Raw genomic sequence first — 55,775 nt, 5'->3', positions numbered from 1 at the left:
GTTTCGTGCACCGCCTCGCCCATGCGAAAGCCGCCCGCCAGATTGCACAGCACGTCGATGCGTCCGAAGCGATCGAGCGCTGCCTTCGCTGCACGCGTCACCTGCTCTTGCTCGAGAAGATTCGTCGGCGCGAAGAGCTGATGGTCGTTCTCGATGCCGAACGCGTCCTCCAGGCTTTCTCTGCGGAGGTCGACAAGCACGAGCCTGGCCCCTTCGGCCAGGAATGACCGGGCCACTGCGCGGCCCAGGTTGCCAGCGGCGCCGGTGATCATCACGGTTCTTGTCTGTGCATTCATCTCAGCGGCTCCTGCGCTTGTCTGCGTGGTACTGGCCGGTGCCACGGGCGAGCAGCGTGTCTTCGGCCAGCAGCTGGCCCGGCTCGTATTCCGGCTGCCCTTGGATGCGTTCGTAGATCGGCCCGAAGTCGACCTGGGCGAGTGCCAGCAGCTCGTCGAGGTTGTCGATGACGAAGTAGCTCTCCTGAAAGTCGTCGATGCGGTAGTGCGTTCGCATCACCCGCTCCAGCTCGAACCGGATGCGGTTCGGCGAGGGGTCGTCGAGGGCGAAGACGCTTTCGGTGTAGGACGACGCGATGCCTGCGCCGTAGATGCGCAACCCGTCCGACTGCTGCAGCAATCCGAATTCGACCGTGTACCAGTAGACGCGCGCCAGGTTGTCCAGCTTGCCGAGCCGTTGCGCGCGCAAGCCGCCTTCGCCGTAGGCCTGGATGTAGTTGGCGATGGCCGGGTTCATCAGCATCGGCACATGACCGAAAACATCGTGGAAGACGTCGGGTTCTTCGAGGTAGTCGAGTTCGTGGGGGCTGCGGATGAAGTGGCCGGACGGAAAGCGCCGATGGGCCAGGTGCTCGAAGAACACCTCATCGGGCACCAGGCCCGGCACCGCGACGACCTGCCAGCCGGTGCGCTTCATCAGCACGTCGCTCAGGCGGCGGAAGTCGGGGATCTGGTCTGCGCCGATCGGCAGGTCGCGCATGCCCTGCACGAACTCGTCGCAGGCCCTTCCCGGCAAGAGCTTGCTCTGGCGCTCGAAGAGCGTGCGCCAGGTGGCGTGCTGCTCGGCGCTGTACTTCTCCCACCCCTGTTCGATGGTCCAGTCGGCCCGCTCGGGTCGCCCGGCGTTTCCCGCGGCGGCACCGTGCTTCTCGATCTCACTCAATTGGCGCTGCATGGCGGACCTTTTACGTTGCACTGGGGAGCATGAAACGCTCGAACGCCGCGTCGGCGTAGTGGGCGAAGTTGATGTCGCGCTGTGACAGACCGCCGGCATCGTGCGTGGTCAGCGTGATGTCGACCCGGTTGTAGACGTTGCTCCACTCCGGATGGTGGTCGCTGGTCTCCGCCATCAACGCGAGCTGGGTCATGAAGGCGAAGGCCTGCTTGAAGTCGGCGAAGACGAACCCGCGTGCGATGGCGCCGCGCTGGTCGTCGTGACGCCAGTTCTGCAGCGGCGCAAGCAGCTCGCGGGCGTACTCGGGAGACAGCCTGTTCATCGTGGTGCCCTTGCCAGCGCCGGCAGCACGGTGCCCGCACACTCGCCGAAGCCGATGCGCCGGAACCCCGGGCGCTCGCAGTGGCCGCGCAGGATCACCTGATCGCCGTCTTCGAGGAAGGTGCGCGTTTCGCCGTTCGCGAGGCGCACGTGCTGCTTGCCGCCCTGGCTCAACTCCAGCAACGAGCCACCCTGGCCCGCATCCGGGCCGGACAGCGTTCCCGAGCCGAACAGGTCACCGCTCTGCAGGTTGCACCCGTTCACGCTGTGGTGCGCCACCAGTTGCGCGAGCGTCCAGTACGCATCGCGCGCGTTCGATCGGCTCAAGCGCTCGGCCGATAGGCCAGCCGCTCGCATCTTGGGCGTCAGCAGCCAGACCTCGAGCTCGATGTCGATCGCGCCGCTCGCGCGGTTGGCAGGCGAGTCAAGGTAAGGCAGTGGATCGGGGTCTCCGTCCGGTCGGGTGAACGCGCTGCGAAACGGCTGCAACGCGTCGAGCGTGACGATCCAGGGGGAGAGCGTGCTGGCGAAGTTCTTCGACAGGAAGGGGCCCAGCGGCTGGTACTCCCAGGCCTGGATGTCGCGGGCACTCCAGTCGTTGAACAAGGCGAGGCCAAAGAGGTGGTCTTCGGCCTCGGTGATGGACACCGGTTTGCCGAGTGCGTTCGGCGCGGCGACGAACGCGCCGAGTTCGAGCTCGTAGTCGAGCCGGCGGCTGGGAGCCAAGGTCGGCGTTGTTTCGCCCGCGGCCTGGGTCTGCCCCAGCGGCCGGTGAAAGGCCTGCCCGCTCACGCCGATGGAAGACGCCCGGCCGTGGTACCCGATCGGCACCCACTTGTAGTTGGGCAGCAGCGGGTTGTCGGGGCGAAACAGCTTGCCCACTGCGGTTGCGTGGTGGATGCCGGTGTAGAAATCGGTGTAGTCGCCGATGCGGCAGGGCAGGCCCATCTCCACATCGGACTGCGCGCGCAACCCTTCGGCAAAGCGTGCTTGCTGCTCGCTGCCGTGGCTCAGCGCGCGCGACAAGGCCAGGCGCAGCGCGCGCCGCTCGGCCGGGGCTGCGGCCATCAGCTGGTTCATGTCCTGGGTGTCGATCAAGCCGACGGATTCGAGGTCGAGCACCTCGTCGCCGATGGCCACGCCGATGCGCCATGGCGCATCGGGTACGGTGCGGAAGCGGCCGAACGGCAGGTTCTGGATCGGGAAATCGCTGGCCGGGTCATTGGCCGAATCGACCCAACTCATCAGGGCCGCATCGTGCGTGCCGTCCAGGGTCACCGACATCGGGCTCGGGGTGCCAGGCGTCATCACGACGACTCCTTGGCATGCAGGAAGGCGGCATGCTTTGGTGCGCGCTTGGTGCGCGACCATTCCTCGAGCATCTCCCATTTCACCGCGTCGAGCTGCGCCAGTTGCTGCGTCTCCTCGGGGTCCGGGCACGCCAGTTCAACGCGGTGGCCGTTCGGGTCGAAGAAGTAGATCGAGTGGAAGATGCCGTGGTTGGTGACGCCAAGTACCTCGACGCCATGGTCTTCCAGGTTGGCCTTGAACTCGAGCAGCTCGCTGCGGTCCTTGACCTTGAAGGCGATGTGCTGCACCCAACTCGGTGTGTGCGGGTCGCGTCCCATCGGAGCCCGGGTCGGCAGCTCGAAGAACGCCAGCACGTTGCCGTGGCCGGCGTCGAGGAACACGTGCATGTACGGGTCGGGCTCGCCGGTCGACGGCACTTCGTTCTCGGCGATGGCGAGCACGAAGTCCATGTTCAGCATCTTGCGGTACCAAAGCACGGTCTCCTTCGCATCGTTGCAGCGGTAGGCGACGTGGTGGATTCGGTCGATCTTCATCGCTTGAGCCTCCGTCTTGGTTACGCGGTTTGCAGCACGCCGCGGCGCACCTGATCACGCTCGATCGACTCGAACAGCGCCTTGAAGTTGCCTTCCCCGAAGCCGTCGTCACCCTTGCGCTGGATGAACTCGAAGAACACCGGGCCGAGCTGCGGCTGCGTGAAGATCTGCAGCAACAGGCGCTGCCGCCCGCCTTCCGTGCTGCCGTCGAGCAGGATGCCGCGCGACTGCAACTCGCCCACGGATTCGCCGTGCCCCGGCAGCCGGTCGTTGAGCATTTCGTAGTAGGTGGCCGGCGGTGCCGTCATGAGCGGAACGTTGGACTTGCGCAGCGCGTCCAGCGTGGCCGGCAGGTCGTCGCTCAGCAGTGCGATGTGCTGGATGCCCTCGCCGTTGAACTGCATCAGGAACTCTTCGATCTGGCCCGCGCCGCGCGATGACTCCTCGTTCAGCGGGATGCGAATCTTGCCGTCGGGCGCGGTCATGGCCTTGGAGGTCAGACCGGTGTACTCGCCCTTGATGTCGAAGAAGCGGATCTCACGGAAGTTGAACAGGCGCTCGTAGAACGCCGCCCAATGCGCCATGCGGCCGCGGTAGACGTTGTGCGTCAGGTGGTCGATCAGCTTCAGGCCCGCGCCGGTGGGGTGGCGGTCGACGCCCTCGATGAAATCGAAGTCGATGTCGTAGATCGACGTGCCGTCACCATGGCGGTCGATCAGGTACAGCGGCGCACCGCCAATGCCCTTGATGGCCGGCAGCCGCAGCTCCATCGGACCGGTCGGGATGTCGATCGGCTGCGCGCCGAGCTCCAGCGCGCGCGCGTAGGCCTTCTGTGCGTTCCTCACGCGGAACCCCATGCCGCAGGCCGACGGGCCGTGCTCGGCCGCGAAATACGAGGCCACGCTGCGCGGCTCGTTGTTGACGATGAAGTTGATCTCGCCCTGGCGATACAGCACGACATCCTTGGACCGGTGCGTGGCCACCTTGGTGAAGCCCATGGCCTCGAACACCGGTTCGAGAACGTTGGGGGCGGGCGAAGCGAACTCGACAAACTCAAAGCCCATGAGGCCCATCGGGTTCTCGAACAGATCGGACATGGTGGTTTCCTTTGGTGAATTGGGAAGCGCTGGGCTGATCAGACCAGCTGCCCCAGCGCGTTCTCGAACGCGGTGCGGGCGATGCCGGTGTGGGCGGTGGAACGGGCGTGGCAGCGCTGGAGTGCAGCGGCCACGGTGGCTGAGACATCGCCGAAGATCGCTTCATCGGAGATCTCGGCGTGGCCCTGCATCAGGAAGGCAAACGCACGCGCCATGCCGCAGTTGGCGATGAAATCGGGAATCACCGCGACGCGCGAGTCCGCGTGCTCGTAGATCGGGCCGTAGAAGATCTCGCGGTCGGCAAACGGCACGTTGGCACCGCTGGCCACGACCTCCAGCCCAGCCGCGATCAGCTGCTCGACCTGTTGCTGCGTCACCAGGCGCGAGCCTGCGCACGGCAGGAAGACTTCGGCGCCTGCACTCCAGATGCGGCGGTTGATTTCGTCGAACGGCAGCAGCTCGGGGGCCGCCAGTTGGTTGCCCTTCTTGTTCAGGAACAGCGCGCGGATCTGCTCGAAGTTGAAGCCTTCGGTGCTGAGCAGCCCGCCCTCGCGGTCGATGATGCCGACCACACGCGCACCGGCTTGCGCCAGGTAATACGCCGCCGCCGAACCGACGTTGCCCCAGCCCTGCACGACGACACGCTTGCCGGCGGCGATGCCGCCGTACAGGCGGTAGTAGTGCAGCACCGATTCGGCCACGCCCCAGCCGGTGATGAGGTCGGCCACCAGGTACTTGCGGGCGGGCTCGGGTGTGTAGCGAGGGTCGTCGACGACCTTCGCCACGCCTTGGCGCAGCTGGCCCACCTTCTGGATGCGCTCGCTCTCGCTCGACAGGAAGTGGCCGTTGACGATGCCTTCCTGCGGGTGCCACAGGCCGTGGCTTTCGGTGATGGGGATCACCTCGTGCACTTCGTCGACGTTCAGGTCGCCGCCCGTCCCGTAATAGGTCTTGAGCAGCGGCGTCACGGCCTTGTACCAACGCCGCAGCACGCCATCCTTGCGCGGGTCGGCCGGGTCGAAATCGATGCCCGACTTGGCGCCGCCGATGGCGGGGCCCGACACCGTGAACTTGACCTCCATGGTCTTGGCCAGCGACTCGACCTCGCGCCGGTCCAGGCCAGCGCGCATGCGGGTGCCGCCACCGGCCGCGCCGCCGCGCAGCGAGTTGATGACGACCCAGCCCTTGGCAGGGGTTTGCGCGTCATGCCACTCGAAGACGATCTCCGGGGCCTTGTTCTCGAATCGGGTGAGCAGTTCTCTCATGTCGGGCCTTTGTTCTGTGGAATCGGTGGGGCGCTCAGACGAGCAGCAGCTTGTCGTCGTCCAGCTTTTCGCCGCGGGTTTTCTCGAACATGTGCAGCAGGTCTTCGACGCTCATGTTCCTGCGCTGCGGCCCGGACACGTCGAGGATCACGCGGCCCTCGTGCAGCATCACCGTGCGGCTGCCGTAGTCGAGCGCCTGGCGCATGCTGTGCGTGACCATCATCGTGGTCAGCTGGCCGGCTTCGACGATCTTCGCGGTGAGTTCGAGAACGAACGCAGCGGTCTTCGGGTCGAGTGCGGCGGTGTGCTCGTCGAGCAGCAGGATGCGTGAAGGCTGCAGCGACGCCATCAACAAGCTCACGGCCTGGCGCTGCCCGCCGGAGAGCAGGCCGATGCGGTCGGCCAGGCGGTTCTCGAGCCCGAGCTTGAGGATGCTGAGCTTCTCGCGGAAGAGCTCGCGCAGCTTTCGGTTCAGCGAGAAGCCGAACGACCGGCGTGCGCCGCGCTTCCAGGCGAGCGCCATGTTCTCCTCGATCGTCAGCGCCTCGCAGGTGCCGGCCATCGGGTCCTGGAAGACGCGCGCGACCAGGTCCGAGCGTTGCCATGCGGCACGGCGGGTGACGTCGCAATCGTCAATGCGGATGCTGCCGCGGTCGACCAGCAGGTCGCCGCTGACGGCGTTCAGGAAGGTCGACTTGCCGGCGCCGTTGGAGCCGATCACGGTGACGAATTCGCCGGTGGGGATGTTCAGATCCAGCCCGCGCAGCACACGGTTCTCGATCGGCGTGCCGGGGTTGAAGGTGATCTCGAGACTTTGGGCGTTCAACATTACCGGGCCTCCTTCACGGTGCTTGTCGAATGGATGCGCAGGCGGGACCACAGGCTGGCCAGCTTGCGCTTGTAGCTCGGAACGAGCAGGGCGAGCCCCACCAACACGGCGGTGACGAGGTTCAGGTCCTGGGCCTTCAGGCCGATGAAGTCGCTGTTGAGCGCGAGCGCAATGAAGAAGCGGTAGAGCACCGCGCCGAGGATGCAGGCCAGCGTTGTGACGATCAGGCTGCGGGCCGGCAAGATGGTCTCGCCGATGATCACCGCAGCCAGGCCGATCACGATGGTGCCGATGCCCATCGAGATGTCGGCCCCGCCCTGGCTCTGCACGAAGAGTGCGCCGGCCAGCGCCACCAGTGCGTTCGACAGCGCCAGGCCCCACACCGTCAGGCGATCGGTCGAGATGCCTTGCGCGCGGGCCATGCGCGGGTTGCTGCCCGTGGCACGCATCGCCAGACCCACCTCGGACGCGAAGAACAGGTCGATCAGGACCTTCGCTGCGATGACGACCACCAGCAGCACGAGCGGTTTGAGCCAGTAGTCGGGCAGGCCGCCCAATTCGACCAGGCTGAACACCGTGGCGTCGTTGATCAGCGCGACGTTGGGTTTGCCCATGACGCGCAGGTTCACTGAGTACAGCGCGATCATCACGAGGATGCTCGCCAGCAGCTGCATGATGCGCAGGCGAACGTTCAGCCACGCCGTGAGGTAGCCGGCCAGGCCGCCGGCCACCATGGCCACCGCCGTCGCGGCAAACGGGTTCCAGCCGGCGACGATCAGCGTCGCGGCGACGGCACCACCCAGCGGGAAGCTGCCGTCGACTGTCAGGTCCGGAAAGTTGATGATGCGAAACGACAGGAAAACACCAAGCGCGACCAGTCCGAAGATCAGACCGATCTCGATGGCGCCGAGGGATGCAATGAGCGACATGTCAGAGAACCTCGAGACAGAGGGGCTGCCACGGCGCTGCGCGCAGCAGACCGGGCAAGGTGACGCGGCCGTGGGCCGCTACGACGCCGGTGGCTGATGCCGGCACGGGGCGCGTGCAGCGCCCGAAGGCAGCTTTACTTGATCACCACCTTGGCGGACTTCACCAGTTCGTCCGGCAGCGTCACGCCCTGCTTGAGCGCGGCACCCGGGTTGACGTGCAGCTCGAAGGTCGTGCTGGTCTGCGACGCGATGCGGCCGGCGGCTTCGCCGTTGAGCACGCGCACGACGATCTTGCCCGTCTGGCGGCCGATGTCGTAGTAGTTCAGGCCGAGCGCCGCGGCCGCACCGCGCGCCACGGCGTCGGTGTCCGCCGCGACGACCGGAATCTTGGCCTGCTGGGCCACCTTGACGATGCCCTCGAACGCCGACATCACGTTGTTGTCAGTCGGCGCGTAGAACACGTCGACCTTGCCGACCAGGCTTTGGGCCGCACTGGACACGTCCACTGTGCGGGCCGCGGCACCTTCCACCAGCGTCATGCCGGAGGTGGCCATGGCCTTCTTGAGCGACTCCACGATCGACACCGAGTTGGCCTCACCCGGGCTGTAGATCACACCGACGCGCTTGGCACCGGGAACCACCCGCTTGATCAGCTCGAGGTGCTTTTCGAGAGGCGACATGTCGGACACGCCGGTGACGTTGCTGCCCGACGCGTCCCAGGTCTTGACCAGCTTGGCCGCCACCGGGTCGGTGACTGCGCTGTAGACGACCGGGATGTCCTTGGTTGCGGCCACCACCGCCTGAGCCGAAGGCGTGGCGATGGCGACGATGACGTCCGGGCGCTCGCCGACGTACTTGCGGGCGATCTGCGCCGCGGTGCCGGTATTGCCCTGGGCGCTCTGGTACTCGAACTTCAGGTTCTTGCCGGTTTCGAAGCCGGCGGATTTCAGTTCGTCCTTGACGCCGTCGCGCACCGCGTCGAGCGCTTTGTGTTCGACGATCGCCGTGACCGACACCGACTTGTCGGCGGCGTAGGCGGGCGCCGTGCCGGCGAGCGACAGGGCGAGCAGCCCCAGCAAAGAACGGAGGAAAGAATGTTGCACGTTTGGGTCCAAATCAGTTGAAGGCCGATTGCGGCGTGGAGTCGAGATGCCGGGTTTGGAGAGGGCCCTTGGCCCCGCTTTTCCAGGCGACTTCTCTGGGAAGAAGTTTGGCGTCTGACGGGAAAAATCGGCTTTCACTACACGTCAGGGTGAACCCCCGGTTAGGAAATATGATTGCGTCCTAACGGGGAAACTGGAGAGGATCTTGTCCGACCTTGATCTGGATCGAATCGACCGAAAAATCCTGGCCTTTCTGCAAGACCATGGGCGTGCGTCGAATCTTGAGCTGGCCGAAGCCGCGGGCTTGTCGCCCGCCCAGTGCCACCGGCGCCATCGACGCCTCGAAGAAGAGGGGTTCATCGCGCGCTACGAAACGCGGCTGAACCCGTCCCGGATGAACCTGAACGTCGTGGCCTTTGTCCACGTCGCGATGGAAAAGGGCCACATCCGCGATCTCTCGAAGTTCACCGATGTGCTCGTGGGCTTGCCGGAGATCCTGGAGTGCTATTCGGTCACCGGCGACTTCGACTACGTGGTCAAGGTGATCGCCCGCGATCTGAAGGCCTTGTCGCAGTTTTTGATGGAGAAGCTGATGCGGCTGCCGGGTGTCAGCAGCGTGCGGTCCAGCGTCTGCCTCGACGAGATCAAGTGCACCAGCGCGCTGCCGCTGCTGGAGTGACGTACGCGGAGTGCGGGCTTGCTCTGAGCCGTCCCTAGAATCCGCCCATGTCTGTTTCAGCGCCGCCCCGCTCCCTGCCATCGCGCTTCACGGCCTGGCATCGGCTGGTGGTGGTGACGGTGCTGGGCTTTGCCTCCGGCCTGCCGCTCGCGCTCACCGGCCAGGCCATGCAGGCCTGGCTCAGCGTCGAAGGGGTCGACATCGCGACCATCGGCTTCCTGAGCCTCGTGGGCCTGCCCTACACCTTCAAGTTCCTGTGGGCGCCGTTGATGGACCGCTTCGAGCTGCCCTGGCTCGGCCGGCGCCGTGGCTGGCTGGTGTTGACGCAACTCGCGCTGGCCGGTGCGCTCCTGGTGATGGCGAGCATCTCACCGACGGCCGCCACGCGCAGCTTCGCCTTGCTGGCGGTGCTGGTGGCATTCGTGTCGGCGTCGCAAGACGTGGTGGTCGACGCCTACCGCACCGATCTGCTGCCGGCGCATGAGCGCGGATTCGGCTCGTCGCTGTATGTGCTGGGCTATCGCATGGCGATGATCATCTCGGGCGGCGTCGCCTTCATCTGGGTCGACCCGACGCAGGGATCGCACTGGACCTGGCCCGAGGTGTACCGCGTGATGGCCGGGATCATGGTGGTTGCGGCGGTGATGTCGGCCGTGCTGTTGCCGCGCCTGCCCGACATCGCGCGCCCGTCCAGCGTGGTGCGCAACGACCTCGTCGGTTTCGCGGCCGTGCTGGTGGCCGTGGCGGTCGGCGTCATCGTCAGCGATCGGTTCGGTCCGCCGTTGGCGCGCCTCTTGATCGCGCCGCTGTGGAGCGGCAGTGCGCTGTCGGTCGAGCTGCAGAGCAAGTGGACTGACCTGCTGGCCTTGATGCTGGGCGTGGCGTTCACACTGCCGCTGGCCGCGTGGATGGCGCATGTGGCCAAGTTCGAGACCTTGATCGGCGGCCTGCGCAGCTACTTCAGCCAGTCCGGAGCCGGCGCCTTCCTCGCGTTCATCGTGCTCTACAAGCTGGGCGACGCGTTCGCCTATTCGCTGATGACGCCATTCCTGCTGAAGACCATGATGTTCAGCGCGGCCGAGGTCGGCCTGGTCAACAAGGTGATCGGCCTGTGGCTCACCATCGGTGGCGCGCTGCTGGGCGGTGCGCTGATGATGCGGCTGGGCTTGTGGCGTTCGCTGATGCTGTTCGGCGTGCTGCAGATGGTCAGCAACCTCGGCTACTGGTGGCTGGCGGTCGAAGGCAAAGGCCTGATGCCGGGCCTCGTAATTCCGGCCTTCGACTGGGGCTTCGTGAAGCTGGTGCAGGACACGCCGGTCGACGGCGGCCTGCTGATGGTGATCGCGTTCGAGAACCTGTCCGGTGGCATGGGCACCGCGGCCTTCGTGGCCTTCCTGATGAGCCTGTGCAACCAGCGCTTCACCGCCACCCAATACGCCTTGCTGTCTGCCTTTGCGTCGGTGGGCCGGGTCTGGGTCGGGCCGCTGGCCGGTGTGATGGCCGAAACCGTCGGCTGGCCGACCTTCTTCATCGTCTCGACCGTTTTGGCCGCGCCCGCGCTGGTGATGCTGTGGTGGCTGCGCCAGCCGGTGCGTGCCCTTGAGGTCGACCCTGACTCCCCGATGTTGGACGATTGAGGGTGGAACCACCGCCTGGATGCTGAATCTGAGAACCATGACAACCGACTTCGACCCCCAAGCCGAATTCACGCCCGATCCCTCGCTGCATCTGTCGGGTTGCAGCTGCCACTTGCATTCGCGCCGGCTGTTCACGGGCGCCCTGTTGGCCGCCGGCGGCCTGCTCGCCGTGCCGGCCTTCGCGCGGGAGGGCGTCGAGGTCGGTGGCCAGTCGAAGTTCGCCAAGCTCGTCCCGGCCGACGACATCGAAAACGCTGCGAAGCAGCAGTACGTGGCACTCAAGCAGCAGGCCGGCGAGAAACGCGCCCTGGCCCCCGACGATCACCCGCAGGTGGTGCGTCTGCGCGCCATCGGCCAGCGACTCATTCCGTACAGCTACGAGTGGAACCCGCGTGCCCGTGACTGGAAGTGGGAGATCAACCTGCTCGTCTCCAAGCAAATCAACGCGTTCTGCATGCCCGGCGGCAAGATCGCCTTCTACACAGGCATCCTCGAGCAGCTGCAGCTCACCGACAACGAAGTGGCGATGGTGATGGGCCACGAGATCGCGCACGCCCTGCGCGAGCATGCCCGCGAACAGATGGGCAAGACCGCGGCCACGCGCGGTGCCATCGAGCTGGGTGCCGCCATCTTCGGCCTCGGCAACGCGGGCCGCACCGTGGCCGGCATGGGCGGTCAGTTGCTCACGCTCCGGTTCGGCCGCGAAGACGAATCCGAAGCCGACCTGGTCGGCATGGAGCTCGCAGCCCGCGCCGGCTACGACCCACGCGCCGGCGTGACGCTGTGGAACAAGATGGCCAAGGCGAGCGAAGGCGCGCCACCGCAGTTCTTGTCCACCCACCCGTCTGGGCCGACCCGCATCCGCGACATCGAGGCCAACCTGCCCAAGGTCGAAAGCCTGTATGCCCGCGCGGCCAAGCCCGAGCGGCGCTTCGAGGCGCCACCGAAGCCAGCGCCGACGCCGGCGGCCAACGGCAAGGGTTGAGAAAGGCAGCCCGGGCTGGCACTTGATCCGCAGCCCGGGTGAGCAAAGTCATTGAGCGCACTGATCGCCGGAGCAGCGCGGTCTATCTCAGCGCGTGCAGTCGCCATCCGGTAAAGAGTGGCCCCCCACGTTTGAGGTTAGCGCCAGGCTGACTTCTTGCGTTAGCGTGGCTCGTCCTCAACACGGAGGATGTATAGCGTTTGTCAAGGCCGCACCATGCCGATGAACCCATCTGAAGTGCCCTGGCCGGCCCTGCGCCGAGCTGCACGAACCGTGGTGGTGGTCGACGTTGTCGAGTCCGTTCGGCTCATGGAGCAGGATGAAGACGACACCGTGCGCCGTTGGCAGTTGTTCGTGGGCGAGGTTGTGACACGGTTGCTCCCGCGAAGCGGTGGCCGTCTGGTCAAGAGCCTGGGTGATGGATTGATGCTCGAGTTTGCAAGCGTCCCGCCTGCCATTCAATGTGCTCTCGCCATGCAGCAAGCCATTCAACTCAGTAACAAAAGCCGGCCTCAGCCTGAGTGGATGTGCCTGCGCATCGGGGCGCATGTGGCCGACGTGATCGTTGACGATCACGACATTTATGGCAGTGGGGTCAACCTCGCCGCCAGATTGGCGACCTTGGCGGGCCCCGGCGAGATCGTTGTGTCGGCCGCGGCCCGGAGTGGACTGACGGACGGCTTGGACGGGGACATTGCCGACCTGGGCGATTGCTTCGTCAAGCATGTGCAGCAGCCGGTGAGGGCGTATCGCGTCGGAGCGATGGGGTCGGACCCAGCTGTACGAATATCGCCTCCGGCAACGGAAGCATCTCGCCCTGTGCTGGCCGTCATTCCATTCACCGCTGCGCGCTCGGACCCGTCTGACGCCGTGATTGGAGAGGCCCTCGCGGACGATCTGATCAGCGCGTTGTCGCGAACCTCAGAAATGCATGTGGTCTCAAGGTTGTCGACGACGGCGTTGAGTGGTCGAGGCCTGACGCTGGCTGAACTGAAGGCGCTGCTGGGGGCGAGTTATGTACTGTCGGGTTCTTATGTCGTGAACGGACGCAAGCTTCTCCTGCGTCTCGAACTGGCGGAGACGCGGCAGCAGCATATCGTCTGGGCCGAGGGCTTGTCGGGCCAACTCGACGACTTCCTTCAGCCCGATGCCGAGATCATCTCGCTTGTGGTTTCTTCGGTCAGTTCCGCGGTGACTGCCAACGAGATTGCGAGATCGGTGGCCCGATCCATGCCAAGTCTGGAGAGCCATACCTTGCTCCTGGGCTCAGTGGCCCTCATGCATGGGGCGTCGAGCGACGACTTCGACCGTGCGAAGGCCATGCTCGACCACCTGATCGAGCGCCACCCACGCGAGCCGGGGCCGCGTGCGTGGATGGGCAAGTGGCATGTGATGCGGTTCATCCAGGGCGTGTCTCGCGACCGAACCACAGAGGCCCGGCTGGCGCGCGAATCGGTGGCTCGCGCACTGGATCTCTCGCCGAGGCATTCGATGGCCTTGGCCATCGATGGCTTGGTTTCGGCGCTCTTGATGCGCGATCTAGTGCGTGCACAAGCCAGCTACAGCGCAGCACTCGAGTCCAATCCGAACGAGTCCTTGGCGTGGCTTTTTTCTTCTGCCTTGCATTTCTACCGTGGAGAAGGTGCCGAGGCGGCACATGCGGCCGAGCACGCCTTGCGGCTGTCGCCGCTGGACCCATTGAAGTACTACTACGACACGTTTGCTGCCACGGCGATGTTGGCTGCCGGCCGCCATGGGCAGGCCATCGAGTTGGCATACCGCTCGCTCAAGGCCAACAGCAAGCACACCGCCACCTACCGAACCCTCGCCATTGCCCAGGTGCTGGACGGCCAGATCGAAGAGGGCACGAAGACCATGAGCCGCATGCGCCAACTGGAACCGGAACTGACGGTCAGCGCGTACCTGGATCGCTTCCCGGGCATCGACCGGACGATGGCCCTTCGATACGCCGAAGCAATGCGGACTGCCGGGCTGCCGGCTTGAGCTTGTCGACCGGCCGGTTGCGGCCGCATAAAGAACATCAGGAGGAACCGTGACCACGCTGTCCACGCACTCGACGCATTCCACTCATTCGACCCATTCAACGCATGGGGGCGGGGGCTCCTACGACACCACACCCAGCCTGAACGACTACTCCGGTGTCACCGGCGATGTCTTGCTGGCGGAGGCCCTCTCGGGTACGCGCGCAGAGATCAGAAAGAATATTTCGGTGGCGACGGCCGTGAGGGACTGGACGACCACCGGCGACCGCCTGCCCCCCTTGGAAGATCCGGCGACGCTCGTGCAGTGCGGCGCCAATGTGCGTGGCTACCTGTGCGAATTCGAGCTGATCAGTCGCAGCTGGTTTCGCTGCCCCTCGGAAGACGGCGGTGACGTGGCCGAGCTGAGTTTCACGCGCGAGCAGGCCAGGGGCAGCCTGGTGATGGAACCCCTCTTGACGATGCGGCGACCGAGCAAAGCCATTTTCGAGAGGCAGCTCGAGATCGTGGCCTTGCGCCAAGCTGAGGGCGATGTGGATCCCCGGCGTTCCGAAATCATCGTGCAGGCCTTGCCGCACCTGGCCTTTTTTTCGACGATCCTCAATCTGCAGCCTGCGCGCCACCGCGCGACGCTGGAGCTGATCGATGTGGCGCTTCAATTCGTGATGCTCGCAGTCATGCGGTTCAAGTACGCATTGGCGTGTCCGCGGCCGGTGGAGTACTCGCCGGAGTTGCAGCCCATGCTGCTGACGCCGGCGCATCCATCCTTGCCGATGGGCCATGCGGCCGAGGCCTACATGATGGCGGCCGTGTTTCAGCGCTTGCTGAACCAGGGAGACCACAGCGTGACGGCCATTCAGCTGCGCCGGCTCGCTCACCGCATCGGAGACAACCGGGTGGTCGCGGGAGTTCACTTTCCCGTTGACCTCATTGCAGGGCGGCTGGTCGGAGAGGCCGTTGCCGGATGTTTTTTGGCGCAATGCTGTGGCGGTGATTGGTCGCACTGGGAATTCAACGTGTCCAAACCCGTCGGGCCGACGAGCCAGTCTGTCGCCGGGGCGGAGCTGAGCGCACTAGATGGCTGCGCGCGCATTGCCACCTTCCATCAGGAACACCCGTCGTCACCGATCCTGGCGCAGATGTGGAGCAAGGCCCAGGCCGAGTGGGCCGGCACGAACTTCAGCCGTTGATCGCTGGCGTGTTCGGCGCGCTCTTTACGGAAAGCAAACGCACATGGATTGGGAAACTCTGAGGGTGGGTCGCGTCACGGGCTTCGACTGGTCGGCCAAAGGGGCTCTGTCCGGCTTGGATCCCTATCTGGCCTGGTTGGACGAAACGGGGCCGAACCGCCACCTGCCCTTGCGCAACTACCAGGGCTGCCTTCCCGTGGCCCTGGAGGCCCCGGATGCTGCAATCGTTCATGGCCTGGACGCCTGCGCCGTCATCACATTGCCCCAGGCCTATAGGGACGAGATGCTTCGGCACCCTCGAGAGGGCCACTTCTGTTGCACCGCACTGATCAAGCCTTCTGCAGACGTGCTGAGCAACCTCAAACAAGGAAAAGTCAAAATCGACCTGGGCCTGCCCCAACTCATCCCCGGGGAAGACGAGGAGGCACCGGTCACTCGTTCGCGAACCAGAGCCCCCGAACTCCCGGTGGGCTTGACGCGAAGCGAGGTCGTCATCGGCATCATCGACGATGGCTGCGCCTTCGCACACGACGAGTTCTGCTACCGAGGAAGCGACGGAACACGCCGCACGCGGGTGGAGTGGCTGTGGGATCAAGGCGAGGCCGCGCCTTCGAGCTCAAGGCTTTGGCACACGCCGTCGGCGTTTGGCTACGGACGTGAAGCGAGCAATGATCGGCTCGATGCCTTGATGGCCGAAGCGGCCGAGGTCGGCGCCGCAGGCCTGGAGGACGTGGCCTATGCACGCGCGCAACACCACCTGCCGCATGACCGCGCCTCGCACGGCGTGGCGGTGACGGGGTTGGCAGCCGGCAGGAACAACTTCTTCACCTCCACCTCCGACACCGATGCTGCGGCCGGTGCTCAGATCGTGTTTGTGCAACTGCCGCGGGCGGCCGTCGACGATACGTCGGCCGGGTGGTTGTCGGTGCATGTGCAGGACGCCCTGGCCTACATCTTCGAGAAAGCCGGCAAACGGCCGGTGGTCGTGAACCTGAGCTTCGGCGGCCAGGCCGGCCCGCATGACGGGTCGTCTGTCCTCGAGCGGGCCATCGATCGGATGCTGGAGATCCCCAATCGCGCGGTGGTGGTGGCTGCGGGCAACGGGCGAGAGATGGGGTGCCACGCCAATGTCCCGCTCGCAGGCCACGGCGCTGCGGCCTCGCTCGTGTGGGGGCTTGAACCCGACGACCCCTCCGACAGTTTTCTGGAGCTGCGCGTCCAGCGCAAGAAGGATGGCAAACCGGTGCCGGTCGAAGTGCGTGTGACGCCGTTCGGGCAGCACGCCGGCAGCAACTGGGTGAGGCCGGGCGGGGGTCGGGTCTGGCGCCTGGACGGCGAGCCCTTGAGCGCGGTGTTCAACTCCAGCCAGGACGAAGAGGGCAATGACCCGTTGGTGCTGGTGTGTGCCGCCCCGTCGGTGGCGCAGCCCTTCGAGCCCAGCAGGCCGCCGGTTCCGTATGGGCCATGGACCATTGAAGTCCGAACGATCGGGCCCGAGCCTGTGAYGGTGGATGCCTGGATCGAGCGCGATGATTCTCCCTTCGGCCGCCGCCGCCTGCGGCAGTCTCGATTTCAAGGGCCGTCGACGTCCGTCAAGGGAACCTTGAGCAGCATCGCGACCGGGTTCAAGACCATCGTGGTGGGCGGCTGCTTGTTGTCTGATGGATCGATGGCGTCTTACTCGGCGTCAGGCCCCACGCGCAATCATCCACTGCGCGAGGGCGTCACGCTGGCAGCGCCTTCCGGCCGAACGCTGAAGCAGGACACGATCGAAGTGCTCGGCCCCCGCACCGGGACGCGGGCATTCCTGGACGGCACGAGCATGGCGGCACCACTTGCAACGAGACGGGTTGCGGACATCCTCGCGGCGCGGAAAAAACCGATGACGGCTGAGCAGATCCGTCGTGCGTTGATCGACTTGACGCGAGAGGCTCCTGCCGACACAGATGTGAATGCGGTCGGCGCTGGCCTCTTGGTGCCGCGAACTCAAGTCGTGCCCGGGGGCGTCTCACCAGCCGGTCGGGAGGCTCCGCAGTAGCAACAGCCGGCCGCCGTCGGTCGCGACGTAGCCGCCACGTTCGAGGTCCTTCATCAGCTTGCTGATCATTTCGCGCGAGGCGCCGACGCGGTTGGCCAGTTCCTGGTGCGTCAGCCGCTGCGGTACCGCGCGCTTGTCGCCCACCATGGCGGTGGCCAGGGTGTTCAGCGCCTTGGCGAGGCGGCCGTACACATCGAGCAGCGCGAGGCTGCGGGCGTTGTCGGTGGCGATGCGGGCGCGCCGGATCACGCGGTTGAGCAGCTCGAAAGCGAACTCCGGGTTGGCGGCGATGTGCTCGCGCAGCGTCTTGCGCGTGATCACCGAGCACACCGTGGCTTCGAGCGTGATCACCGAGGCCGAACGAGGGCCGCCGTCCAGGCTCATCTCGCCCAGGTACTCGCCGGCGCCGTAGATGCCGTAGATGATTTCGCGGCCGCGTTCGTTGGTGGAGAAGGCCTTGACGCTACCCGACATCACGATGAAGAGCGTGTCGCCGATGTCGCCTTCGTGGATCAGCATCGTGCCCTTGCGGTAGCGGCGTGGCTCGCCGCGGCTCACCAGCGTGCGCAGGTTGTCGGGCCAGATGGGATCGAGCTGGGTCGCCGAGACAGCGGAGTCCATGGTGCGCGGGCAGAGTGGTCGGCCCGCGCATCATCTCGCGAAAACCGATCGTTCCGCAACGCAGCAATGGGCGGCTGCGCACCCTGTGGATGCCGAGTGCTAGTGCGACAACGCCGACGACTTCATCGCCGGTGCGATCGGCGGCAGCGCAGTGACGCGGCTGACCAAGTCGCGGATGCTCGTGGTCTGTGTCTTGGTGCGGATGCTGCTGATCTGCGTGCGGATCGTCGACACCGCCACGCCGAGGCGGCGGGCCGCTTCCTTCGGTCGCAAGCCGTCGCACAGCGCCTGCAGCACCTTGGCTTCGGCGCTGGTAAGGCCTTGCGTGCGGGCGAAGAAGTCGACGGTCAGCGCTTCGCAGCTCTGGCGCCGGCCCAGCACCAGCAGCACCAGCGTTTCGTCTCCCTCCTGGTCGCTGCCCATCGGTACGGCGGCGACTGACAGAGCGTTCACCTTGTCGCCGATCGAAGTGAGCCGACGCCGGCCACGCCCTGCATCGACCAGCACCTCATGCAGCACGCCATGCTGATCGGCATGAGAAGCCTGCACGCGGCCGTTGGCCAAGCGCAGGCAGGCCCCATGCGCCAGTTCCTGCCGCGCGGGCTGATTGGCATGACGCAGCTCGCCGGCGGGTGTGATGAGCAGCATGCCGTGGTCCATCTCGTCCAGCATGCGTGCCAGCCAGCCCGCCATGGCGGCGTCGCCGCTTCGTCGCTCGGGCCCTGCATAGATGACGTTGGCAGGCCGAGTGATCGTGGTGATGGACTCCAACATGGCGCGTTCCCTTGTGGTTGTCGGTCGGCAGGCAAGCCGTGTGACAGCAAGGGTAGGTTTCGCACCCGGCCAGGGGCTGTAAATCTGACCGATCGCGCTTGTGATTTATTCACCACCTATCTGATTTGCCGGGCAATTCGAGGCTGACGCGTGTCAGTTGCAACTGGCAGTTAACTGGTATTGTGATATCTTGCGCAGTAAATACCATTGCAATACCTGTTGGCGGTGAAGTTGGCGCCGTGGGGAACGTTGGCGTCTCAACTCACGAGGAGATCAAGATGAATGCGAAGGCTCTGGGAATGTCGGTGATGGCCGTGGCGATTGCCGGCATGTGGGGACAGGTGCAGGCGGCCGCGTCCTTCGACGCTGCGCAGGCACGTCTCACGGACGGCGATATTCAGTTGGCGCAGGCGAGCACCGCACCTGCCTGGAAAGAGGGCTCGACCTACGCGGTCGGCGCCATCGTCAGTTACGGCGGGCGCGACTATGTGGCCCTGGTGGCGCACACCGCCTGGGCAGGCACGAACTGGAACCCGGCGTCGACACCTTCTCTCTGGAGCGCGCTGACGTCGGCGCCGGCGCCTTCTCCCGCCCCAGCACCCTCTCCGGCGCCTGCGCCGAGCCCCGCCCCGGCGCCGTCCCCAACGCCTGGCGGCACGTGCTATCTCGCCTGGTCGGCATCGACGGCATACAGCGGTGGCGCGACCGTCAGCTACAACGGCATCAACTACAAGGCCAACTGGTGGACGCAGGGCAACAACCCCGGCACCAACAGCGGCCCGGCCGGCAGCGGCCAGCCGTGGACAGCAGTGGGCAACTGCACCGGCGCACCCGCACCCGCACCGGCGCCTGCGCCATCTCCCGCTCCGGCCCCAGCCCCGGCACCCGCACCTGCACCTGCACCTGCACCTGCACCTGCACCGGGCCTGCCTGCCGAGGCGATCCAGGCCGTGCAGACGAAGCGCGTCTATGTCGGCTACTACCCGACCTGGAGCGACAGCTGGTTCGACGCCACCGGCAAGACGGCCAGCGAGGTCTACCGCGCCAGCAAGTTCGCGCGCATTCCCGGCACCTACACGCACGTGATGGCGTCGTTCGCGGACCCGAACTTCTCGTGGGCGGGCCTGGCGACGAACAGCTTCTCGGGCACCGGCATCAACTTCAACGCCACGCCGAAAGACATCAAGGCCGCGATCGACGTGCTGCACCAGCGAAACATCAAGGTCATCCTCGCCGTCGGCGGCGCGACCTACGGCAACTGGGGCCCGCTCGCAGCGCAAGGCCAGGCGGGCAATGGCCCGATCATCAATGCGCTCGCCAGCTTCATCAGCGAGATGGGCATCGACGGGCTGGATGTCGACTACGAGGTCGACGGCGACGTCGACCGCTACGCCAATTCGATCAAGGCGCTGCGCGCTGCGGTGGACAAGGCTGGCGGCGGACGAGTGCTCACGCTGGCCGGCTGGTCCACCGGTGCCGACTGCACCGCAGGCACGGCCAGCGACCCGTATTGCGCCGGCAAGATGTCGTACTGGGGCGGCAACGCCGGACGCGAGCGCGCCGTGGTGCTCAAGTACCCGGCCGTGGCCAACATGCTCGACATGGTCAACGTGATGAGCTACGACGCACGCTACGAGCACTACGACGGCACGGTGGCCTACAACGACTATCGCAACCTGTTCCCGGCCAAGACCATCGTGTCGATCGGCCTGGAGAGTTCACCCGAAGGCTGGGCCGGTGCGAACCTCGTGATCAACAACGCCGATGCGCAATGCGAAGGTTCGCGCAACCTGCAGACCCAGTACGGCGCGACGGTGAATGCGCCCTACTCGGTCGAGCGCTACGCCGGCGCCGTGCTGTCCAGCACCAGCACCAAGCGCAATGCCCGCGACGGCGCCATGCTGTGGGCCATCATCAAGCCGACCACCGGCAGCTGCGGCAGCGCGCCGCTGGCCAGCCCCGGCACCATCGGCAAGAAGGTCAGCTCGCAGTTCGGTCTGCCTGACGATCCGCTGCTGCTTGGGTCCGACTGGAAGTAAATTGCCTGGAACGCGGGGCTGATCGCCCTGACGTACTTTGAGCCCTCCCCACAAGGGAGGGCTTTTTTATTCGCGCTTTGTGGCGCTCTCTGGCCGGCGCTCAGGCCAGCACGCGCAGCAACCAGCGGTTCAGATCGGCGATCTCCTGCGCGCACACCGAGTGCGGCATTGGGTACTCGTGCCACTCGATGGTGTAGCCGAGTGCGGCGAGCGCGTCGCGCGAGGCCACGCCGCTCGGGTAAGGCACCACGGGGTCTTGCGTGCCGTGGGCCAGGAAGAGCGGCACGTCGCGGTTCGCCTCGCTGCGCTCTGCAGCCGTGGTGGCCGCCAGCGGCAGGTAGCCTGACAAGCCAGCGAGACCCGCCAAGCGTTCGCGGTGGCGCAGGCCGGTGAGCAGCGTCATCGCACATCCTTGCGAGAAGCCCATCAGCACGATGCGCGAGCTCGGAACGCCGCGTGCGTTCTCGAGGGCGATCAGCGATTCGATCTCTGTGGCCGACTTTCGCAAGCCGGGCTCGTCTTCGATGCGCGCGAGGTTGGTGCCGAGGATGTCGTACCAGGCGCGCATCACATAGCCGCCGTTGACGGTGACCGGCTGCTCGGGCGCGTGCGGCAACACGAAGCGCACCGGGCCGAGGGCGCTCAGGTCCAGCTCTTCGGCAACAGGCGCGAAACCGTGGCCGCTGTCGCCCAGGCCGTGCAGCACGATGACCGTGCGCGTCGGCGAAGGGCCGGTTTCGATTTCGATGGCTTCAAGTGACATGGAGGCTCCGCAGATTGGCTGTGAGCCAATCGTAAGGGCTCAGCGTATCGTCGCGCCCGCCCCGCGAAAAGCCCCCGGCGTGTCGCCCGTCCAGCCGCGAAAGGCGCGGTGAAACGAGGCCGGGCTGTCGAAGCCCAGTTGCGCGCTGATGGTGTTGATGGGCGCGCGGCCCTTCGTCAGCAGCTGCACCGCCATGTCACGGCGCAGTTCGTCTTTCACACGCTGGAAGCTGGTGCCTTCATCGGCCAGGCGGCGGTGCAGCGTGCGCGCGGACACGTGCAAGGCGTCGGCCGCGCTCTCGGCGGTGGCCGGCAGCGGCAGGCGCTCGGCCAGGTAGCCGCGCAGGCGCTGGCTCAGGCGCTCGTCGTGTTGCCCGGCAAACAGCCAGTCTTCCGGCGCGCGCAGCAGGAACTCGTCCAACTCGTGCTTGTTGCGGCGGATCGGCCGCTGCAGCCATTCGGGGCCGATGTGCAGCGCTGGCTGGGCCTGGTTGAAGAACACTGGGCCGGGGTACAGCGCCTGATAGTCGGCTGAAAAGGTGGGCCGCGTGAACGGGAAGTCAACGCGAAGCAGCGGAATGCGCCGGCCCGCCAGCCACGAGGCCACGCCGTGGATGACCTTGAGCATGAGATCGAGCGCGAAGGGCTGCGGCAAGGGTGCGCCATGCACCGGCACGAGTGCGATGCGAGTCGACGCGTCGTCGGTCCACACGTCGATGTGGAAATCGTCCTGCACCAGCCGCGACACGCACGCCCAGCGGTGTAGCGCCACCATCAGGTTCTTGGCGTCGAGCAGCGAAAGGCAGGTGAACTTGAGTGCGCCGGGCCGGAACGCGCGCGAGAAGAGCCGCAGCATCTCGTCGTCCATCGAGACGGCGAGGCCGCGGTACAGCGCGGCGAACTGCTGCTCGGTGACGCGGGCCGCGGGGTGGTCATCGAGACCGGCCTGCTCGAAGAGCGCCGCCGCGTCGTTGGGCGACACATTGGCCGCTTGCAGCAGCGCGGCCACATAGGCCATGGAGACGGTTGCATGCGCAGATGCCATGGCGCGCAAGCTAGCACGCATGCCGGCGCCACGCGAGTGGTGGAAGCCTGCATGCACCGCAGGCTTCCACCACGAACGCCTCGGCTAGAAGCGGTAGTTGAAGCCGATGGCGATCATCGGAATCGCCTTGATCTTGCCGACGTCGTCGCGAACCTCGGCCAGCTCGGCGTCGATGTCGGACTGCGAGGCCTGGCTGAAGTTGGTGCCCGAATGCGTTTCGCTGATCTTGGCCTTGCCGATGGAGGCGCCCAGGTCGAACACGAAGCCCCAGCCGGCACTCAGCTGGTGGCCATAGCCGATGCCGAGGTACGGCGTGGTCCTGGGGAACTCGACCTTCACGTTGAGGCGGTCGGTCGAGTCGGTCGGGTAGGTGTTGTTGCCGATCGTGATCGGCTGGCCGTTGCCCTTGGCGACGAGATCGAGCTTCATGTTGTTGAAGGTCACGCCGCCGGTGAAGCGAAAGCCGTTGCCGAAGGCAAACCAGTCGCCGAACAGGCCAACGCGGTTGTAGGTCAGCTTGCCTTCGTAGTCGATGCCGCCTTCGCGCTCGTTGTGGTTGCGCGTGCCGAAAGTTCCAAAGTCGCCGCGCACTGTGAAGTCGGATGACAGGGGGTGCGCGTAGCCGAGCATCACGCCATGCGTGCCGATGCCGGTGTAGACCTCCTGGGCGTGAACGCCCGCGGTCAGAGTCAAAGCTGCCAGGGCCATCAGGGTGTGTTTCATCGCGGTCCTTCTGAAATCAGTTTCTGCTTGCGCCACACAAGTGAAATTTCATTCTAGAAATTGGAGGTAGGCGCGAATCCACCAAAGAGCGGATGCAACGCGACCTTTCTCGCTCGACCGGAAAGGGTGCAGCCGTGCGGTGCGCTAGCGCAGCGCCTTGCCGGCCATGCGCAGGATGTCGTCGAGCGCGTTGCCGTCGCCATTCATGTCGAGCATCGAGCCCAGGCCGCCGCCAGCAGGCGCGGCGCCACTGCGTGCCCCGCCGAGCAGGCCGCCCAGCAAACCTCCAAGACCTCCGTCTGCGCCGGGCTGGTCGGTCGAGCCTCCCTGCTGCTTGGCCAGGTAGCCGGTGACCAGCATGGCCAGCATGGGCAGCATCTTCTTGAGCAGCTCGGGGCTCAGGCCCGATTGGGTGGCTGCGTTCTGCGCCACTGTGCGGCTCACGTCCTTGGAGCCGAAGATCTGGCCCAGCACGTCGTTGCCCTGGCTCACGTCGGTGGGCTCGCGCGACAACACCTGGTCGAGCAGGCCGCCGCCGCCCAGTTGCCCGAGCAGGTCGCCCAAGCCGCCCAGGCCACCGGTCTGGGCCTGTGTCTGCTTCTTGAGCCCGCCGAGGATGGCTGGTGCCAGGGCGCTTGCGCCGCTGGCGACCTGGCTTTCGCTGACGCCGAGTTCGCGCGCCATCGACTCGATGCCGCCCATCTGGGCGAGGATGTCGGTGATCTGCATGGCGGCTCCTAGCTGAAGAGTTCTTTGGGAACGTTGCCGCCGTTGGCCGCGATGTGTGCCAGCAGGTTCTTGTGCAGCCACATGTTCATCTGCGCCGAGTCGCCCATCAGCTCGTCGGGGCAGCGCAACTCCTTGGCCAGCTCCTTGCGCGCGGCTAGGCTGCTGTCGATGTCGAGCAGCTTGAGCAGGTCGACGATGGAGGTCTTCCAGTTGAGCTTCTGCGGGTTGGCGGCGGCGCGCTGCTCGAGCTGGGTCACCACGTCGACCATGGCGATCGGGTTGACCACCTCGGCCGCGGGGGCGGCGGTGGGCGCAGGTGTCGCCGCAGCAGCGGGCGGTGCGCTGGCGGGTGTCACGGGCGCGGCCGCAGCCTCCCCCATGCCGAGCTTCTGAAGGATGTTGCTGAAGAATCCCATGATGCGCTCCAGGAGGGGGTCAGGAACGCATGGTAGGCCGGAAGGGTCACAGCGTGAAGTCGTAATCGATGATCAGCGGTGCGTGGTCGGAGAAGCGCTGGTCGAGGTAGATGCGCTCGGTGCGTGCCAGCGCGGCAATGGCGGGCGTGGCGAGGTGGTAGTCGAGCCGCCAGCCGACGTTCTTCGCCCAGGCCTGGCCGCGGTTGCTCCACCAGGTGTATTGCTCGGCCTTCTGGTTCAGGGTGCGGAACACGTCGACCAGGCCCAGCTCGTCGAGCGTGTGCGTCATCCATGCGCGCTCTTCGGGCAGGAAGCCACTGTTCTTCTGGTTGCCGCGCCAGTTCTTGAGGTCGATCTCCTTGTGAGCGATGTTGATGTCACCCACCAGAATGAACTCGCGCTCTGTCTTCAGCCGCTGCAGATATGGCGTCATCAGCGCGAGAAAGCGGAACTTCGCGAGCTGCCGCTCCTCGCCGCTGGAGCCGCTGGGGAAATAACAGCTGATGATGCTCAACTTTCGCGCTGGCGTGTCGAAACGTACTTCGATGTAGCGGCCTTCGGCATCGAACTCCGGCGCGCCGATGCCTACCACCACATCACTCGGAGTCTTGCGCGAATACACGCCCACGCCCGAGTAGCCTTTCTTCTCGGCGAAATGGAAATAGCCCGTCATGTCGTGCACGGTGTCGAAGCGGTTGGCGATGTCGGCGGCCTGCGCCTTGATCTCCTGCACCCCCATACAATCGGCGCCCAGGGCCTCGGCCCAGGGCAGCAAGCCCTTGGTGGCAGCAGAACGGATGCCGTTCAGATTCAAAGACACCAGACGAAACACGAGACACCTCCGATGAGCGCCGACACGCAAAACCAGTCACTGGATCAAGGGCGCCTGGCCCAGGACTTCGTGAAGTTCGCGGTCGATGCGAAGGTGTTGCGGTTCGGGGATTTCAAGACCAAGGCCGGGCGGCTGTCGCCCTACTTTTTCAACGCCGGCCTGTTCGATGACGGCGCCAAGCTTGCGCGCCTCGCAGAATTCTATGCGTCGCGTCTGCTCGCCTCGGGCATCGCCTTCGACATGATCTTCGGGCCGGCGTACAAGGGCATCACCCTGGCGTCGGCAGTGGCCGTCGAGCTCGCGCGCCGGGGCCGCAATGTGCCTTACGCATACAACCGCAAAGAAGCGAAAGATCACGGCGAAGGCGGCACGCTTGTCGGCGCGCCGGTGGCCGGCCGCGTTCTCATCATTGACGACGTGATCTCAGCAGGAACTTCTGTGCGCGAATCCATCTCGATGATCCAGGCTGCGGGGGCGACACCTTGCGCAGTGTCGATCGCGCTCGACCGCCAGGAGAAAGCCTCCGAAGGCGGTGTCGACGCCGACTGGTCGGCCGTGCAGTTCGTCGAGCGCCAGTTGAAACTGCCGGTTTGCGCCATTGCGACACTGGCCGACTTACTGCAGTATCTGAAGACAAACAAGGACGCAGCCTTGGGCGAGCACTTTGCTCGCGTGTCTGCCTACCGAGAGCGCTATGGCGTGTGAATTGTTGTTTCGTCCAGGCTCATTGGAGCTCGCATTGGCTTGCGTCTTGTTGGGCATGGCGGGTGCAAGTTCGGCCGCGATCTACAGCTGTGTCGATGCCAATGGGCGCCGGCTTACGTCCGACCGGCCGATTGCCGAGTGCCTCACGCGCGAGCAGCGTCTGCTGAATGCCGATGGTTCTGTGCGTCGCGTTGTGCCACCCACGATGACGGTCGACGAGCTGGCCGAATCCGAGGCCAAGAAGCGCCAAGCCGAAGTGGAACGTGCCGCACAACAAGACGCGATGCGTCGCGATCGCAACTTGCTGGTGCGCTTTCCGACAGAAGCTGCGCATACCCGGGCGCGTGAAGCGGCGCTCGACGACGTGCGCAAAGGTGTCCAGTTTTCTGAAGAGCGCTTGGCCGAGCTGCAGGCTGCGCGCAAGCCCCTGCTCGACGAAGTCGAGTTCTACAAGGGCAAGAAGCTGCCCGGCAAGCTCAAGCAGCAACTCGATGCCAACGATGCTTCTGCGGCGGCGCAGCGTTCTCTGGTGCAGAACCAGAAGGACGAGATCGCCCGCATCAACTCGTTGTACGACGTGGAACTCGACCGGCTGAAGAAGCTGTGGAGCGGCACGCCGGTGGGTTCGATGGGCGTGCTGCCATCGGCTTCTGCGCCTGCCTCTGCCGCGACCCGGAAGGCGGCATCGAGCAAGTAGCTCGATGCGCAGAGGCAGTTAAGGGCGAACCGCCCCTAACCGAGCTTCTTCTTCAGCAGTTCGTTCACTGCGGCCGGATTGGCCTTGCCCTTGGTGGCTTTCATGGCTTGGCCGATCAGCGCGTTGAAGGCCTTGTCCTTGCCGGCGCGGTATTCCTCGACCGACTTCGCGTTCGCGGCCAGCACCTCATCGAGGATGCGGTCGAGTTCGCCGGTGTTGCTCATCTGCTTGAGGCCCAGTCGATCAATGGTCTCGTCGACAAGCACTTGCGTGTCTTCGGCAGACCCTCTTCCTGCTGCCCAGATCGCGTCGAACGCCTTGCGGGCGCCGCTATTGGAGATCGTGCCGTCAGCGATGCGCAGAATCAACGAACCCAAGGTGGACGCGTCGATGGGTAGATCGCGGTCATCGATGCTGCGGCCCTCCACATTGAGCCGTTTGGAGATTTCGCCCATGACCCAGTTCGCAGCAAGCTTTGATTGCCGTGACCGCTCACGGACAATCTGGTAGTAGCGCGCGATGCCACGACTTTGGGTCATCAGCGCGGCATCGTACGCTGGCAATTCGTCGTCGCGCACGAAGCGCTCGGCCATCACGCGCGGTAGCTCCGGCATCTCGCTGCGCACGCGCTCGATCCACTCGGGTGCGATCACCAGCGGCGGCAGGTCGGGGTCCGGGAAGTAGCGGTAGTCAGCCGCGTCTTCCTTCGTGCGCATGGCGCGCGTCTCGCCGCTGTCGGGGTTGAACAGCACGGTGGCCTGCTGTACCTCGCCACCGTCTTCGATGAGATCGATCTGCCACTGGATCTCGTAGTCGATCGCCTGCTGCATGAACTTGAAGCTGTTCAGGTTCTTGATTTCGCGGCGCGTCCCGAAGTCCGCGCCGGGCTTGCGTACCGACACGTTGGCGTCGCAACGGAAGCTGCCTTCCTGCATGTTGCCGTCGCAGATGTCGAGCCACACGACCAGCGCGTGCAAGGCCTTGGCGTATTCGACCGCCTCGACGCTCGATCGCATGTCGGGCTCAGTCACGATCTCCAGCAGCGGTGTGCCGGCGCGATTCAGGTCGATGCCGGTCTGGCCGGCATAGTCTTCGTGCAGCGACTTGCCGGCGTCCTCTTCCAGGTGGGCACGGGTCAGGTTCACCTTGTGCTTCACCTTCTCGCCGTTCGACCCGTCAACGAAGAATTCGACCGCACCGCCCTGCACCACCGGCGTTTCGTACTGGCTGATCTGGTAGCCCTTGGGCAGGTCGGGATAGAAGTAGTTCTTGCGCGCGAAGATCGACAGCGGCGCGACCTTGGCACCGACGGCGAGGCCGAGGCGAATGGCGCGTTCGACCGCGCCTTTGTTCATCACCGGCAAGGTGCCGGGCAAGGCCAGGTCGACCGGCGAAGCCTGTGTGTTCGGGGCCGCGCCGAACTGTGTCGATGAGCCGCTGAAGATCTTGCTGCGGGTCGAGAGCTGCGCGTGCGTTTCGAGGCCGATGACGACCTCGTAGCCGCGGATCAATTTGGGAGTGCTTGCCATGGTGATCAAAACCCCACCGGCGAGCGTGCGTGCCAGTCGGTCGCTTGCTGGAAGGTGTGTGCTGCGTGCAGCAGCTGCGCTTCCTGGAAATAGTTGCCGATGAGCTGCAGGCCCACGGGCATCGACGCTTCGCCAAAACCTGCGGGCAGGCTCATGCCGGGCAGGCCGGCCAGGCTCGCGGGCAGCGTGAAGATGTCAGCCAGGTAGTTGGCCACCGGGTCGTCGCTCTTGTCGCCGAGCTTCCACGCCACCGTGGGCGCCACCGGACCGGCGATCACGTCGCACTGGGTGAAGCAGGCTTGGAAGTCGTCGGCGATCATGCGGCGCAGCTTCTGCGCCTGCAGGTAGTAGGCGTCGTAGTAGCCGTGCGAGAGCACGTAGGTGCCGATCATGATCCGGCGCTTCACCTCGGGGCCGAAGCCTTCGGCGCGGGTCTTCTTGTACATGTCGAGCAGGTCGGTGTACTGCTTGGCGCGATGGCCGAAGCGCACGCCGTCGAAGCGAGACAGGTTCGACGATGCTTCGGCCGGCGCGATGATGTAGTACACCGGGATCGACAACTCGGTGCGCGGCAGGCTCACGTCGACCAGTGTCGCGCCGAGCTTCTCGAACTCGGCGAGTGCCGCTCGCACGGCACCATTCACGTCGGCTGCGAGCGCTGCCGGGAAGAACTCGCCGGGCAGGCCGATGCGCAAGCCCTTCAAGGGCTGCGCTGCTGTGGCGCCCTCGCGCGGCTTGTTCAGCGAAGCGGCGAAATCGGGCGTGGGCTCGTTGGAACTGGTGGCATCGCGTTCGTCGAAGCCGCTCATCGTGTTGAGCAGCAGCGCGCAGTCTTCAGCGCTTCGAGCGAGCGGGCCGGCCTGGTCAAGGCTCGAGGCAAAGGCGATCATGCCGTAGCGCGAGCAGCGGCCATAGGTGGGTTTGATGCCGGTGATGCCGGTGAAGCTCGCGGGCTGGCGGATCGAGCCACCGGTGTCGGTGCCAGTGGCGGCGGGCACCAGACGGGCTGCCACTGCTGCGGCCGAGCCGCCGGAGGAGCCGCCCGGCACGCGGCTCGCGTCCCAAGGATTCTTCACGGGCTTGAATGCCGAGTTCTCGTTGCTCGACCCCATGGCGAACTCATCGCAGTTGAGCTTGCCAAGCGTGACGAGCCCAGCTTGCGAGAGCTTGTTCACTACCGTGGCGTCGAAGGGGCTGCGGTAGTCGGCCAGCATCTTCGAGCCCGCCGTGGTGGGCAGGGCCTGGGTGACGAAGATGTCCTTGTGCGCCAGCGGTACGCCGAGCAGGGCACCGCGCTCGCCAGCGGCACGGCGTTGATCGGCTGCTTGCGCTTGCTGCAGCGCTGCCGATTCATCGACGCAGAGGAACGCGCCGAGATGTTCGTGAACGGCAACGCGTGCGAGCAGATGTTTCGTCAATTCGACGCTGGAGACGGCCTTGTCGCTCAGTGCGCGGCCCATGTCGGCCGCGCTCAGTTGCTGTAGGTCCTTCATTCGATGACCTTGGGAACGAGGAACAGGCCGTCTTCCACTGCGGGCGCGCTGCGTTGGTTGAGTTCGCGCTGGTTGGTCTCGGTGGGAACGTCGTCGCGCAGGCGCAATTCAACGTTCTGCACCGCAGACAGCGGTGTGTAGAGCGGCTCGACACCGCTGGTGTCGACCGCGCTCATGCGCTCGACGATGGAGAAAAAGCCGTTCAGCTGTTGCAGCATGGCCGCCTGTTCCGGGGCCTGCAATTCGAGGCGGGCGAGGTGGGCGATGCGGCCGACGTCTTGGGGTGTCAGGGCCATAGGAAATGCAGTCCAGGAAGGGTGTCCGAGGGGTCGGAAACCAAGGGTGATGCAGTATTATCCCCGGTTATCCACAAGCCTCTTGATGGCCATAAAACCCAGGGTATGCCATGGGTTTGCAGTAATTTTCAAGCAGCTTGGACGACATTGCGCCCACGCGCTCGACTTTGACAGAGCGTGCGAGCAAGAAGCCCAGCCACTCACACCGGAATCACATCGCCCCGCCTGCCCCGCGCTTTCACACGCGCCCTGCATGCTCGCCGATCTGCCTAACAAAACATGTTCGCATCCCTGCGCCGCTACTTCTCCACCGACCTCGCTATCGACCTGGGCACCGCCAACACGCTGATCTATGTGCGTGGCAAGGGCATCGTGCTCGACGAACCCTCGGTCGTCGCCATCCGCCACGAAGGCGGCCCCAACGGCAAGAAAACCATCCAGGCGGTCGGTGCCGAGGCCAAGGCCATGCTGGGCAAGGTGCCTGGCAACATCGAAGCCATCCGCCCGATGAAAGACGGCGTGATCGCGGACTTCACGGTGACTGAGCAGATGCTCAAGCAGTTCATCAAGATGGTCCACGACTCGAAGATGTTCCGCCCGAGCCCGCGCATCATCATCTGCGTGCCCTGCGGCTCGACCCAGGTCGAACGCCGGGCCATCCGCGAATCGGCGTTGGGTGCCGGTGCGAGCGAGGTCTACCTGATCGAGGAACCGATGGCCGCGGCGATTGGCGCCGGCCTGCCAGTCAGCGAGGCCAGCGGCTCGATGGTGGTTGACATCGGCGGCGGCACCACCGAGGTCGGCGTGATCTCGCTGGGCGGCATGGTTTACAAAGGCAGTGTGCGCGTCGGCGGCGACAAGTTCGACGAAGCCATCATCAACTACATCCGCCGCAACTACGGCATGCTGATCGGTGAGCCCACGGCCGAAGCGATCAAGAAAAACATCGGCTCTGCCTTCCCGGGCTCCGAGGTCAAAGAGATGGAAGTGAAGGGCCGCAACCTGAGCGAAGGCGTGCCGCGCAGCTTCACCATCAGCAGCAACGAAATTCTGGAAGCGCTGACCGACCCGCTCAATCAGATCGTCTCCAGCGTGAAGAACGCGCTCGAACAAACGCCTCCCGAGCTGGGTGCCGACATCGCCGAGCGCGGCATGATGCTCACCGGGGGTGGCGCCTTGCTGCGTGACCTCGATCGCCTGCTGGCCGAAGAAACCGGGTTGCCGGTGCTGGTGGCCGAAGATCCTCTGACCTGCGTGGTCCGAGGTTGCGGCATGGCGCTCGAGCGCATGGAACGGCTCGGCTCGATCTTTACCTCCGAGTGAATGTGAACCACATCACAGAGCCGGCACGTTGCCAACGTGGCCGGCTTTTTCGCTTCAAACGCAGCGCCAATTCCTGAGTCACAACGGCCATGCCCCTGGGGACCCTCGATCGAAGTCCGCCGCCCTTCTTCCGACAGGGCCCGTCGGCGCTGACTCGGCTGATGTTCTTCGCGGCGCTGGCGCTGTTCATGATGGTGGCCGATACGCGCTTCAAGGTGACACAACCGCTCCGCGCCGTGGTGGCCACCGTGCTGAACCCGGTCGAGCGCGTGTTGCGCGCACCGGTCGACGTGTGGGACACCTCGTCCGACTACCTCATGGGGTTGCAGCACGCCCTGGCCTCCGAGGGCCGGGCCCGCCGTGAACTCGCGCAACAGGCGGAGCGCGCTGCCCGCGTCGAGCAGCTTCTGCAGGAGAACACGCGCCTGCGCGCCCTGCTCGACTTGCGCAGCGCGCTCAAGGTGCGCTCGCAGACCGCTGAGGTCTTGTACGACGCGCCCGATCCCTATTCACGCAAGGTCATCATCGACCGCGGCAACCGCGATGGGCTGGTCGTTTCGTCGCCGGTGATCAACGAGGTCGGCGTGCTGGGGCAAGTCACGCGCGTGTTTCCCTACAGCGCCGAGGTCACGCTGCTCACCGACAAGGAGGCGGCCATTCCCGTGCTCAACAGCCGCACTCAGGCACGCAGTGCGGCCTTCGGCAACTCACTCGGGGCCGGGCTCGAATTGCGCTTCATGGCCGGCAATGCCGACGTGCAGGTCGGTGATGTGCTATCCACTTCGGGTGTCGACGGCATCTACCCCGCCGGTGTGCCGGTGGCCAAGGTGACCAGCGTGGACCGCCGCGTCGACACCGGCTTCGCCCGCATCGCGCTCACGCCACTGGCCGAGCCCGACAGCGTGCGCCATGTGCTGGTGCTCGAGCCGGTAGGCATCCAGATGCCGGCGCGGCCCGACCCGGTGCCAGAACCCACCAAACCCGTGAAGAAGGCGGGGCGCAAATGATTCAGCATAGTTCGGAAGGGTTCGCCTCATGATGCCGCGCGGCTCCGACCAGCTCCTGCTGCCGGTGAACCCGCTGTTCATGTGGTTCACGCTGCTGCTGGCCTTTGCCTTCAACCTCGTGCCGCTGGGCCGCACCGCCTACCTGCCCGACCTGATGGCGTTGGTGCTCGTGTTCTGGAACGTGCACCAGCCGCGCCGCGTCGGGCTGGGCGCCGCCTTCGTGTTCGGCCTGATGATGGACGTGCACGACAGCGCAGTGCTCGGGCAGCACGCGCTGGCCTACACGTTGCTGAGCTTCTTCGCGATCACCATTCACCGCCGCCTGCTGTGGTTCGGCGTGCTGTCGCAGGCGCTGCAGATCCTGCCGCTGTTCGTGGCGGCCCACGCCGTGTCGATGGTGGTCCGCATGCTGGTCGGTGGCATGCTGCCCAGCTGGCAACTGATGTTCGCGCCGGTGATCGAGAGCCTGCTGTGGCCGGTGGTGTCGCTGCTGTTGCTGGCGCCGCAGCGCCGCCCACCGGACGCGGACAAGAACCGCCCGCTGTGACAGAGTTGCCGACATGACCGAGCTGCGCAACGTCGAACAGGAGCTGGGGAAGTTTCGCACCCGGCTGTTCGCTGCTGCGGCCTTTGTATTGATCGCTTTCGGCCTGCTGACCGCGCGGTTGCTGGTGCTGCAGGTGTCTCGCCATGACGAGCTGTCGACGCAGGCCGAGAACAACCGCATTGCCGTCGTTCCCATCGTGCCCAACCGCGGGCTGATCGTCGACCGCAACGGCGTGGTGCTGGCCAACAACTACTCGGCCTACACGCTGGAGATCATGCCGTCGAAGGTGGACGATCTCGACGCGACGATCACCTCGCTCGAATCCATCGTCGACGTGACCCCGCGTGACCGCAAGCGCTTCAAGCGGCTGATGGAAGAAAGCAAGAGCTTCGAGTCGCTGCCGATCCGCACCAAGCTCACCGACGAAGAAGTGGCGCGTTTTACCGCGCAGCGCTTCCGCTTTCCGGGCGTCGACATCAAGGCGCGGCTGTTTCGCAACTACCCACTCGGTGACGTGGGCAGCCACCTGATCGGCTACATCGGCCGCATCAACGAGGCCGAGAAAGAGAAGATCGACGACTCCGAAGACGAGGCCAACTATCGCGGCACCGAGTACATCGGCAAGCTGGGCGTCGAGCAAAGCTACGAGTCGAGCCTGCATGGTGCCACCGGTTTCGAAGAAGTGGAAACCAGCGCTGGTGGGCGTGCGGTGCGGCGCCTCAAGAGCAACCCCGCGACACCGGGCAACACGCTGATCTTGTCGATCGACATCCGCCTGCAAGCCCTGGTCGAAGAGCTGTTCGGCGACCGCCGCGGCGCGCTGGTGGCCATCGACCCGCGCAGCGGCGAGGTGCTGGCCTTCGTCAGCAAGCCTAATTTCGACCCCAACCTCTTCGTCGACGGCATCGATTCGGAGAACTGGAAGGCGCTCAACGAGTCCGACGACAAGCCGCTGCTCAACCGGGCGCTGCGCGGCAGCTACCCGCCAGGCTCCACCTACAAGCCCTTCATGGCGATGGCCGCACTGGCGCTCGGCAAACGCACACCGCAGCAGGGGATCAGCGACCCGGGCTTCTTCCAGTTCGGCAACCACCGCTTCCGCGACGACAAGGAAGGCGGGCATGGCTACGTCGACATGTACAAGTCGATCGTGCAGTCGTGCGACACCTACTACTACATCCTCGCGAACGACCTGGGTGTCGATGCCATCCACGACTTCATGGCGCCGCTGGGTCTCGGGCAGTTGACCGGTATCGACATGCAGGGTGAACTGCGCGGCACGCTGCCGTCGACCGAGTGGAAGCGCAAGTCGTACAAGCGGCCCGAGGCGCAGAAGTGGTATGCCGGCGAAACCATCTCGCTGGGCATCGGCCAGGGCTACAACGCGTTCACGATGCTGCAGCTCGCGCAGGCCGAAGCGACCATTGCCGCCGGCGGCAAGCGCTTCAGGCCGCACCTCGTGAAGGCGATCGAGAACGTCGAGACCCGCGCACAGCGCAAGCTCTCCGGGGACGCGCTCGAGACCCTACCGTGGAAGCCCGAACACGTCGAGACCATCCACCAGGCCTTGTATGGCGTGACGCAAGAGGGCACGTCGGCGCGCTCGTTCCTGAGTGCGCCCTACAAGTCCGGCGGCAAGACCGGCACGGCCCAGGTCATTCAGATCAAGCAGAACGAAAAGTACGACGCCGCCAAGATCGACGAGCGGCATCGCGACCACGCGCTGTACACCGCGTTCGCGCCGCTCGACGAGCCGCGCATCGCGCTGGCGCTGGTGGTCGAGAACGCTGGCTTCGGTGCCGGCGCCGCCGCACCCATTGCACGCCGCGTGTTCGACTACGTGCTGCAGGGCATGTATCCGAGCGAAGAAGACATCACCGCGACACGTGCCGGCCAGTCGACCGCGCCGATCGGTGCGCCTCGCCCGGCCGCTTCGGTGCCGCTGCCGGGGGCGTCGGTCAACGGCGTCGCTGCTGCGGCCGCGGCGTCTGCGCCAGCCTCGTCGCCGAACTTGGTGGCGCGCGTGCCATGAATCATTCGGCTTCGCTGCGGAGCGGGCCGAGCGCCGGGCCGCTCCCAAGCCGGCCCGGTTCCCTTGGGGGATCGGCCGCAGTACCCTGTGGCCGAGGGGCCGTCATAACCCATGAGCATCGTTTTTGAAAAGCCATCGTTCTGGCAGCGTCTGAAGCCCGTCTTCACCGGCTTCGACATTCCGCTCGCGCTCGTGGTGGTGATGCTGGGCGGAATGGGGCTGGTTACTATGTACTCGGCCGGCTACGACAACGGCACGCGCTTCGTCGACCACGGCCGCAACATGATCCTGGCGGTCGGCATCATGTTCGTCGTGGCGCAGATCCCGCCGCAGAAGCTGATGCGCCTGGCCGTGCCCCTGTATGCGCTGGGGGTGGCCTTGCTGGTCGCGGTGGCGCTGTTCGGCATCACCAAAAAGGGCGCCACGCGCTGGCTCAACGTGGGCGTGGTGATCCAGCCGAGTGAGGTGCTCAAGATTGCGATGCCGCTGATGCTGGCTTGGTGGTTCCAACGCCGCGAAGGGCAGCTTCGCGTGCTCGATTTCCTGGGCGCGCTGCTGCTGCTGTGCGTGCCCGTGGGCTTGATCGTCAAGCAGCCGGACCTCGGTACCGCCATCCTCGTGTTGTCGGCTGGCCTGTACGTGATCTTCTTCGCGGGCCTGTCGTGGAAGTTGATCCTGCCGGTGCTGGTGGTGGGCGCAGCGGCCATTACTGCCATCGTGCTGACCGAAGACCGCATCTGCCAGCCGGAGGTGGTGTGGCCGATGTTGCGCGACTATCAGAAGAACCGCGTCTGCACCCTGCTCGACCCAACCACCGACCCGCTGGGCAAGGGCTTCCACATCATCCAGGGCATGATCGCCATCGGCTCCGGCGGGGTCTCGGGCAAGGGCTTCATGAAAGGCACGCAGACCCACCTCGAGTTCATCCCCGAGCGCACGACCGACTTCATCTTCGCGGCCTTCTCCGAAGAGTTCGGCCTCATGGGTTGCGCGCTTCTGATGATCGGCTTCATCTTCCTGATCTTCCGCGGCTTGATGATCGCGGCCGACGCGCCGACGCTGTTCTCGCGCTTGTTGGCCGGCTCCATCACCCTCAGCTTCTTCACTTACGCCTTCGTCAACATGGGCATGGTCAGCGGCATCCTGCCGGTGGTGGGCGTGCCCTTGCCGTTCATCAGCTACGGCGGCACTGCGATGGTCACGCTCGGGCTCGGGCTGGGCATTTTGATGTCGATCTCCAAGAGCCGCCGCTACATGCAGCGCTAAGCCGCGATTCATGCACATACACGTCCACGAGTCCGAGTGCCGAACGAGGGGCTCATATGAGCCGGTGGGTGAGCAGGCCACGGCGCTCTTTGCGCGCGCTTGCGAGAACGGGCTCGCAACATGGGACGACGCGCGCGTTTTCGAGTTGATGCGCAAGCGCTGAGTCGCGTCAGCGTCAGTCGGCAGTCGGAACTGCCGAGGCTGGGTCAGGCGGGGAATCGGGCGCGGCTGCGGGCGGGGACAGCTGGGCCAAGGCAGCCGGAAAGCGCACCGTGAAGCGGACGCCCGGCCCGAAGGCCACGCCGCCATGCTCGACGAGTTGGCCCGGACGCAGGCGCAGATTGGCATCTTCGAGGGCGATCTCGGCACGGTGCTGTTGCGCAATTTCGCGCACGATGGCCAAGCCCAGGCCGGAGCCGTCGACGTTGGTCCCCAACGCCCGGTAGAACGGCAGGAAGACCTTGTCGCGCTCGGCCGCCGGGATGCCGGGGCCGGAGTCTTCCACCTGTAGCACCACCACTTGGCCGAACGGGTCGTCGACCACGCGCACGGTGACCGTGCCGCCTTCGGGTGTGTACTGCAGCGCGTTGTCGACCAGGTTGCGCACGAGCTCGCGCAGCAGCACCGGCTGGCCATGCACCATCAGCCCTTGTGGGTGGCGCGTTCCGGTGTTCGGGCCTTCGTAGCCGAGGTCGATGCGTTTTTCCAGCGCGCGAGGCACGAAGTCGCGCACGGCTTCGGTGGCGACGCGGGCCAGGTTGACGTCCTGGTGGTTTTGCGCCTGCGAAGCGTCGTCGGCGCGTGCCATCGACAGCAACTGGTTCACCATGCGCGTGGCGCGCTGGCTGGCGCGAGCGATCTGCTGCAGCGATTTCTTCAGCGCCTGCGGGTCGCGCTGGCCGGCATCGATCTCGCGCTGTGCCAGCTCCGCCTGCATGCGCAGGCCGGCCAGCGGCGTCTTGAGTTGGTGGGCGGCGTCGGCCAAAAAATGCTTCTGGTTGCCGATGCTGCGGTCCAGCCGCATCAGCAAGTCATTGATGGCGCGCACCAGCGGCGAGACTTCTTCGGGCACTTCACGCTCATCGATCGGGCTCAGGTCGTGGCTCTCCCGGCGGCGGATGCGCTGCTGCAATTCATTCAGCGGCTTGATGCCGCGCACCAGTGCCAGCCACACCAGCAGCACCGCCAGCGGCAGGATGACGAACTGCGGCAGCATCACGCCCTTGATGATCTCGGTGGCCAAGCGTGAGCGTTTGCCCAGCGTTTCGGCCACCTGCACCAGAGCGGGCGGGCTGCTGGCCGACGCGCCTGGCGCGTTGACCCACACGTACGCCACGCGCACCGGCTCGCTGCCGAGTTCGTCGTCGCGAAAGCGCAGCTGGGCCTGGCCGCTGCCGTCATCGGCCGCGGGGACAGGCAGGCCGCGCTCGCCGCTCAGAAACTCGCCGCGCAGCCCCAGCACCTGGTAGTACAGCGTGTCGGATTCATCGGTGCGCAGCAGTTCAGCGGTGCTGCGTGTCAGTGCGAACGTGGCGCGCGGCGTGCCGTCTGTCTGCGCCTGCACGTTGACCTGCTGCGATAGCAAGCGTGCCATTTCGCCGAGCTGGCGATCGAAGGGCTTGTTGGCAATGCCCTGCGCCACCAGCCAGGTGAGCACCACGCTCATTGGCCACAGCAGCAGCAGCGGCGCGAGCATCCAGTCCAGGATTTCGCCAAACAGGGAGCGTTGCTCGCGACGGGTCATGGGACCCCCCAGTCGCTTCGCTCCTGCCCCCAAGGGGCGCCGACCCTACGCCCGGGAGACCCGTGCGTGAGTCGTGGCTTGATGGAGCATGTCGCTTTGCTCATGCATCGGCGCGACGATGTGCGAGATCGATCACCCAGGTATCTTCTCCAGGCAGTAGCCTAGACCGCGGACCGTCGCGATGCGCACAGGGCCCTGCTCGATCTTCTTGCGCAGGCGGTGGATGTAGACCTCGATCGCGTTGTTGCTGACTTCTTCACCCCATTCGCACAGTCGCTCGACGAGATGATCCTTGCTGACCAGGCGGCCGGCGCGCTGGAGCAGGGCTTCGAGCAGACTCAGTTCGCGAGCAGACAGCTCGATCATCTGGTCGTTGATGTAGGCCACGCGGCCGGTGGCATCGAAGGTCAGCGGGCCGTGCTTGATGATGCTCGACGCGGTGCCCAGGCCACGCCGGGTCAGTGCTCGCACGCGGGCTTCGAGCTCCTGCAGCGAGAAGGGTTTGGCCATGTAGTCGTCGGCGCCGAGGTCGAGGCCCTTGACGCGCTGCTCCACGCTGTCGGCCGCGGTGAGGATGAGCACCGGCACCGTGGCGCCACGTGCGCGCAGCTTGCGCAGCACCTCGAGCCCGTGCAGCTTGGGCAGGCCCAGGTCGAGGATGAGGAGATCGAACTCGTGCGAGCCGAGGGCCGCATCGGCCTCCGTGCCACTCGCGACGGCGTCCACGGCATAGCCGGAGTTGCGCAGTGTGCGCAGCAGTCCGTCGGCCAGGACCTGATCGTCTTCGGCAATCAGTATCCGCATGGCTGTCTCCTGGTTGCCCGCGCTGGTCGGCGTGCGGGATGAGTTGATTCTATTGAAGCGCCATTGCCGTCGGTGAGGATCAGGCGGCCGACCAGGCGCCCGCATACGCTTCAAGTCCCAGGGCCACCACGGTCGCCACATCGGCGCCGACCTCCGCGCGAAACTCCTGCTCGGCCTGGGCGACGGCCAACTCGAACGCCGCCAGCCACGACAGTCCAACCGTTGTGAAGCGCACCACGCGCGCTCGCCGATCGCGGTCATCCGGTACGCGCATCACCAAGCCCCAGGCTTCGCACTGATCCACGAGATCGCCCATCGCCTGCTTGCTCATGCCAGCGCGGGTGGCCAGATCGGTGAGGCGCGAACCTTCCAGCGCGAGGTGGCGCGTGATGTGGATGTGGGCGGCGCTCACCTGTTCGCGCGCCGCCAGGTTCGACAACGCAAGCGGGACCTCGACGTTGCGCGCCATCAGGGCGAGCACGCGCTCGTCGAAGCGGCGCACGGCGTGGCCGAGCAAGCGCCCGAGATGGGTCTGGCGCCAGGCGTCGGTGGCAGGCGGTTGGGTCATGGTCAGATCGTAAGGCAAACTGACAAAAAAACAGGTTTACTTCGCCGCACCAAGCTCGCAGAATGCTGTTCATTCATCCAGCCTGTTGTTAGAAACAGCTGCTTATCGATCTTCAACTCATTGATTCACAAGGGGATTTTCATGGACGCACCCGTCAAGGCACTGAACACCGAAAAGGCCAAGGCCTTACAAGCCGCGCTGGCCCAGATCGAAAAGCAATTCGGCAAGGGCTCGATCATGAAGCTCGGCGAGGGTGAGGTGATCGAGGACATCGAGGTCGTTTCCACCGGTTCGCTGGGCCTGGACATCGCGCTCGGCGTTGGCGGCCTGCCGCGGGGTCGGGTGATCGAAATCTACGGTCCGGAATCGTCGGGCAAGACCACGCTCACGCTGCAGGTCATCGCTGAAATGCAGAAGCTGGCCGGTACCTGCGCCTTCATCGATGCCGAGCACGCGCTCGATACGGCCTACGCGCAGAAGCTGGGCGTCAACCTGCAAGAGCTGCTGATCAGCCAGCCGGACACCGGTGAGCAGGCGCTCGAGATCGTCGACGCGCTGGTGCGCTCCGGCTCGGTCGATCTGGTGGTCATCGACTCGGTGGCCGCACTCACGCCCAAGGCCGAAATCGAAGGCGAGATGGGTGATTCGCTGCCCGGCCTGCAGGCCCGCCTGATGAGCCAGGCGCTGCGCAAGCTCACCGGCACCATCAAGAAGACCAACACCATGGTCATCTTCATCAACCAGATCCGCATGAAGATCGGCGTGATGTTCGGTTCGCCCGAAACCACCACCGGCGGCAATGCGCTGAAGTTTTACGCCTCGGTGCGGCTCGACATTCGCCGCATCGGCTCCATCAAGAAGGGCGAAGAAGTCATCGGCAACGAGACCAAGGTCAAGGTTGTGAAGAACAAGGTGTCGCCTCCGTTCAAGACGGCCGAGTTCGACATCCTCTACGGTCAGGGCATCAGCCGCGAAGGCGAGATCATCGACATGGGCGTTGAAGCCAAGGTGTTGGAGAAGTCGGGTTCCTGGTTTGCCTACAAGGGCGAAAAGATCGGCCAGGGCAAGGACAACGCCCGTGAGTTCCTGAAAGAGAACCCCGAGCTGTCGGTGGAGATCGAGAACAAGGTGCGCGACGCCATGGGCATCCCGCTGCTGCCGGCGGGTGAAGCCGTCGAGGCTGCGCCTGCCAAGAAGGGCAAGGCCGCCAAGGAACCGGTGCCGCAGGAGTAAGTCTGCGCATGAAGCCGCGGCTGTCGCTGAAGGGGCGCGGGCTGCAGATCCTTTCCCAGCGCGAGCACAGTCGCAGCGAACTGCAGCGCAAGCTGATGGTTCACGCCCGCGCGGCGGAAGCGGAAGACGGGTCCGAGTCGGCGCCCCCGGCCGTCGAACAGGTGGAGGCGGTGCTCGACTGGCTGCAGGCCAACCGCTACCTCAGCGAGGAGCGGTTCGTCGAAAGTCGCGTTCACGCCCGGGCGTCGCGCTTCGGCAACCTGCGCATTCGCCGGGAGTTGGCCCAGCATGGCGTGGCACTCACAGCCGACGCGGCGCAGCAGCTCAAAGACAGCGAGGCGGCCCGCGCCCGCGAGGTCTGGTCGCGCAAGTTCGGCCAAGTGGCGGCAGACGCCGCCGAACGTGCCCGCCAAGTCAGGTTTCTGGCTGGGCGTGGCTTCTCCAGTGAGGTGATTCGACGGGTCGTGCAAGGAGCAAGCGACGACTGAGCGGGAGCCTGCAAGCGCACGCCCATCCCAAATTGCTGCATTGCAGAATGCTACATTTCGGGGGTTTGCCGTGGGGCGTTCTGCCTCAGGTTGCGTCAATCCTTACATCAACCCTCAGCTTCGATGGCCCTGCCCTCTGCCGCGCCCGAGCGCCAGCTCAAGCACAGCCGCCACATCGATGTGCAAATCTTTGCGCGCGGCAATGGGCTGTGGGAGGTCGATGCGGTCATCACCGATGTCAAGACGCGTGATGCGGACTTGGCCAACGGCGTGCGCAAAGCCGGCGACCCGATCCACGACATGCTGCTGCGCCTCGTCATTGACGAAGCCTTCAATGTGCTCGAAGCCGGCTCGCAGACGCGAGCGATGCCCTACCCAGGCGAATGCGACAACCACGGCGATGCCTACGCCGGCCTGGCGGGGCTGAACCTGATGAAGGGCTTTCGCCGCGCAGTGCACGAGCGCCTGGGCGGGGTGGCCGGTTGTACACATCTCACCGAGCTGACCCAGGTGTTGCCGACGGCGGTCGTCCAGGCATTTGCCGGCGACGTCATCAACACCCGGGGCGACGACGGGCTTGACGCCAAGCAGCCCTTTCAGCTCGACCGATGCCATGCCCTTCGCACCGATGGCAACGCCGTTCGCACCTACTATCCGCGCTGGTACAAACCGGCACCGCAAGAGATCCAACCGCCCGCCGTTAACCGTTCCCAGAAACTGAGTGAAGAGAGTCCGCGATGAAAATTCATGAATACCAAGGCAAGGAAATCCTGCGCCAAGCCGGCGTGCCGGTACCCCGTGGCTACCCCGCGTTCAGCGTGCAGGAAGCCACCGAAGCCGCACAAAAACTCGGCGGCCCTGTATGGGTGGTAAAGGCGCAAATCCACGCCGGCGGCCGCGGCAAGGGTGGCGGCGTGAAGCTCGCTCGCTCGTTGGATGAAGTGAAAAAGCTGTCGGGCGAGATCCTCGGCATGCAGCTCAAGACTCACCAGACCGGCCCCGAAGGCCAGAAGGTGCGCCGCCTGCTGATCGAAGAAGGCGCCGACATCAAGAAAGAGTATTACGTCGCAGCAGTGACCGACCGCGCAACGCAGAAGGTCGCGATCATGGCCAGCAGCGAAGGCGGCATGGACATCGAAGAGGTGGCCCACAACACGCCCGAGAAGATCATCAAGGTGTTCGTCGATCCGCTGACCGGCATGACCGACGCGCAAGGTACCGAGCTGGCCAACGGCATCGGCGTGCCGGCGGCCTCCCAGGCCCAGGCCATCGATGTGTTCAAGAAGCTGTACCAGGTCTACATGGACACCGACTCGTCGCTGGCAGAGATCAACCCGCTGATCCTCGAAGGCAACGGCAACATCAAGGCGCTGGACGCGAAGTTCAACTTCGACAGCAACGCGCTCTTCCGCCACCCCGAGATCGTGGCCTACCGCGACCTCGATGAAGAAGACCCGGCCGAGATCGAAGCCAGCAAGTTCGACCTGGCCTACATCCAGCTAGACGGCAACATCGGCTGCCTGGTGAACGGCGCCGGCCTCGCGATGGCGACCATGGACACCATCAAGCTCTTCGGCGGCGAGCCGGCGAACTTTCTCGACGTGGGCGGTGGCGCCACGGCGGAAAAGGTCACCGAGGCCTTCAAGATCATGCTGGGCAACCCGAAGGTCAAGGCCATCCTGGTCAACATCTTCGGCGGCATCATGCGCTGCGACACCATCGCCGAAGGCGTGATCGCCGCATGCAAGGCCGTGAATCTGAACGTACCGCTGGTCGTGCGCATGAAGGGCACGAACGAAGACCTCGGCAAGAAGATGCTGAAGGAATCTGGCCTGCCCATCATCAGCGCCGACTCGATGGCCGAGGCCGCGCAAAAAGTAATGGCCGCCCTGAAGTAAACCTGCCTAGGACACGAACATGAGCATCCTCATCAACAAAGACACCAAGGTCATCACGCAGGGCATCACCGGCAAGACGGGCCAGTTCCACACCCGCATGTGCCGCGACTACGCGAACGGCAAGAACTGCTTCGTCGCCGGCGTGAACCCGAAGAAAGCCGGCGAAGACTTCGAAGGCATCCCGATCTTCGCCAACGTGAAAGAAGCCGCCAAGAACACCGGCGCCACGGTCAGCGTGATCTACGTGCCGCCGGCAGGCGCTGCGGCTGCCATCTGGGAAGCCGTTGAGGCCGACCTCGATCTGGCCATCTGCATCACGGAAGGCATCCCCGTGCGCGACATGCTGGAAGTGCGCAACAGGATGAAGCAGAAGGAAGCCAAGGGCGGCAAGAAGACGCTGCTGCTCGGCCCCAACTGCCCGGGTCTCATCACGCCGGACGAAATCAAGATCGGCATCATGCCCGGCCACATCCACCGCAAGGGCCGCATCGGCGTGGTCAGCCGCTCCGGCACGCTGACCTATGAAGCGGTGGCTCAATTGACCGAGATCGGTCTGGGCCAGTCGAGCGCGGTCGGCATCGGCGGCGACCCGATCAACGGCCTGAAGCACATCGACGTGATGCAGCTCTTCAATGACGACCCGGAAACCGATGCCGTGATCATGATCGGCGAGATCGGCGGCCCGGACGAGGCCGACGCGGCTCGCTGGTGCAAGGCCAACATGAAGAAGCCGATCGTCGGCTTCATCGCTGGCGTGACGGCCCCTCCGGGCAAGCGTATGGGCCATGCCGGCGCGCTGATCTCCGGCGGTGCCGACACGGCCGACGCCAAGCTGGCGGTGATGGAAGAGTGTGGCTTCACCGTCACGCGCAACCCGTCGGAGATGGCCAAGCTGCTCAAGGGCCTGCTCTGATCTGCAGTTAGCCTGCGCTCGAGAAGCCGCCTACGGGCGGCTTTTTTATGGGAGCGGGTTGTGGAAACTACAGAAGGGGCAAAGCCCCAACGGCCCGACAATCCGCAATCCTTTCAACCAGAAGAAGAGAGCCCAGCATGGACTTCAGCTCAGGTGCCTTGTGGGGCGCGTTCGGCGCCATCATCGTTGCCAACATCCTGCTGTCGGGGGACAACGCGGTGGTGATCGCGATGGCGGCTCGCTCGCTGCCGCCTGCGCAGCAAAAGAAGGCCGTCTTCTGGGGCAGCGCTGCGGCGATCGTGATGCGGGTCGTGTTGACGGTCGTGGCGGTGCAACTGCTGCAACTGCCCTACCTCAAAATCATTGGCGGTGTGCTGCTGCTGTGGATCGGCGTCCAGCTGCTCGTGGATTCGGATGACGACGGCGAGGTCAAGGCGCACGGCACGATGTTTGCCGCGATTCGCACGATCCTGGTCGCCGACCTGGTGATGAGCGTAGACAACGTGCTTGCGGTGGCCGGTGCTGCAGACCGTGCGCCCGAGAACGCCCGGTTGCCGCTGCTCATCGTCGGCCTCGGCCTGTCGATCCCGCTCATCATCGCGGGCAGCACCCTCCTGATGAAGATCATGGACCGCTTCCCCATCATCATCACGCTGGGTGCGGCCCTGCTCGGCTTCCTGGCCGGCGAGATGTTCGTGAGCGACCCGTCCACCAGCGCCTGGTTCCACGCCAACATTCCCGAGGCCGACTTCATCCTCGGCGCAGCTTGCGCCGTGCTCGTGGTGGCCATCGGCATCTGGTTGCAGAGGCGCTCGCGCACCGCGGCAACCAGCTGATTTCGGCCTTGCCTGTGATACCGTGCCGGCTCCAAACGGCAAGGTGAGGCAAAGGTCTTGGGCAACGCAGAGCACCTCTTCCGAACGTCGGAAACCGGCTGGGGCCTGGGCGCCTTGGCCCTGTTGCTGGTGCTTGGCGAATTGGTGTGGCTCTTGCCCCGACTGCGCCGTGAGGCGGCAGTCGCCGCTTCGGTGATCCTCGCCAGCAGTGTGGTCGCCGTGGGCCTCTTGCTGTGGTGGCAGCTGTCGGTACCGATGGGCTGGATTTTCCCGGTGGTGCTGGCGCTCGGTTTCGGGCACCTGGGGTGGTCTTTAGGTCGGCGGCCCGAGTTGCCGCGGCCCGCCCCGCCCGCAGCGGTTGCGCCCGCATCGACCCAATCTCCCCGCATGGCCGCTCCGGGCCAGCCCGAGCGACCCACCCTGGGCCGCTATCGTGTCGAACGCGAATTGGGCCGCGGTGCGATGGGCGCGGTTTACCTGGGCGTCGATTCGAAAATCGGTAGGCAGGTGGCCATCAAGACCATGGCTCTGAGCCGCGAGTTCGCAGGCGACGAACTGGTCGAAGCGCGCCAACGCTTCTTTCGCGAGGCCGAGACGGCGGGGCGCTTGCAGCACCCCGACATCGTCACGATCTTCGATGCAGGCGAGGACCAGGAGCTGGCCTTCATCGCGATGGAGTACCTGAAGGGCGACGATCTCCAGGCCTACACCCAAGCGCCGAAGCTGCTGCCGGTGCCCGTCGTGCTTGGCGTGGTGGCGCGGGTGGCCGACGCGCTCGGATACGCGCACAGCCAGGGGGTGGTGCACCGCGACATCAAGCCGGCCAACGTGATGGTCGATCTGCCGGGCGACGTCGTGAAGGTCACCGACTTCGGCATCGCACGCGTCTCCGATTCGAGCCGCACGCGGACGGGCATGGTGCTGGGCACGCCGTCCTACATGTCGCCCGAGCAGATGGCGGGCCGCCGAGTCGACGGGCGCAGCGACCTTTACTCGCTTGGCGTGATGTTGTTCCAGCTGCTCGCCGGCCGCCTGCCGCACCGCTCGGATTCGATGGCCACGCTGATGCATCAGATTGCCAATGAGGCAGCGCCTGACATCCGCAGCGTGCGCCCGGATCTGCCTGAAAGCCTGGCCCGCGTCGTGGCGCTGACGCTCGAGAAGCGGCCCGAGGCGCGCTATGCGAGCGGCCAACTTCTCGCCGCCGATTTGCGCGCGGTAGCAGCTCGGCTGCATGCCTCCGGAGTAGAGCTACGGCCCGTCGATCCATCCTCCGTTCCCCCCGATTCCGGCGGATTCGCCGAAACTGTGAAATTGCAACGGGCGGATACAAGGCACAATTCCGACTTCTGATGGGTTTGAAAGCTCGATGAATCTCCCCGCGCTCGCCACTGCCATGTCGCTAGAGTTCTTCAGTGCCACGGACACCGGTCGCGCTCGTAACAACAACGAAGATTCCATCGCTGTTCAGGAAGCTGCCGGGTTGGTGGTGCTGGCCGATGGCATGGGCGGCTACAACGCCGGTGAAGTCGCCAGCGGCATGGCGACCTCCTTCATCAAGACCGAACTGGGACGCTGGTTGCAGGAGGCTTCAGGCAGTGCGTCGGACACCGATGTGCGTCGTGCAATGGACATCTGCGTCGACAACGCCAACCGCGCCATCTTCAACGCTGCCAATTCCAACCCGCAGTACGCTGGCATGGGCACCACCTTGGTGGTCGGCGCCTTCCGCGATGGCCGTCTGCTGATGGGGCATGTGGGGGACTCGCGCGGCTATCGGTTCCGCGGCGGGCGCCTGGTGCAGATCACGCACGACCACTCGCTGCTGCAGGAGCAGATCGACTCCGGCCTCATCACGCCGGAGCAAGCCGCATTCTCGACCAACAAGAATCTGGTGACACGTGCCGTAGGTGTCGAAGACACGGTGCTGCTCGAAACACACCTGCACGACATCATGCCGGGGGACATCTACCTGTTGTGCTCTGACGGCTTGTCCGACATGCTGGACGACGAGAGCATTGCCCAGGTATTGCAAGGGCACGATTCGCTCGAAGAGAGCGGGGTTGCATTAATCGACGCAGCCAATGACGCGGGTGGAAAGGATAATATTGCGGTGGTGTTGGTACGGGTGCGGGGGCAAAGCAACCCGCCTCGTTCATGGTGGCCATTCAGGCGCTGAGGCACTGATTCCGCAACTCCACCATTACGGCCCAGCTCCTGGGCCAAGTGACAAGAAAGAGACTGAGGTCAAGCATGGGCAAGCTGGTCGTATCGCTCGACGGAGTCGTGATCAAGGAAGTGCAGATCACCAAGGACAAGACGACCCTCGGCCGCAGGCCTTACAACGACATCGTGATCGACAACCTCGCAGTCAGCGGCGAGCATGCCGTGCTGCAGATGGTGGGCACCGACGTCTTCATTGAAGACCTCAACAGCACCAACGGCACCTACATCAACGGCAAGGCCGTTAAGAAGCAGCTGCTGACCCATAACGACACGGTCGAGATCGGTAAATACAAGATCAAGTACCTCGTGGACGACGGCACCGACTACGAGAAGACCATGATCATGAAGCAGGGGGCGGCAGCGCCCGCCAGCTACAGCCATGGCTTCGCACACACGTCGGCCCAGGGCGGCCCGAACTCCGGCTTCGGCGGGCTTGGTCAAGCCGTGGCACCGGGCACGATCAAGGTCTTGAATGGGGCTGCTGCAGGCCGTGAGGTTGCGCTTACCAAGGTTGTTACGACCGTCGGCAAACCCGGCGTGCAAGTCGCTTCCATCACCAAGCGGCCCGGGGGATATGTGTTTGCCCACGTGGAAGGTGCGAGCCGCCCCACCATCAACGGCAACCCGCTGGTCGGCGACACCTTGCACCTGAAGAACGGCGACGTGATCGAACTCGCCGGCACACAGATGCAGTTCATCCAAGCCTGACCAGCCCGCTTTGCAGGCCGCGTGATGCTTTTCACGTCGAGGTGGCGCCTGTCGTCGTGAAGCTGCGCATTCGCGGCGAAATGCGACATCGGTCCCTTGCGGCGCTGGGCGGCTGCCTTCAGCATTGGGTTGCGGCGCCTCGTTTGCGCTGAATCGTGGCCTAGCCCGCTCCCCGACCCATGAAAATTCGCGTTCTCGGCTGCTCCGGCGCCATCGCCGAAGGCAGCCGAACCACTTCCTTTTTGATCGACCACGATGTGCTGGTCGATGCGGGAACGGGGGTGGGTGACCTGCCCCTCGAAGCCCTGGCGCAGATCGATCACATTCTCGTCAGCCACTCCCACTTGGATCACGTGCTGGCCATCGGTTTGCTGGCCGACAGCGTGATGCGCATACGCGCTGCACAAGGCCGTCCGCCCATCCAGGTGCATGCCTTGCCCGAGACGCTGGACGCGTTACGCAAGCACATCTTCAACGGCGTCATCTGGCCGGACTTCACTCGGTTGCCTCGTGCGGACAGCCCGGTGCTGCAGTTGTTGCCCTTTGCTGTAGGTGACCGGCTCTGCTTGGGTGGCAAAAACTTTGAAGTGCTCAGCGCTGCTCACACTGTGCCCGCCGTTGGGTTTGGCCTGCAGGGGCGCGACGGCTGGTGGGTTTTCACAGGAGACACCGGCCCTAACCCCGCGTTGTGGGAGCGCCTGTCCAGCATGACGGTTTCTCACCTCATCATCGAGACGGCCTTCAGCGATGAAGAGAGTGAGTTGGCACGCCTGAGTCAGCACCTGTGCCCACAGAAACTGGGCCATGAACTCGCTCACTTGGCAGGCGAGGTCAACGTGCACATCACCCATATCAAGCCTGGCGAGGTCAATGCTGTAATGGCTGAGGTGAGCGCATTGGCAACGCCCCATCGCGTGAGCGCATTGCGGGCCGGTCAGGTCTTGGAACTGGCTTGATCAGGCGGTGACGAAATCCGTCAACCTGTGTCAGCGCGCAACGTGACTTCCTGCTGCCGGTGACCGTTTGTGTCAGAACAACGGGCGAATTCCACGGTTTTTTGAGCGATCTGCCTTGGCACGAGGGCTGCAACTAAGGCTTCGTGTCTTCCCCCATTTATCTTTCTCAGGAGCTATACATGAAGCGTTCTATGCAAAAGGGTTTCACCCTGATCGAACTGATGATCGTTGTTGCGATCATCGGCATCTTGGCCGCCATCGCGCTGCCGCAGTACCAAACTTACGTGGCCAAGTCGCAAGTTTCTCGCGTCATGGGTGAAGTCGGCAATCTGAAGACCTCGGTGGAAACCTGCTTGCTTGATGGCCGCACCGTTCCGAATTCGAACGTTCCTGCTGCCACGGCGATGGCCGCCACAGACTGCAATCTTCAAGCGACTGCTTCGTCGCTTGTCGACAATGCCGTCGGCGCAGCTCAAGGCGTTGGTACTGCTGCAGCGGCTGGCACGGGCTACCCACAAGTCACCTTCGGTACGCCCACCACCATCGTCGCAACGTTTGGCAGCGGTGCCGCAGCAACGCTGACGACGCCGACCGTTGGTACGCTGACCTGGAGCCGTGACATCAATGGCACTTGGACCTGCACCAGCACGGTCAACGACAAGTACAAGGCAAAGGGCTGCTAAATCCCGGAGTCAGGAATCGACCTGACAAACAAGGCCCCGCATTGGCGGGGCTTTTTTTTACCCCTTCATCGTTATAACTGCAGGTGGCATATGCGAGCAGTGCGTGGCTTCACTCTGATCGAACTGATGATCGTCGTGGCGATCATCGGCATCCTCGCGGCGATTGCGGTCCCGCAGTACCAGACCTACGTTGCCAAGTCTCAGGTTTCTCGCGTCATGTACGAAGCCAGCAGCCTGAAATCCGTCACTGAGTCCTGTCTGCTTGAAGGTCGCACAACCCCGAATTCGAACATCCCAGCTGCCAACACCACTGCGACCCAGACAGACTGCAACCTCCAAGCGACTGCTTCGAGCCTGGTTGACAACACCGTCGGTGCCGCCCAGGGTTTGGGTACAGCCGCACCGACTGGTACCGGGTACCCGCGGGTCACTTTCGGTACGAACACCACGGCGACTACCATTATTTCCACCTTTGGCAGTGGTGCCGCTGGGACGCTTACCGGTCCGACCGTTGGCACGTTGACTTGGTCACGTGATCAAAACGGCACCTGGACTTGCTCCAGCACAGTTGATTCCAAGTACAAGGCCAAAGGCTGCTAGTCACCGACGCTCGGTCTCGAATCCTTTCTGAAGGCGGCTATCGAGGCATGCAGCGTTCAGGTGCAGCACGCTGCCTGCCTATGCAGCCGCAGCTTGACGCTACAGTGTGCGCAGCCCAACGGCATCGCGCCGTTGATCTCGCAGCGTGTTTCAGAGTCATCCGGTTTTCGTGCTCGCTACTTCCACACCCCCTTCCCCGTTCTCCACTGTTCCCCTGGCGAGCCGTTTGACGCTTCCGCTGCTGATCGCAGCCGCGCTGGCCATCTGCGGTCCGGCTCTCCTCGCACGCAACCTCCCACCCTCCGCCACTTTTTTCAACCAAGCCGTGGCCCTGGCTGGTTGGAGCGCTTTACTGGCCTTGGCCATGTTGTGCTTACAGGCCATGCCTGCGATGCCGAGGCGCCGGCTTTTCACAGGCCTGACCGTCCTGGGTCTGTTAGCCGTTGAAGCCGTAGGTTCGTCTCTTTTCGAACGCCTCCCAGCGCCACTGAGCGTGTCCGCGCTGGGCCTGCTCGTGTCGGCCGCTCTGACACTGTGGGTCGGTGGAGTCACCGGCCGCGACGAAGCCGGGCGAATGGCTTTTCAGGTGGTATGTGCCGCCTTGCTCCTGGCCGGACTCATCAGTGTTGCGCTGGCCAACGTCCAGGTGTTTGCGCCGGACCTTGCGGACGGTGACTGGATCGCGCGCTCTTCTACTCCCGGCCGTACCGGTGGCAACCTTAGGCAGCCCAACCACCTGAGCAGCCTGCTGTTGTGGGCCATGGCCGCGCTGGTCTGGTTGCATGAAACACTGGGCGAAAGGCGAACGCCAGCGCTCAAGCAATGTCGTGTGATCACCGCGGTGCTGATGGCCCTGCTGCTCTTCGGCGACGTGCTCACCGTCTCGCGCACCGGCACCGTGTGTGTCGTGTTGCTGGCCCTGTGGGGCATGGTCGACAAGCGCCTGTCACGCTTCTCGCGCGTGCTGCTATGGCTCGCGCCTCTGTTCTACGCACTGTGCTGGATGGGAATGAGCGAGTGGACGCAAGCTGGATCACAGGCCTTCGCCGGCGGTGTTCAGTTGCACAAGTCCGACCCCTCCAGCTCACGCTTCGGCATCTGGGCCAACACAGTCGAGCTGATCAAGCAAAACCCGTGGTTCGGCGTCGGTTGGGGCGAATTCAACTTCGCGTGGACGCTGACGCCCTTCCCTGGACGGCCAACAGCGTTCTTCGATCACACGCACAACCTGCCGCTGCAGTTTTTGGTCGAACTCGGCATCCCGCTGGGAACGCTGGTGCTCGGCCTGTTGCTGTGGGCGCTGTGGAAGGCGTTCCGAGCCTGCATCACCACCCCCGAACCCGACAGCCGCATGGTTCGCACGGCGTTCGTCATGGTGCTGATGATGGTCGTGCACAGCATGCTGGAGTACCCGCTCTGGTATGCCTACTTCTTGCTGCCGACGGCGTTTGCTCTGGGGATCTGCCTCGGACACTCCGGGCCGCCTTCTGCTCAGGAGCCGGAGGCGAGCGCAGGTCCATCGGCAAAGTGGTTGCGGCGCACGCTGATCGGCGCATCGATCGCGCTGATGATCGGTACCGTCGCGTCGGTAGTCGACTACATGCGTGTCGTCGCGATCTTCTCGGCATCAGAAGATGAGATGCCGCTGTCGTACCGCATCGCCGAAGGACAGAAAAGCTGGTTCTTTGCCCACCACGCCGACTACGCGGCAGCAACCGTGGCGGAGCATCCCTCCGAAGCCATGAAGGCCTTCAGGCGCGCACCGCACTTCTTGCTCGACACGCGTTTGATGATGGCCTGGGCCAAGGCCTACAACGAGCGCGGCGACGTCGAACGTGCCCGCTACATTGCTGATCGCCTGCGGGAGTTCCGCAACCCCGACGCGGCCGAGTTCTTCGCCGAGTGCGACAAGCCGCTGAAGGCTGGCGACGCCAAGCCCTTCCAGTGCACGCCGGCCACGCGTCACTTCACCTACGAAGACTTCAAGATGCGCTCGAACTGAGCGAGCGTTGCTCTCAGATCGCGGCGACCCAGTCGCCCGATTTGCCGCCGTGCTTCTCCAGCACGCGGATCTCGCCCATCACCATGCCGCGGTCGGCCGCCTTGCACATGTCGTAGATGGTGAGCAGGCCGACTTGCACGGCAGTCAACGCTTCCATCTCCACGCCGGTACGGCCCAGGGTTTCCACTTGCGCGATGCACCGAACCAGGCTCGACGCTTCGTCCACCTCGAACGACACCGCCACGCGGGTGATCGGCAACGGGTGGCACAGAGGGACCAACTCGGCCGTGCGCTTGCTCGCCTGGATGGCCGCCACGCGGGCGATGCCGATCACATCGCCTTTCTTCGCAGTTCCGCTCTGGATCAGCGCCAGCGTGGCCGGTTGCATGCGGATCACGCCACTGGCGCGGGCGATGCGATGCGTCTCCTGCTTGGCCGACACGTCGACCATGTGGGCCTGCCCCTGCTCGTCAAAATGCGTGAGCGGCGATGGTGAAACAGGCGATGGCGCAGACGTGGACATGGTCAGGAAACATGGGAGCAACGTGTCGCTGGCATCATAGCGACGCGGCCGGGCGCTGCGGGCTGAACCTTCATGCCCGTCCCGGCTCCAACGGGTTCGCCATGCTCACAGCTGCCTCGCCACCTTGAACGCCACCCTTCGACCCCCTCGCGCGAAGCGCCTGCTGACCAGCCTATGCGCCGTGAGCGTGCTCGTGACATCGCTCGTGCCGCCGGCGGCAATGGCGCAAGACCGGTTGCCTGCCCTCGGCGACGCAGCGTCCGAAGACCTGAGCGTGGGCAGCGAGCGACGGATCGGCGAACAGGTCATGCGCGAAATCCGCCGCGACCCCGACTACCTCGACGACCCGGTGCTGTTGGAGTACCTGCAATCGGTCTGGCAGCCTTTGGTCAAGGCCTCACGCGACCGCGGCAACATCTCGCCCGACATTGACCAGGCCTTCGCCTGGGAACCCTTCCTCGTACGCGACCGCAGTGTCAACGCCTTCGCACTGCCCGGCGGCTTCGTCGGCGTGAACCTGGGCCTGATCGCGATGACCGCCACGCGCGACGAACTGGCCTCGGTGCTTGCGCACGAAATGTCGCACGTCACCCAGCGCCACATCGCCCGCGGTATGGCCAACAGCCAGCGCCAGTCGCTGATCGGGCTGGCGTCGATGATTCTCGGCATTCTGGCGGCCTCGCGCAGCAACCGGGTCGACGGCGCCAACGCCATCTTCACCGGCGGCCAGGCGGTGGCTGCGCAAGGCCAGCTCAACTTCTCGCGCGACGTCGAGCGCGAGGCCGACCGCATCGGGTTCGGTGTGCTCATGCAAGCCGGCTTCGCTCCCGGCGGCATGGCCGCCATGTTCGAGAAGCTCGACCAGGCCTCGCGCTTGAACGACAGCGGCGGCTTCCCCTACTTGCGCACCCACCCGCTCACTGCCGAGCGCATCGGCGAAGCCCGCTCGCGCCTGGGCACCGCCGCGCCCGTGGCGCCAGCGAGCGTGCTCGCGCACACGGTGGCGCAGGCGCGTGCCAAGGTGATGATGGATTCGCGGGTCGACGCCCTCCGCCGCTGGGAGGCACTCGAAGCACCTTCTTCCGCGAGCGTGGCCGACAAGCTGATGGCCGCCTACGCCAGTGCACTGGCCGCCACGCTGCTGCGCGATTGGGCACGTGCCGACACCTCGATGCAGCTGGCGCTCGGCCTCGTGCGCGGCAGCCCGCGCAGCGATGCCTTTGCCGAGCGCGAAGTGGTGCTGCTGCAAGTGCAATCGTTGATCGAGCGTGGCGACGCCGCTCGCGCATCCGAAGCGCTCAAGCCCTACGCCAAGGCCGACGGCGTGCCGTCGTCGCGTGCGGTGATGCTGTTGGGGGCGCAGGTGGCCTTGTCCGTCGACAAAGACGCTGTGCAGCGCAGCGTCGAAGAAATGCAGACCTGGACCGCGCTGCACCCGCAAGACGCCACCGTCTGGTCGCAGCTCAGCCGTTCGTGGGAGCAGATGGGCCACAGCCTCCGCGCCCTGCGTGCCGACGCTGAATCGCGTATCGCCATCGGCGACCTCACCGGCGGTGTCGACCGCTTGCGCGCCGGGCAGAAACTCGCGCGCAGCACCCGCACCGTCGACTTCATCGAGGCCTCGGTGATCGAAGCACGCCTGCACGAGATCGAGGGCCAAGTGCGTCGCCGCGAAGCGGAAGAGCGCCGAGAAGGCCGGGGCTGATCAGAGTCTGAGACTTAGCGAACGCTCATGCTCCACATGAGCAAACCAACGCACTGAAGCGACCTCTTGCTGTCGTATCCTTGCCGCCAACAAAAAGGCAGGGAGTTCGCATGCATCGCTCGATCAGACACGCCGCGCTCGCGGCCGTTTTCGCCATGTTCGGCGCCGGTGCGACGCTCGCCGCCACAGTCGCATCCGTCACCCCGCAGGGTGAAGTGGCCCAGGTCCGGCAGGTTGTCGTTAAGTTCTCAGAAGCCGTCGTGCCGTTTGGTGACTTGCGGCTGCCCGATCCCTTCAGCGTGAACTGCGAAGGCGCCGCGCCCAAAGGCAGCGGCCGCTGGTCGGACGCACGGGTGTGGCTCTACGACTTTCGTGAAGCCCTGCCGCCCGGCACACGCTGCGTGCTCAAGCCACGTGCCGACTGGAAACCGCAGACAGGCGCGCTCACTGGCAACACCAACTTCAGCTTCAACACCGGTGGCCCGGCAGTGGTCTCGAGTTACCCGCACGACGGCAGCCAGATCGAGGAAGACCAGAACTTTCTGCTGCAGCTCAACGGTGCGGCGGTCGAATCCACGGTGCTGGAGGGCGCCTCGTGCGAGATCGAAGGCATCGGCGAACGTGTGCCGGTTCGTGTCGTCACCGGTGCCGTGCGAGACGAGGTGCTGAAGGAGCGCAAGCTGCAGAAGCAGGCCGACCGCGTGCTGCTGCTGGCCTGCCAGCGCCCGCTGCCGAGTGACGCGGCGGTTCGCCTGGTCTGGGGCGCAGGTATTGCTGCGCAGGCCAACCCGAAGATCGCAACGCGCACCGAACAACGCTTTGCCTTCCGCACACGCGAGGCCTTCACCGCCGAGTTCAGCTGCGAGCGCGAGCGGGCCGATGCGCCGTGCTTGCCGATCCGACCGATGTCGCTGCGCTTTTCGTCGCCGATCTCGCGCGAGGTGGCCCAAGGCGTGCGGCTCAAACCGGACTCGGGGTCCGCGCTCAAGGCAGTCTTCGACAAGGACGATCAGGCCACCGAAGTCACCGCACTGCGCTTCCCGTCGCCGCTGCCCGAGAACATGTCGTTCTCAATCGAGTTGCCGCGTGACGTGAAAGACGCGTCGGGCCGCTCGCTGAGCAACGCCGACAGCTTCCCGCTCAAGGTGGCCACCGGCGACGCACCGCCCATCGCCAAGTTCGCTGCCGCGCCCTTTGGCGTGGTGGAGCTGAACGGTGAAGCCATGCTGCCGGTCACGCTGCGCCATGTGCAGGGCGACCTGCGGCCCGCAGCCACTGCGGGCGCCGTACGCATCAAGACCTTGCGCAGCGACGCAGAGATCTTCGAGTGGTACCGCAAGGTTGCGGCGTTTCACGAGCGAAACCTGAGCGCGCAAGCTGCAGGGCTGCCCGAATCGCAGTGGTACGAGATCGAGCGCGTCACCGACGGCAAAGGCCGCACCAAGCAGGTCAAGCGCATGCGTTCCTTGCCGTCGCGCGAGCTGTCGCTGCTCAACAAGGGCAGCGACGTGCGCAAGCTCGACCTGCCGCAACTGCAAGGCGGCGACCCGCGGCCGTTCGAGGTGGTGGGCATTCCGATCAGCGAGCCGGGCTACCACGTGGTCGAGATCGAGTCTCGCCGCCTCGGCGAGTCGCTGCTCGACAAAAAGGCGCCGATGTTCGTGCGCACCGGCGTGCTTGTCACCAACCTCGGCGTGCACTTCAAGCTGGGCCGCGAGAACAGCCTGGTCTGGGTCACCACGCTCGACCTTGGCAAGCCAGTGCCCGACGCCGATGTGGCGGTGAACGACTGCACCGGCCAGCGCCTGTGGGCCGGTCGCACCGATGCACAAGGGCTCGCCAAGGTCGACAAGGCGCTCGAGATGCAGATGGGCGAATGCCCCGGCGAATCAGGCTACTTCGTCACCGCACGCAAGGCCGCCAAGGCCAAAGACGCCAAAGCCG

The 55,775-nt window shown here is 65.0% G+C and carries 54 protein-coding genes (2 of these 54 cut by a window edge); 29 read left to right on the top strand and 25 right to left on the bottom strand.

The features are described 5' to 3' along the window. The 10 genes from AC1DYS_RS02935 to AC1DYS_RS02890 form a co-directional block, all read right to left on the bottom strand. On the bottom strand, nt 1-296 hold the beginning of the coding sequence (locus AC1DYS_RS02935) for an SDR family oxidoreductase (protein ID WP_477895877.1). Its footprint begins 409 nt before the window's first position; only the first 296 of its 705 coding nucleotides appear in the window; the start codon lies at nt 294-296; its stop codon lies off the left edge, out of view. A gap of 1 nt (nt 297) precedes the next feature. Continuing rightward, nucleotides 298-1,191 (bottom strand): phenylalanine 4-monooxygenase, encoded by an 894-nt coding sequence (gene phhA / locus AC1DYS_RS02930; RefSeq protein WP_477895875.1) that lies wholly within the window; start codon nt 1,189-1,191, stop codon nt 298-300. A gap of 10 nt (nt 1,192-1,201) precedes the next feature. After that, nucleotides 1,202-1,513: a 4a-hydroxytetrahydrobiopterin dehydratase gene (locus AC1DYS_RS02925; protein WP_477895873.1), complete on the bottom strand. Its 312-nt coding sequence runs from the start codon at nt 1,511-1,513 to the stop codon at nt 1,202-1,204. Further along, the gene (fahA, locus tag AC1DYS_RS02920; protein WP_477897250.1) at nt 1,510-2,796 is read right to left on the bottom strand and encodes a fumarylacetoacetase; all 1,287 of its coding nucleotides are present in this window, start codon (nt 2,794-2,796) and stop codon (nt 1,510-1,512) included. Before fahA ends, AC1DYS_RS02925 begins: the two co-directional genes overlap by 4 nt. Nucleotides 2,797-2,819: 23 nt before the next feature. Continuing rightward, a complete protein-coding gene (locus AC1DYS_RS02915) occupies nt 2,820-3,356 on the bottom strand; it encodes a VOC family protein (protein ID WP_477895871.1) in 537 nt (178 codons plus the stop codon). A gap of 20 nt (nt 3,357-3,376) precedes the next feature. Then, complete coding sequence (gene hppD / locus AC1DYS_RS02910) at nt 3,377-4,453, bottom strand: 4-hydroxyphenylpyruvate dioxygenase (RefSeq protein WP_477895869.1); 1,077 nt, start codon at nt 4,451-4,453, stop codon at nt 3,377-3,379. A 38-nt stretch (nt 4,454-4,491) separates the two neighbouring features. Continuing rightward, a complete protein-coding gene (locus tag AC1DYS_RS02905; RefSeq protein ID WP_477895867.1) occupies nt 4,492-5,718 on the bottom strand; it encodes a Glu/Leu/Phe/Val dehydrogenase dimerization domain-containing protein in 1,227 nt (408 codons plus the stop codon). Between the two features lie 34 nt (nt 5,719-5,752). Continuing rightward, nucleotides 5,753-6,547: an ABC transporter ATP-binding protein gene (locus tag AC1DYS_RS02900; RefSeq protein WP_477895865.1), complete on the bottom strand. Its 795-nt coding sequence runs from the start codon at nt 6,545-6,547 to the stop codon at nt 5,753-5,755. Beyond that, the gene (locus tag AC1DYS_RS02895; protein WP_477895863.1) at nt 6,547-7,476 is read right to left on the bottom strand and encodes an ABC transporter permease; all 930 of its coding nucleotides are present in this window, start codon (nt 7,474-7,476) and stop codon (nt 6,547-6,549) included. Before AC1DYS_RS02895 ends, AC1DYS_RS02900 begins: the two co-directional genes overlap by 1 nt. A gap of 134 nt (nt 7,477-7,610) precedes the next feature. Continuing rightward, nucleotides 7,611-8,579, bottom strand: coding sequence for an ABC transporter substrate-binding protein (locus AC1DYS_RS02890; protein ID WP_477895861.1), 969 nt, complete (start codon nt 8,577-8,579; stop codon nt 7,611-7,613). 205 nt (nt 8,580-8,784) lie between these two features. Between AC1DYS_RS02890 and AC1DYS_RS02885 the strand changes: the two genes are divergently transcribed. From AC1DYS_RS02885 to AC1DYS_RS02860, 6 genes are all read left to right on the top strand, one after another. Further along, complete coding sequence (locus AC1DYS_RS02885) at nt 8,785-9,258, top strand: Lrp/AsnC family transcriptional regulator (protein ID WP_477895859.1); 474 nt, start codon at nt 8,785-8,787, stop codon at nt 9,256-9,258. Nucleotides 9,259-9,305: 47 nt separating this feature from the next. Further along, on the top strand, nt 9,306-10,895 hold the full coding sequence (locus AC1DYS_RS02880) for an AmpG family muropeptide MFS transporter (RefSeq protein WP_477895857.1): 1,590 nt from the start codon (nt 9,306-9,308) through the stop codon (nt 10,893-10,895). 37 nt (nt 10,896-10,932) lie between these two features. Next, the gene (locus tag AC1DYS_RS02875; protein ID WP_477895855.1) at nt 10,933-11,880 is read left to right on the top strand and encodes a M48 family metallopeptidase; all 948 of its coding nucleotides are present in this window, start codon (nt 10,933-10,935) and stop codon (nt 11,878-11,880) included. Between the two features lie 222 nt (nt 11,881-12,102). Then, nucleotides 12,103-13,884, top strand: a complete 1,782-nt coding sequence (locus AC1DYS_RS02870; RefSeq protein WP_477895853.1) for an adenylate/guanylate cyclase domain-containing protein — start codon at nt 12,103-12,105, stop codon at nt 13,882-13,884. A gap of 49 nt (nt 13,885-13,933) precedes the next feature. After that, nucleotides 13,934-15,070: a phosphatase PAP2 family protein gene (locus AC1DYS_RS02865; RefSeq protein ID WP_477895851.1), complete on the top strand. Its 1,137-nt coding sequence runs from the start codon at nt 13,934-13,936 to the stop codon at nt 15,068-15,070. Then, the gene (locus AC1DYS_RS02860) at nt 14,958-17,108 is read left to right on the top strand and encodes a S8 family serine peptidase (protein WP_477895849.1); all 2,151 of its coding nucleotides are present in this window, start codon (nt 14,958-14,960) and stop codon (nt 17,106-17,108) included. Before AC1DYS_RS02865 ends, AC1DYS_RS02860 begins: the two co-directional genes overlap by 113 nt. Here AC1DYS_RS02860 and AC1DYS_RS02855 read toward each other — a convergent pair. Together AC1DYS_RS02855 and AC1DYS_RS02850 are read right to left on the bottom strand one after the other, a co-directional pair. Continuing rightward, nucleotides 17,079-17,729 (bottom strand): Crp/Fnr family transcriptional regulator, encoded by a 651-nt coding sequence (locus AC1DYS_RS02855; RefSeq protein ID WP_477895847.1) that lies wholly within the window; start codon nt 17,727-17,729, stop codon nt 17,079-17,081. The genes AC1DYS_RS02860 and AC1DYS_RS02855 overlap by 30 nt on opposite strands. Nucleotides 17,730-17,828: 99 nt before the next feature. After that, nucleotides 17,829-18,503 carry a helix-turn-helix transcriptional regulator gene (locus tag AC1DYS_RS02850; protein ID WP_477895845.1) on the bottom strand — a complete coding sequence of 225 codons (675 nt, stop codon included), beginning with the start codon at nt 18,501-18,503 and terminating at the stop codon, nt 17,829-17,831. A gap of 278 nt (nt 18,504-18,781) precedes the next feature. Here AC1DYS_RS02850 and AC1DYS_RS02845 point away from each other — a divergent pair, with 278 nt between their 5' ends. After that, nucleotides 18,782-20,542, top strand: coding sequence for a carbohydrate-binding protein (locus tag AC1DYS_RS02845; RefSeq protein WP_477895843.1), 1,761 nt, complete (start codon nt 18,782-18,784; stop codon nt 20,540-20,542). 100 nt (nt 20,543-20,642) lie between these two features. On the opposite strand, the gene AC1DYS_RS02840 is transcribed toward AC1DYS_RS02845, so the two are convergent. From AC1DYS_RS02840 to AC1DYS_RS02815, 6 genes are all read right to left on the bottom strand, one after another. Then, entirely contained in the window at nt 20,643-21,305 is a 663-nt protein-coding gene (locus tag AC1DYS_RS02840) for an alpha/beta hydrolase (protein WP_477895841.1), read from the bottom strand. Between the two features lie 39 nt (nt 21,306-21,344). Further along, the gene (locus AC1DYS_RS02835) at nt 21,345-22,349 is read right to left on the bottom strand and encodes an AraC family transcriptional regulator (protein WP_477895839.1); all 1,005 of its coding nucleotides are present in this window, start codon (nt 22,347-22,349) and stop codon (nt 21,345-21,347) included. An 84-nt stretch (nt 22,350-22,433) separates the two neighbouring features. Then, complete coding sequence (locus AC1DYS_RS02830; RefSeq protein WP_477895837.1) at nt 22,434-23,072, bottom strand: hypothetical protein; 639 nt, start codon at nt 23,070-23,072, stop codon at nt 22,434-22,436. Between the two features lie 144 nt (nt 23,073-23,216). After that, entirely contained in the window at nt 23,217-23,801 is a 585-nt protein-coding gene (locus AC1DYS_RS02825) for a DUF937 domain-containing protein (RefSeq protein ID WP_477895835.1), read from the bottom strand. Nucleotides 23,802-23,809: 8 nt separating this feature from the next. Continuing rightward, a complete protein-coding gene (locus AC1DYS_RS02820; RefSeq protein ID WP_477895833.1) occupies nt 23,810-24,217 on the bottom strand; it encodes a DUF3597 domain-containing protein in 408 nt (135 codons plus the stop codon). Between the two features lie 46 nt (nt 24,218-24,263). Then, nucleotides 24,264-25,049, bottom strand: a complete 786-nt coding sequence (locus tag AC1DYS_RS02815; protein ID WP_047486507.1) for an exodeoxyribonuclease III — start codon at nt 25,047-25,049, stop codon at nt 24,264-24,266. 12 nt (nt 25,050-25,061) lie between these two features. Between AC1DYS_RS02815 and pyrE the strand changes: the two genes are divergently transcribed. Beyond that, nucleotides 25,062-25,754 carry an orotate phosphoribosyltransferase gene (pyrE, locus tag AC1DYS_RS02810; protein WP_477895831.1) on the top strand — a complete coding sequence of 231 codons (693 nt, stop codon included), beginning with the start codon at nt 25,062-25,064 and terminating at the stop codon, nt 25,752-25,754. 55 nt (nt 25,755-25,809) lie between these two features. Next, a complete protein-coding gene (locus AC1DYS_RS02805) occupies nt 25,810-26,451 on the top strand; it encodes a DUF4124 domain-containing protein (protein ID WP_477895829.1) in 642 nt (213 codons plus the stop codon). 35 nt (nt 26,452-26,486) lie between these two features. Here the strand turns inward: AC1DYS_RS02805 and gatB are convergent, their stop codons facing one another. From gatB to gatC, 3 genes are read right to left on the bottom strand one after another with little or no spacing between them, the layout of a single operon-like run. Next, nucleotides 26,487-27,980, bottom strand: a complete 1,494-nt coding sequence (gene gatB, locus AC1DYS_RS02800) for an Asp-tRNA(Asn)/Glu-tRNA(Gln) amidotransferase subunit GatB (protein WP_477895827.1) — start codon at nt 27,978-27,980, stop codon at nt 26,487-26,489. 5 nt (nt 27,981-27,985) lie between these two features. Further along, nucleotides 27,986-29,473 (bottom strand): Asp-tRNA(Asn)/Glu-tRNA(Gln) amidotransferase subunit GatA, encoded by a 1,488-nt coding sequence (gene gatA, locus AC1DYS_RS02795; RefSeq protein WP_477895825.1) that lies wholly within the window; start codon nt 29,471-29,473, stop codon nt 27,986-27,988. Further along, nucleotides 29,470-29,769: an Asp-tRNA(Asn)/Glu-tRNA(Gln) amidotransferase subunit GatC gene (gene gatC / locus AC1DYS_RS02790; RefSeq protein ID WP_047486499.1), complete on the bottom strand. Its 300-nt coding sequence runs from the start codon at nt 29,767-29,769 to the stop codon at nt 29,470-29,472. The genes gatA and gatC overlap by 4 nt, the downstream gene beginning before the upstream one ends. A gap of 279 nt (nt 29,770-30,048) precedes the next feature. On the opposite strand from gatC, the gene AC1DYS_RS02785 reads away from it, so the two are divergent. The 5 genes from AC1DYS_RS02785 to rodA all read left to right on the top strand — a co-directional run bounded on the left by AC1DYS_RS02785 (nt 30,049) and on the right by rodA (nt 35,944). After that, on the top strand, nt 30,049-31,092 hold the full coding sequence (locus AC1DYS_RS02785; protein WP_047486496.1) for a rod shape-determining protein: 1,044 nt from the start codon (nt 30,049-30,051) through the stop codon (nt 31,090-31,092). 89 nt (nt 31,093-31,181) lie between these two features. Further along, the gene (gene mreC / locus AC1DYS_RS02780) at nt 31,182-32,099 is read left to right on the top strand and encodes a rod shape-determining protein MreC (RefSeq protein WP_477895822.1); all 918 of its coding nucleotides are present in this window, start codon (nt 31,182-31,184) and stop codon (nt 32,097-32,099) included. A gap of 28 nt (nt 32,100-32,127) precedes the next feature. Continuing rightward, nucleotides 32,128-32,646 carry a rod shape-determining protein MreD gene (gene mreD / locus AC1DYS_RS02775; protein ID WP_047486492.1) on the top strand — a complete coding sequence of 173 codons (519 nt, stop codon included), beginning with the start codon at nt 32,128-32,130 and terminating at the stop codon, nt 32,644-32,646. 13 nt (nt 32,647-32,659) lie between these two features. Further along, nucleotides 32,660-34,678 (top strand): penicillin-binding protein 2, encoded by a 2,019-nt coding sequence (gene mrdA, locus AC1DYS_RS02770; protein ID WP_477895820.1) that lies wholly within the window; start codon nt 32,660-32,662, stop codon nt 34,676-34,678. 111 nt (nt 34,679-34,789) lie between these two features. Beyond that, nucleotides 34,790-35,944: a rod shape-determining protein RodA gene (gene rodA / locus AC1DYS_RS02765; RefSeq protein ID WP_477895818.1), complete on the top strand. Its 1,155-nt coding sequence runs from the start codon at nt 34,790-34,792 to the stop codon at nt 35,942-35,944. A 175-nt stretch (nt 35,945-36,119) separates the two neighbouring features. Here the strand turns inward: rodA and AC1DYS_RS02760 are convergent, their stop codons facing one another. From AC1DYS_RS02760 to AC1DYS_RS02750, 3 genes are all read right to left on the bottom strand, one after another. Next, nucleotides 36,120-37,688 (bottom strand): sensor histidine kinase, encoded by a 1,569-nt coding sequence (locus tag AC1DYS_RS02760; protein ID WP_477895816.1) that lies wholly within the window; start codon nt 37,686-37,688, stop codon nt 36,120-36,122. Nucleotides 37,689-37,820: 132 nt separating this feature from the next. Next, nucleotides 37,821-38,492 carry a response regulator gene (locus AC1DYS_RS02755; protein ID WP_477895814.1) on the bottom strand — a complete coding sequence of 224 codons (672 nt, stop codon included), beginning with the start codon at nt 38,490-38,492 and terminating at the stop codon, nt 37,821-37,823. A gap of 79 nt (nt 38,493-38,571) precedes the next feature. Further along, nucleotides 38,572-39,060, bottom strand: a complete 489-nt coding sequence (locus tag AC1DYS_RS02750; protein ID WP_477895812.1) for a MarR family transcriptional regulator — start codon at nt 39,058-39,060, stop codon at nt 38,572-38,574. Between the two features lie 141 nt (nt 39,061-39,201). Between AC1DYS_RS02750 and recA the strand changes: the two genes are divergently transcribed. The 13 genes from recA (at nt 39,202) to AC1DYS_RS02685 (ending at nt 51,603) form a co-directional block, all read left to right on the top strand. Next, nucleotides 39,202-40,293 (top strand): recombinase RecA, encoded by a 1,092-nt coding sequence (gene recA / locus AC1DYS_RS02745; protein WP_047486484.1) that lies wholly within the window; start codon nt 39,202-39,204, stop codon nt 40,291-40,293. Nucleotides 40,294-40,301: 8 nt separating this feature from the next. After that, nucleotides 40,302-40,781: a recombination regulator RecX gene (gene recX / locus AC1DYS_RS02740; RefSeq protein ID WP_477895809.1), complete on the top strand. Its 480-nt coding sequence runs from the start codon at nt 40,302-40,304 to the stop codon at nt 40,779-40,781. A 123-nt stretch (nt 40,782-40,904) separates the two neighbouring features. After that, a complete protein-coding gene (locus AC1DYS_RS02735; protein ID WP_477895807.1) occupies nt 40,905-41,522 on the top strand; it encodes a DUF2889 domain-containing protein in 618 nt (205 codons plus the stop codon). Then, on the top strand, nt 41,519-42,679 hold the full coding sequence (sucC, locus tag AC1DYS_RS02730) for an ADP-forming succinate--CoA ligase subunit beta (RefSeq protein ID WP_477895805.1): 1,161 nt from the start codon (nt 41,519-41,521) through the stop codon (nt 42,677-42,679). The genes AC1DYS_RS02735 and sucC overlap by 4 nt, the downstream gene beginning before the upstream one ends. A 19-nt stretch (nt 42,680-42,698) precedes the next feature. Next, complete coding sequence (gene sucD, locus AC1DYS_RS02725) at nt 42,699-43,592, top strand: succinate--CoA ligase subunit alpha (protein WP_477895803.1); 894 nt, start codon at nt 42,699-42,701, stop codon at nt 43,590-43,592. A 137-nt stretch (nt 43,593-43,729) separates the two neighbouring features. After that, nucleotides 43,730-44,428, top strand: a complete 699-nt coding sequence (locus tag AC1DYS_RS02720) for a TerC family protein (protein ID WP_477895801.1) — start codon at nt 43,730-43,732, stop codon at nt 44,426-44,428. Nucleotides 44,429-44,542: 114 nt separating this feature from the next. Continuing rightward, on the top strand, nt 44,543-45,781 hold the full coding sequence (locus AC1DYS_RS02715; RefSeq protein ID WP_477895799.1) for a serine/threonine-protein kinase: 1,239 nt from the start codon (nt 44,543-44,545) through the stop codon (nt 45,779-45,781). Between the two features lie 43 nt (nt 45,782-45,824). Beyond that, nucleotides 45,825-46,607 carry a Stp1/IreP family PP2C-type Ser/Thr phosphatase gene (locus AC1DYS_RS02710; protein WP_047486922.1) on the top strand — a complete coding sequence of 261 codons (783 nt, stop codon included), beginning with the start codon at nt 45,825-45,827 and terminating at the stop codon, nt 46,605-46,607. A gap of 74 nt (nt 46,608-46,681) precedes the next feature. Continuing rightward, nucleotides 46,682-47,362 carry an FHA domain-containing protein gene (locus AC1DYS_RS02705; RefSeq protein ID WP_477895797.1) on the top strand — a complete coding sequence of 227 codons (681 nt, stop codon included), beginning with the start codon at nt 46,682-46,684 and terminating at the stop codon, nt 47,360-47,362. A gap of 179 nt (nt 47,363-47,541) precedes the next feature. After that, on the top strand, nt 47,542-48,318 hold the full coding sequence (locus tag AC1DYS_RS02700; RefSeq protein WP_477895795.1) for an MBL fold metallo-hydrolase: 777 nt from the start codon (nt 47,542-47,544) through the stop codon (nt 48,316-48,318). 179 nt (nt 48,319-48,497) lie between these two features. Further along, nucleotides 48,498-49,001: a pilin gene (locus AC1DYS_RS02695; protein WP_477895793.1), complete on the top strand. Its 504-nt coding sequence runs from the start codon at nt 48,498-48,500 to the stop codon at nt 48,999-49,001. A 126-nt stretch (nt 49,002-49,127) separates the two neighbouring features. Next, on the top strand, nt 49,128-49,601 hold the full coding sequence (locus AC1DYS_RS02690; RefSeq protein WP_477895791.1) for a pilin: 474 nt from the start codon (nt 49,128-49,130) through the stop codon (nt 49,599-49,601). Nucleotides 49,602-50,094: 493 nt separating this feature from the next. Further along, a complete protein-coding gene (locus AC1DYS_RS02685; protein WP_477895789.1) occupies nt 50,095-51,603 on the top strand; it encodes a PglL family O-oligosaccharyltransferase in 1,509 nt (502 codons plus the stop codon). A 13-nt stretch (nt 51,604-51,616) separates the two neighbouring features. Here AC1DYS_RS02685 and moaC read toward each other — a convergent pair whose 3' ends face one another. Then, complete coding sequence (moaC, locus tag AC1DYS_RS02680; RefSeq protein ID WP_477895787.1) at nt 51,617-52,126, bottom strand: cyclic pyranopterin monophosphate synthase MoaC; 510 nt, start codon at nt 52,124-52,126, stop codon at nt 51,617-51,619. 181 nt (nt 52,127-52,307) lie between these two features. Here moaC and AC1DYS_RS02675 point away from each other — a divergent pair, with 181 nt between their 5' ends. Together AC1DYS_RS02675 and AC1DYS_RS02670 are read left to right on the top strand one after the other, a co-directional pair. Then, complete coding sequence (locus AC1DYS_RS02675; RefSeq protein ID WP_477895785.1) at nt 52,308-53,831, top strand: M48 family metalloprotease; 1,524 nt, start codon at nt 52,308-52,310, stop codon at nt 53,829-53,831. A gap of 110 nt (nt 53,832-53,941) precedes the next feature. After that, nucleotides 53,942-55,775, top strand: the 5' end (the start) of a protein-coding gene (locus AC1DYS_RS02670) for an alpha-2-macroglobulin family protein (RefSeq protein ID WP_477895783.1). Its footprint extends 4,043 nt past the window's final position; the window shows 1,834 of its 5,877 coding nt (coding positions 1-1,834); it begins with the start codon at nt 53,942-53,944; its stop codon lies beyond the right edge, outside the window.

The sequence above is a fragment of the Rhizobacter sp. P2_G4 genome (assembly GCF_056403575.1).
This window is presented reverse-complemented; position numbering and strand designations above follow the sequence as displayed.

Bases quoted from the DNA above. Each gene is read 5' to 3' on its own strand.
- phhA (WP_477895875.1), bottom strand. From the start codon at position 1,191: ATGCAGCGCCAATTGAGTGAGATCGAGAAGCACGGTGCCGCCGCGGGA.
- AC1DYS_RS02925 (WP_477895873.1), bottom strand. From the start codon at position 1,513: ATGAACAGGCTGTCTCCCGAGTACGCCCGCGAGCTGCTTGCGCCGCTG.
- fahA (WP_477897250.1), bottom strand. From the start codon at position 2,796: ATGTCGGTGACCCTGGACGGCACGCACGATGCGGCCCTGATGAGTTGG.
- AC1DYS_RS02915 (WP_477895871.1), bottom strand. From the start codon at position 3,356: ATGAAGATCGACCGAATCCACCACGTCGCCTACCGCTGCAACGATGCG.
- hppD (WP_477895869.1), bottom strand. From the start codon at position 4,453: ATGTCCGATCTGTTCGAGAACCCGATGGGCCTCATGGGCTTTGAGTTT.
- AC1DYS_RS02905 (WP_477895867.1), bottom strand. From the start codon at position 5,718: ATGAGAGAACTGCTCACCCGATTCGAGAACAAGGCCCCGGAGATCGTC.
- AC1DYS_RS02900 (WP_477895865.1), bottom strand. From the start codon at position 6,547: ATGTTGAACGCCCAAAGTCTCGAGATCACCTTCAACCCCGGCACGCCG.
- AC1DYS_RS02895 (WP_477895863.1), bottom strand. From the start codon at position 7,476: ATGTCGCTCATTGCATCCCTCGGCGCCATCGAGATCGGTCTGATCTTC.
- AC1DYS_RS02880 (WP_477895857.1), top strand. From the start codon at position 9,306: ATGTCTGTTTCAGCGCCGCCCCGCTCCCTGCCATCGCGCTTCACGGCC.
- AC1DYS_RS02875 (WP_477895855.1), top strand. From the start codon at position 10,933: ATGACAACCGACTTCGACCCCCAAGCCGAATTCACGCCCGATCCCTCG.
- AC1DYS_RS02870 (WP_477895853.1), top strand. From the start codon at position 12,103: ATGAACCCATCTGAAGTGCCCTGGCCGGCCCTGCGCCGAGCTGCACGA.
- AC1DYS_RS02855 (WP_477895847.1), bottom strand. From the start codon at position 17,729: ATGGACTCCGCTGTCTCGGCGACCCAGCTCGATCCCATCTGGCCCGAC.
- AC1DYS_RS02850 (WP_477895845.1), bottom strand. From the start codon at position 18,503: ATGTTGGAGTCCATCACCACGATCACTCGGCCTGCCAACGTCATCTAT.
- AC1DYS_RS02845 (WP_477895843.1), top strand. From the start codon at position 18,782: ATGAATGCGAAGGCTCTGGGAATGTCGGTGATGGCCGTGGCGATTGCC.
- AC1DYS_RS02840 (WP_477895841.1), bottom strand. From the start codon at position 21,305: ATGTCACTTGAAGCCATCGAAATCGAAACCGGCCCTTCGCCGACGCGC.
- AC1DYS_RS02835 (WP_477895839.1), bottom strand. From the start codon at position 22,349: ATGGCATCTGCGCATGCAACCGTCTCCATGGCCTATGTGGCCGCGCTG.
- AC1DYS_RS02830 (WP_477895837.1), bottom strand. From the start codon at position 23,072: ATGAAACACACCCTGATGGCCCTGGCAGCTTTGACTCTGACCGCGGGC.
- AC1DYS_RS02825 (WP_477895835.1), bottom strand. From the start codon at position 23,801: ATGCAGATCACCGACATCCTCGCCCAGATGGGCGGCATCGAGTCGATG.
- AC1DYS_RS02820 (WP_477895833.1), bottom strand. From the start codon at position 24,217: ATGGGATTCTTCAGCAACATCCTTCAGAAGCTCGGCATGGGGGAGGCT.
- pyrE (WP_477895831.1), top strand. From the start codon at position 25,062: ATGAGCGCCGACACGCAAAACCAGTCACTGGATCAAGGGCGCCTGGCC.
- AC1DYS_RS02805 (WP_477895829.1), top strand. From the start codon at position 25,810: ATGGCGGGTGCAAGTTCGGCCGCGATCTACAGCTGTGTCGATGCCAAT.
- gatB (WP_477895827.1), bottom strand. From the start codon at position 27,980: ATGGCAAGCACTCCCAAATTGATCCGCGGCTACGAGGTCGTCATCGGC.
- gatA (WP_477895825.1), bottom strand. From the start codon at position 29,473: ATGAAGGACCTACAGCAACTGAGCGCGGCCGACATGGGCCGCGCACTG.
- gatC (WP_047486499.1), bottom strand. From the start codon at position 29,769: ATGGCCCTGACACCCCAAGACGTCGGCCGCATCGCCCACCTCGCCCGC.
- AC1DYS_RS02785 (WP_047486496.1), top strand. From the start codon at position 30,049: ATGTTCGCATCCCTGCGCCGCTACTTCTCCACCGACCTCGCTATCGAC.
- mreC (WP_477895822.1), top strand. From the start codon at position 31,182: ATGCCCCTGGGGACCCTCGATCGAAGTCCGCCGCCCTTCTTCCGACAG.
- mreD (WP_047486492.1), top strand. From the start codon at position 32,128: ATGATGCCGCGCGGCTCCGACCAGCTCCTGCTGCCGGTGAACCCGCTG.
- mrdA (WP_477895820.1), top strand. From the start codon at position 32,660: ATGACCGAGCTGCGCAACGTCGAACAGGAGCTGGGGAAGTTTCGCACC.
- rodA (WP_477895818.1), top strand. From the start codon at position 34,790: ATGAGCATCGTTTTTGAAAAGCCATCGTTCTGGCAGCGTCTGAAGCCC.
- AC1DYS_RS02760 (WP_477895816.1), bottom strand. From the start codon at position 37,688: ATGACCCGTCGCGAGCAACGCTCCCTGTTTGGCGAAATCCTGGACTGG.
- AC1DYS_RS02755 (WP_477895814.1), bottom strand. From the start codon at position 38,492: ATGCGGATACTGATTGCCGAAGACGATCAGGTCCTGGCCGACGGACTG.
- AC1DYS_RS02750 (WP_477895812.1), bottom strand. From the start codon at position 39,060: ATGACCCAACCGCCTGCCACCGACGCCTGGCGCCAGACCCATCTCGGG.
- recA (WP_047486484.1), top strand. From the start codon at position 39,202: ATGGACGCACCCGTCAAGGCACTGAACACCGAAAAGGCCAAGGCCTTA.
- recX (WP_477895809.1), top strand. From the start codon at position 40,302: ATGAAGCCGCGGCTGTCGCTGAAGGGGCGCGGGCTGCAGATCCTTTCC.
- AC1DYS_RS02735 (WP_477895807.1), top strand. From the start codon at position 40,905: ATGGCCCTGCCCTCTGCCGCGCCCGAGCGCCAGCTCAAGCACAGCCGC.
- sucC (WP_477895805.1), top strand. From the start codon at position 41,519: ATGAAAATTCATGAATACCAAGGCAAGGAAATCCTGCGCCAAGCCGGC.
- sucD (WP_477895803.1), top strand. From the start codon at position 42,699: ATGAGCATCCTCATCAACAAAGACACCAAGGTCATCACGCAGGGCATC.
- AC1DYS_RS02720 (WP_477895801.1), top strand. From the start codon at position 43,730: ATGGACTTCAGCTCAGGTGCCTTGTGGGGCGCGTTCGGCGCCATCATC.
- AC1DYS_RS02710 (WP_047486922.1), top strand. From the start codon at position 45,825: ATGTCGCTAGAGTTCTTCAGTGCCACGGACACCGGTCGCGCTCGTAAC.
- AC1DYS_RS02705 (WP_477895797.1), top strand. From the start codon at position 46,682: ATGGGCAAGCTGGTCGTATCGCTCGACGGAGTCGTGATCAAGGAAGTG.
- AC1DYS_RS02700 (WP_477895795.1), top strand. From the start codon at position 47,542: ATGAAAATTCGCGTTCTCGGCTGCTCCGGCGCCATCGCCGAAGGCAGC.
- AC1DYS_RS02695 (WP_477895793.1), top strand. From the start codon at position 48,498: ATGAAGCGTTCTATGCAAAAGGGTTTCACCCTGATCGAACTGATGATC.
- AC1DYS_RS02690 (WP_477895791.1), top strand. From the start codon at position 49,128: ATGATCGTCGTGGCGATCATCGGCATCCTCGCGGCGATTGCGGTCCCG.
- moaC (WP_477895787.1), bottom strand. From the start codon at position 52,126: ATGTCCACGTCTGCGCCATCGCCTGTTTCACCATCGCCGCTCACGCAT.